Annotated in this window: 43 protein-coding genes and 1 riboswitch (1 of these 44 cut by a window edge); of the genes, 20 read left to right on the top strand and 23 right to left on the bottom strand. The window is 72.2% G+C overall.

Features of this window, described 5'->3' with window-relative positions:
• From OG892_RS27680 to fxsT (OG892_RS27715), 8 genes are all read left to right on the top strand, one after another.
• Positions 1–409, top strand: the final stretch of a protein-coding gene (locus OG892_RS27680) for an FxsB family cyclophane-forming radical SAM/SPASM peptide maturase (RefSeq protein ID WP_073737069.1). It extends 749 nt beyond the left edge of the window; only the last 409 of its 1,158 coding nucleotides appear in the window; its start codon lies beyond the left edge, outside the window; its stop codon occupies positions 407–409.
• The gene (locus tag OG892_RS27685; protein WP_371630557.1) at positions 406–1,797 is read left to right on the top strand and encodes an HEXXH motif-containing putative peptide modification protein; all 1,392 of its coding nucleotides are present in this window, start codon (positions 406–408) and stop codon (positions 1,795–1,797) included. The genes OG892_RS27680 and OG892_RS27685 overlap by 4 nt, the downstream gene beginning before the upstream one ends.
• Before the next feature lie 80 nt (positions 1,798–1,877).
• Positions 1,878–4,871: an FxSxx-COOH system tetratricopeptide repeat protein gene (gene fxsT, locus OG892_RS27690; protein ID WP_371630558.1), complete on the top strand. Its 2,994-nt coding sequence runs from the start codon at positions 1,878–1,880 to the stop codon at positions 4,869–4,871.
• A gap of 83 nt (positions 4,872–4,954) precedes the next feature.
• On the top strand, positions 4,955–5,368 hold the full coding sequence (locus OG892_RS27695; protein WP_328865425.1) for a CU044_2847 family protein: 414 nt from the start codon (positions 4,955–4,957) through the stop codon (positions 5,366–5,368).
• Entirely contained in the window at positions 5,365–6,303 is a 939-nt protein-coding gene (locus OG892_RS27700; RefSeq protein WP_371630559.1) for an AAA family ATPase, read from the top strand. The genes OG892_RS27695 and OG892_RS27700 overlap by 4 nt, the downstream gene beginning before the upstream one ends.
• A 5-nt stretch (positions 6,304–6,308) precedes the next feature.
• Positions 6,309–8,261, top strand: coding sequence for a hypothetical protein (locus OG892_RS27705; protein WP_371630560.1), 1,953 nt, complete (start codon positions 6,309–6,311; stop codon positions 8,259–8,261).
• The gene (locus OG892_RS27710) at positions 8,251–9,552 is read left to right on the top strand and encodes a CHAT domain-containing protein (RefSeq protein WP_371630561.1); all 1,302 of its coding nucleotides are present in this window, start codon (positions 8,251–8,253) and stop codon (positions 9,550–9,552) included. Before OG892_RS27705 ends, OG892_RS27710 begins: the two co-directional genes overlap by 11 nt.
• Complete coding sequence (fxsT, locus tag OG892_RS27715; protein ID WP_371630562.1) at positions 9,542–12,982, top strand: FxSxx-COOH system tetratricopeptide repeat protein; 3,441 nt, start codon at positions 9,542–9,544, stop codon at positions 12,980–12,982. The genes OG892_RS27710 and fxsT (OG892_RS27715) overlap by 11 nt, the downstream gene beginning before the upstream one ends.
• An 82-nt stretch (positions 12,983–13,064) precedes the next feature.
• Here the strand turns inward: fxsT (OG892_RS27715) and OG892_RS27720 are convergent, their stop codons facing one another.
• From OG892_RS27720 to OG892_RS27745, 6 genes are all read right to left on the bottom strand, one after another.
• The gene (locus tag OG892_RS27720) at positions 13,065–16,910 is read right to left on the bottom strand and encodes a multifunctional oxoglutarate decarboxylase/oxoglutarate dehydrogenase thiamine pyrophosphate-binding subunit/dihydrolipoyllysine-residue succinyltransferase subunit (protein ID WP_371630563.1); all 3,846 of its coding nucleotides are present in this window, start codon (positions 16,908–16,910) and stop codon (positions 13,065–13,067) included.
• Between the two features lie 258 nt (positions 16,911–17,168).
• On the bottom strand, positions 17,169–18,245 hold the full coding sequence (locus OG892_RS27725; protein WP_073736948.1) for a HAMP domain-containing sensor histidine kinase: 1,077 nt from the start codon (positions 18,243–18,245) through the stop codon (positions 17,169–17,171).
• Positions 18,242–18,979 carry a response regulator transcription factor gene (locus tag OG892_RS27730; protein WP_014154105.1) on the bottom strand — a complete coding sequence of 246 codons (738 nt, stop codon included), beginning with the start codon at positions 18,977–18,979 and terminating at the stop codon, positions 18,242–18,244. The genes OG892_RS27725 and OG892_RS27730 overlap by 4 nt, the downstream gene beginning before the upstream one ends.
• Positions 18,980–19,214: 235 nt before the next feature.
• Complete coding sequence (locus OG892_RS27735; RefSeq protein ID WP_073736947.1) at positions 19,215–19,907, bottom strand: spermidine synthase; 693 nt, start codon at positions 19,905–19,907, stop codon at positions 19,215–19,217.
• A 175-nt stretch (positions 19,908–20,082) separates the two neighbouring features.
• Complete coding sequence (locus OG892_RS27740; RefSeq protein WP_371630564.1) at positions 20,083–20,901, bottom strand: nucleotidyltransferase; 819 nt, start codon at positions 20,899–20,901, stop codon at positions 20,083–20,085.
• A gap of 49 nt (positions 20,902–20,950) precedes the next feature.
• Complete coding sequence (locus OG892_RS27745) at positions 20,951–21,535, bottom strand: isochorismatase family protein (RefSeq protein ID WP_371630565.1); 585 nt, start codon at positions 21,533–21,535, stop codon at positions 20,951–20,953.
• 197 nt (positions 21,536–21,732) lie between these two features.
• Between OG892_RS27745 and lon the strand changes: the two genes are divergently transcribed.
• The gene (gene lon, locus OG892_RS27750) at positions 21,733–24,159 is read left to right on the top strand and encodes an endopeptidase La (RefSeq protein ID WP_073736944.1); all 2,427 of its coding nucleotides are present in this window, start codon (positions 21,733–21,735) and stop codon (positions 24,157–24,159) included.
• 98 nt (positions 24,160–24,257) lie between these two features.
• Here the strand turns inward: lon and OG892_RS27755 are convergent, their stop codons facing one another.
• Complete coding sequence (locus OG892_RS27755) at positions 24,258–24,938, bottom strand: polysaccharide deacetylase family protein (RefSeq protein WP_073737068.1); 681 nt, start codon at positions 24,936–24,938, stop codon at positions 24,258–24,260.
• A 311-nt stretch (positions 24,939–25,249) separates the two neighbouring features.
• Positions 25,250–26,104 carry a lysozyme gene (locus OG892_RS27760; RefSeq protein WP_371630566.1) on the bottom strand — a complete coding sequence of 285 codons (855 nt, stop codon included), beginning with the start codon at positions 26,102–26,104 and terminating at the stop codon, positions 25,250–25,252.
• A gap of 224 nt (positions 26,105–26,328) precedes the next feature.
• On the opposite strand from OG892_RS27760, the gene OG892_RS27765 reads away from it, so the two are divergent.
• Positions 26,329–26,826, top strand: a complete 498-nt coding sequence (locus tag OG892_RS27765; protein ID WP_371630567.1) for a MarR family winged helix-turn-helix transcriptional regulator — start codon at positions 26,329–26,331, stop codon at positions 26,824–26,826.
• A 37-nt stretch (positions 26,827–26,863) separates the two neighbouring features.
• Here the strand turns inward: OG892_RS27765 and OG892_RS27770 are convergent, their stop codons facing one another.
• The gene (locus OG892_RS27770; protein ID WP_371630568.1) at positions 26,864–27,649 is read right to left on the bottom strand and encodes a protein phosphatase 2C domain-containing protein; all 786 of its coding nucleotides are present in this window, start codon (positions 27,647–27,649) and stop codon (positions 26,864–26,866) included.
• Positions 27,650–28,012: 363 nt separating this feature from the next.
• On the opposite strand from OG892_RS27770, the gene OG892_RS27775 reads away from it, so the two are divergent.
• The 5 genes from OG892_RS27775 to OG892_RS27795 are packed head-to-tail and all read left to right on the top strand — an operon-like array spanning position 28,013 to position 33,840.
• Positions 28,013–31,045 (top strand): nitrate- and nitrite sensing domain-containing protein, encoded by a 3,033-nt coding sequence (locus tag OG892_RS27775; RefSeq protein WP_371630569.1) that lies wholly within the window; start codon positions 28,013–28,015, stop codon positions 31,043–31,045.
• Positions 31,042–31,521 carry a roadblock/LC7 domain-containing protein gene (locus OG892_RS27780; protein ID WP_073736939.1) on the top strand — a complete coding sequence of 160 codons (480 nt, stop codon included), beginning with the start codon at positions 31,042–31,044 and terminating at the stop codon, positions 31,519–31,521. Before OG892_RS27775 ends, OG892_RS27780 begins: the two co-directional genes overlap by 4 nt.
• Complete coding sequence (locus OG892_RS27785; RefSeq protein ID WP_371630570.1) at positions 31,518–31,934, top strand: DUF742 domain-containing protein; 417 nt, start codon at positions 31,518–31,520, stop codon at positions 31,932–31,934. Before OG892_RS27780 ends, OG892_RS27785 begins: the two co-directional genes overlap by 4 nt.
• A complete protein-coding gene (locus OG892_RS27790) occupies positions 31,915–32,574 on the top strand; it encodes an ATP/GTP-binding protein (protein WP_073736937.1) in 660 nt (219 codons plus the stop codon). The genes OG892_RS27785 and OG892_RS27790 overlap by 20 nt, the downstream gene beginning before the upstream one ends.
• A 30-nt stretch (positions 32,575–32,604) precedes the next feature.
• Positions 32,605–33,840: a styrene monooxygenase/indole monooxygenase family protein gene (locus OG892_RS27795; RefSeq protein WP_371630571.1), complete on the top strand. Its 1,236-nt coding sequence runs from the start codon at positions 32,605–32,607 to the stop codon at positions 33,838–33,840.
• Between the two features lie 61 nt (positions 33,841–33,901).
• Here OG892_RS27795 and OG892_RS27800 read toward each other — a convergent pair whose 3' ends face one another.
• The 5 genes from OG892_RS27800 to OG892_RS27820 all read right to left on the bottom strand — a co-directional run bounded on the left by OG892_RS27800 (position 33,902) and on the right by OG892_RS27820 (position 40,127).
• Positions 33,902–35,080, bottom strand: a complete 1,179-nt coding sequence (locus OG892_RS27800; RefSeq protein ID WP_371630572.1) for an NlpC/P60 family protein — start codon at positions 35,078–35,080, stop codon at positions 33,902–33,904.
• 213 nt (positions 35,081–35,293) lie between these two features.
• A complete protein-coding gene (locus tag OG892_RS27805; RefSeq protein ID WP_371630573.1) occupies positions 35,294–38,038 on the bottom strand; it encodes a PQQ-binding-like beta-propeller repeat protein in 2,745 nt (914 codons plus the stop codon).
• 90 nt (positions 38,039–38,128) lie between these two features.
• Positions 38,129–38,395 carry a hypothetical protein gene (locus OG892_RS27810; RefSeq protein WP_073736933.1) on the bottom strand — a complete coding sequence of 89 codons (267 nt, stop codon included), beginning with the start codon at positions 38,393–38,395 and terminating at the stop codon, positions 38,129–38,131.
• Between the two features lie 17 nt (positions 38,396–38,412).
• Entirely contained in the window at positions 38,413–39,165 is a 753-nt protein-coding gene (locus OG892_RS27815; RefSeq protein WP_328695591.1) for a TetR/AcrR family transcriptional regulator, read from the bottom strand.
• Between the two features lie 26 nt (positions 39,166–39,191).
• Complete coding sequence (locus tag OG892_RS27820; RefSeq protein WP_073736931.1) at positions 39,192–40,127, bottom strand: diiron oxygenase; 936 nt, start codon at positions 40,125–40,127, stop codon at positions 39,192–39,194.
• Positions 40,128–40,305: 178 nt separating this feature from the next.
• Between OG892_RS27820 and OG892_RS27825 the strand changes: the two genes are divergently transcribed.
• Positions 40,306–41,427 carry a ferritin-like domain-containing protein gene (locus tag OG892_RS27825; protein ID WP_327339012.1) on the top strand — a complete coding sequence of 374 codons (1,122 nt, stop codon included), beginning with the start codon at positions 40,306–40,308 and terminating at the stop codon, positions 41,425–41,427.
• A 39-nt stretch (positions 41,428–41,466) separates the two neighbouring features.
• Positions 41,467–42,567 (top strand): protein kinase family protein, encoded by a 1,101-nt coding sequence (locus OG892_RS27830; RefSeq protein WP_328865412.1) that lies wholly within the window; start codon positions 41,467–41,469, stop codon positions 42,565–42,567.
• On the opposite strand, the gene OG892_RS27835 is transcribed toward OG892_RS27830, so the two are convergent.
• Positions 42,510–42,908, bottom strand: a complete 399-nt coding sequence (locus OG892_RS27835) for a hypothetical protein (RefSeq protein ID WP_328865411.1) — start codon at positions 42,906–42,908, stop codon at positions 42,510–42,512. The genes OG892_RS27830 and OG892_RS27835 overlap by 58 nt on opposite strands.
• Positions 42,909–43,048: 140 nt before the next feature.
• Between OG892_RS27835 and OG892_RS27840 the strand changes: the two genes are divergently transcribed.
• Positions 43,049–43,948 (top strand): hypothetical protein, encoded by a 900-nt coding sequence (locus tag OG892_RS27840; protein ID WP_328865410.1) that lies wholly within the window; start codon positions 43,049–43,051, stop codon positions 43,946–43,948.
• Positions 43,949–43,977: 29 nt separating this feature from the next.
• Here the strand turns inward: OG892_RS27840 and OG892_RS27845 are convergent, their stop codons facing one another.
• The 7 genes from OG892_RS27845 to ligD all read right to left on the bottom strand — a co-directional run bounded on the left by OG892_RS27845 (position 43,978) and on the right by ligD (position 52,800).
• Positions 43,978–45,435 carry a penicillin-binding protein 2 gene (locus OG892_RS27845; protein ID WP_328865409.1) on the bottom strand — a complete coding sequence of 486 codons (1,458 nt, stop codon included), beginning with the start codon at positions 45,433–45,435 and terminating at the stop codon, positions 43,978–43,980.
• Between the two features lie 34 nt (positions 45,436–45,469).
• Positions 45,470–46,849: an FtsW/RodA/SpoVE family cell cycle protein gene (locus OG892_RS27850; protein WP_327339016.1), complete on the bottom strand. Its 1,380-nt coding sequence runs from the start codon at positions 46,847–46,849 to the stop codon at positions 45,470–45,472.
• 80 nt (positions 46,850–46,929) lie between these two features.
• Positions 46,930–48,234 (bottom strand): ATP-binding protein, encoded by a 1,305-nt coding sequence (locus tag OG892_RS27855; RefSeq protein ID WP_371631702.1) that lies wholly within the window; start codon positions 48,232–48,234, stop codon positions 46,930–46,932.
• A 44-nt stretch (positions 48,235–48,278) separates the two neighbouring features.
• Complete coding sequence (locus OG892_RS27860) at positions 48,279–49,085, bottom strand: hypothetical protein (RefSeq protein WP_073736925.1); 807 nt, start codon at positions 49,083–49,085, stop codon at positions 48,279–48,281.
• 137 nt (positions 49,086–49,222) lie between these two features.
• Positions 49,223–49,564 carry a zinc-ribbon domain-containing protein gene (locus OG892_RS27865; protein WP_328865407.1) on the bottom strand — a complete coding sequence of 114 codons (342 nt, stop codon included), beginning with the start codon at positions 49,562–49,564 and terminating at the stop codon, positions 49,223–49,225.
• Entirely contained in the window at positions 49,561–51,711 is a 2,151-nt protein-coding gene (locus OG892_RS27870) for a PBS lyase (RefSeq protein WP_328865406.1), read from the bottom strand. The genes OG892_RS27865 and OG892_RS27870 overlap by 4 nt, the downstream gene beginning before the upstream one ends.
• 192 nt (positions 51,712–51,903) lie before the next feature.
• A complete protein-coding gene (gene ligD, locus OG892_RS27875; RefSeq protein WP_328865405.1) occupies positions 51,904–52,800 on the bottom strand; it encodes a non-homologous end-joining DNA ligase in 897 nt (298 codons plus the stop codon).
• A 60-nt stretch (positions 52,801–52,860) separates the two neighbouring features.
• Between ligD and OG892_RS27880 the strand changes: the two genes are divergently transcribed.
• A complete protein-coding gene (locus OG892_RS27880; protein WP_371630574.1) occupies positions 52,861–53,895 on the top strand; it encodes a Ku protein in 1,035 nt (344 codons plus the stop codon).
• A 118-nt stretch (positions 53,896–54,013) separates the two neighbouring features.
• On the opposite strand, the gene OG892_RS27885 is transcribed toward OG892_RS27880, so the two are convergent.
• Positions 54,014–55,924, bottom strand: a complete 1,911-nt coding sequence (locus OG892_RS27885; RefSeq protein ID WP_371631703.1) for a protease pro-enzyme activation domain-containing protein — start codon at positions 55,922–55,924, stop codon at positions 54,014–54,016.
• Positions 55,925–56,217: 293 nt separating this feature from the next.
• Positions 56,218–56,340, top strand: a riboswitch (ZMP/ZTP riboswitch).
• A gap of 37 nt (positions 56,341–56,377) precedes the next feature.
• Here OG892_RS27885 and glyA point away from each other — a divergent pair.
• The gene (glyA, locus tag OG892_RS27890; protein WP_328865403.1) at positions 56,378–57,664 is read left to right on the top strand and encodes a serine hydroxymethyltransferase; all 1,287 of its coding nucleotides are present in this window, start codon (positions 56,378–56,380) and stop codon (positions 57,662–57,664) included.
• Positions 57,665–57,671: the final 7 nt, after the last annotated feature.

Raw genomic sequence — 57,671 nt, forward strand, 5'->3', positions numbered from 1 at the left:
CGAGGAGTGCGTCGCGCTGCTCCTCGGCCTGCCCGCCGCCACCGAGTCCCTGGGCCTTGACCCCGTCAACGCGGTCGTGGTCGAGACCGACGGGTCGATCGAACAGGTCGACTCCCTCAAGTCCGCCTACGACACGGCCGCCGCCACCGGCCTCGACGTCTTCCGGCACACCTTCGACGACGCCCTGCGCCACCCCGGCGTCGCCGCCCGCCAGGCAGGAGCCGGTGCGCTCGCCGCCGCCTGCCGGGCCTGCCCGCTGCTGACCGTCTGCGGCGGCGGCCACTACGCACACCGCTACCGCGCAGAGAACGGCTTCATCAACCCGTCCGTCTACTGCGCGGACCTCGAACGGCTGGTCCGCCACGTGGCGGACCGGCTCGCCGACGCAACCGCAGGAGACCCCCCATGAGCCCCGCCATACCCGAGCGCGTACTGCGCGAACTCGGCCGCACCGAGGGCGACACCGACTCCCTCGGCCTGCTCGTCCGCGACCAGGACACCCGCCGCCTCGTCCTCCTGCGGGCCCTGCTCGACGCGGCGGCCGCCGCCCCCACGACCGTGTGCCCGCCCCCTCTGCTCGACCGGCTGCGCGAGGACTGGGCGCTGCTCGAAGCCGCCGAACGCGCCGACCGGGCCGCCGCGCGCACCGTGCTGTTCCACCCCATGACCGGCCCCTGGGCGCAACGGCTCCTGGGCGGCCTCACCGGCACCGCCGCCGCGGGCCCGGAACTCCACACCGACCTGGCCCACCTCGGCGCCCTCGCCGCGGCGGCCGCCGTCCGTGCCGCGCTGCCCTGCACCGCCCGGCTCACCGCCCGCGAAGGACTGCTCTCGCTGCCCACCCTGGGCGCGGTACGGGCGGCCGACGGACCGGTCGAACTCGCCTACACGGAGGGCGAAATGACGATCCGTCCGGGCGGCGCCCCGCCCCTCTCGGTACGGGCCCTGCCGGACGGCACCATGAGCTCGGCCGACCCCCGCTGGCTGCCGGTGCTCACCCTGCCGGCCGTACTGCCGGGCGCCGGCCCCGTACCCCTGGACGACCTCGACCCGTACCGCACCCGGGGCACCGGGCTCGAACGCCACGGTCTCAGCGCCGCCACCCACATCGACGACCACGAACGCAAGGCCTGGACCGAATCCTGGTCCGGGGTCGAGCCACTGCTGCGGGTGGGCGGCGAACACCGGCTCACCGAGGCGGCCGTACTGCTGCGCTGCCTCGTCCCGCTCGGACCGCCGCCCGGCTCCGGGCCGGACGGCCGGGGCGCGGCCCACTGCAGCGGCACCCGGCGCGAGGCGTTCGGCGCCGTCCTCAGCAGCAAGCCCGCGACCCCCGCCTACTTCGCCTCGACCCTCGTGCACGAACTCCAGCACACCAAGCTGGCCGCGCTCGGCGCACTCGTCCGGCTGCACCACGAGGACGCCACCCCACGCCACTTCGCACCGTGGCGCTCCGACCCCAGGCCCTTCGACGGGCTGCTCCAGGGGGCCTACTCGCACCTGGCGCTGGCCGACTACTGGCAGCGGTTCGCGCTCGGCGCCCGGCGCGTCACCCACCGCGATCTGGCCTGGGCGGAACACGCGCGCTGCCGCCAACAGGTCGGCGCCGTACTGCCGGTCCTGGCCGGCTCGGGCGCGCTCACCGCGGAGGGCCGGGTACTCGTCAACGAGATGATCACCGTCTACCACCGTCTGGAGGATTCGCCGCCCCCCACGGGTCACCTGGCTCGCGCGGAGGCCTATGTGAGCACCGCCAAGGTGATATGGCAGCAGAGGAACGCATCACCCGGTAGCTGAGCGGCCAGGTGATTCCGGCCGGAGCGAGAGGCTCCGGTGTATCTTGAAACAGCTCGCAACGAGGTCAGGGAGACTGTTGAATGCCCGGAACGCGTAAGCAAGTTGGAGCAACCGGGGCGCAGACCGTCACCCTCAGTTTCGCCGGTTTCAACCGGGCCTGGGCGGCGTGGATCGCGGACCGGCTGGAGCGGCGTGGGGTGACGGTCGTCCAGCAGCGCTGGGACCCTCCGGTGGAGGTACCGTTGGAGGACGCCCTGCGTGACCTGATGCTCTCCCGCGGCCGGATCCTGGTCCTGCTCAGCGACTGGTACTTCCAGGTCGGGCCCCGCGGCCACGAGGAGTGGAACCGGGCCCTGCGCGAGGTCGTCGCCGCCGACCCGGACCGCTTCGCCGCGGCGTCCGTCACCACCTCGGCGCTGCCCGGCGCCACCTCCGTCTTCGGCGCCGCGGACCTGACGAACGTCGGCGCGGACGAGGCGGAGCGCAGGCTGCTCGTACGGCTGGGACTGCCCACGGACCCGCTGCCCGAGGCCGCGGAGGCGCGGCCGGGCCCGCGCTACCCGGCCGACACCCCCGAGGTGTGGGGCGGGGTGCCGCGCCGCAACACCCGCTTCACCGGCCGCGAGGAACTGCTCAGCAAGGCCTACACCGCACTCCAGGACGCCGGCGCCGGAGCGGGCGTCGTCACGCTGCACGGCATGTCGGGCGTGGGCAAGACACAGCTGGCCGCCGAGTACGTCTACCGGTTCGGCTCCGAGTACGACGTGGTGTGGTGGGTGCCCGCCGACCGGCGCGCCCTCTACCGCCAGAAGCTCGCCGAACTCGCCCCGGAGCTCGGCCTGTCCACCGGTGCCGAGTACGGGGAACGGCTGCGCGCGGTCCGCGACTCGCTGCGCCGCGGCGACCCGCACTCCCACTGGCTGCTGGTCCTGGACGGCGCGGACGAGCCGGAACAGATCTGGGACCTGGTGCCGACCGGCCCCGGCCATGTCCTGATCACCTCCCGCAACCCCGAGTGGGGCGAGCACAACAGCAACCTGGTCGAGGTGCCGGTCTACACCCGCGACGAGTCGGTCGCCTTCATCCTCCGCCGGGCCCCACGCCTCAACCGTCCCGAGGCCGACCAGCTGGCCGAGGCGCTGGAGGACCTCCCGCTGCTGCTCGACCAGACCGCGGGCTGGCTGAACGACTCCGACATGTCGGTCGAGGAGTACATCGAGCTCCTCGGCGGCGGCATCGACCAGGACGTCGTCAAGGTCTCCGCCGACTTCCCGCTGGCCTTCCAGACCGCCTGGTCGATACTGCTGAACAAGCTCCGGGACACCGTCCCCGAGTCCGTCGACCTGCTGCGGCTGTGCAGCTTCTTCGCACCCGGCTCCATTCCGGTAAGGCTGCTGAAGGAAATGCCACCGGGCGAACTGCCCGAGCAGCTCTCCGGCCTGATGAACGACCCGCTGCTGTGGAACAAGGCGATCAGCCAGCTGCGCCAGTACTCCGTGGTCCGCCTGGAGTCGCACGAGTCGGCCATCGACGAGTCGTCCTCCGGCGAGTCCATCTACCTGCACCGCATGGTCCACCAGATCGTCCGCAAGGACATGCCGGAGCGCGACCGCGCGGAATTCATCGACGTGGTCCGCCGCGCCCTCGCCTCCGCCGACCCGGGCCGCCCCTCCGACACCCGGCTGTGGCCCGGATACGCCGAGATCACCCCGCACCTCAAGTGGGCCGACGTGCTGCGCAGCACCGACCCCGCCGTGCACTCCCTGGTGCTCAACTGCCTGCGCTACATGTACCTCTCCGGCGAGTACCGGGCCGGTATCAAGCTGGGCTCCCGCGCCATGCCGGCCTGGAGCGAGCTGCTGGGCGAGGACCACCCCCGCGTCTGGGACCTCAGCTACCACTACGCCAACCTGCTGCGCGCGGTCGGCGACTACGCCGGGACCGAGGCGATCGAGCGGGCCGCCGTCGACCACCTGCGCGCCGAACGCGGCGCCCAGGACCTGGAGCACCTGCGCGCCGCCGGCGGCCTCGCGGCCGACCTGCGCGGCCTCGGCCGGTACGAAGAGGCGCGGGAGATGTCCGGCTGGATCCTGGCCTCGTACCGCGAACTCCTGGGCGACCAGGACGCGCGCACGCTGAGCGCGCAGAACAACCTGGGTACGTCCCTGCGGCTGCTCGGACGGTACGAGGAGGCGCTGGAACTCAACCGGCGCACTATGGAAGCGCGTCGCCAGTTGCTGCGCCCGCGCCACAACTGGACCCTCTACTCCGAGATCAACTACGCCACCGACCTGCGCCTGCTCGGGCGGTACGCGGAGGCGGAGTCGATCCAGAGCCAGAGCGTCCGGGTGCACCGGATCGTCATGGGCCAGGACAACCCGCAGACCCTGACCGCCGAGCACAACCTCGCGCTCTGCCAGTACCGGTCGGGGGAGCGGAGTAAGGCTGCCGTGCTCTTCGCCCGGGTGCTGGAGCGGGGCGAGCGGGTGCTGGGTGAGGACGACCCGCTCACCAGGATGTTCGCGGCCAGCCAGAGCTTCTTCGCCCGGGAGCACGCCGACATCGACCAGGCCCGCGCCATAAGCGAGAAGGTCATGGAGGGGTACGCGGACATGCTGGGCGACCAGCACCCCTACGTGGCGGGCACCCGCGCCAACCACGCCCTGATCCTGCGCAACGTCGGGGAGCGGGACAACGCGTACCACCTCCTGGAGGAGGCCCTCGTCGACATGGGTCGGGCGGTCGGCGAGAACCACCCCTGGACGCTGGGCTGCGCGGTCAACGCCGCGGCCCTGCGCAACCTCGTGGGCGACCCCGAGTCCGCCGCCGCGCTGACGGACTCGGTCATCTCCCGGGCCACCGAGGTCCTCGGCAGGACCCACCCGCTGACCCTCACCGCCCGCATCGCGCACGCCGCCGATCTGCGCGCCCTGCGCGAGCGGCAGCGGGCGGAGAAGGTCGAGGCGGAGGCGCTCGACGATCTGGCGGCCACCCTGGGGGCACAGCACGTCCACACCATCTCGGCGCGCTCCCGCAACCGGCCGTTCTGGGACTTCGAACCCCAGATGATCTGAGTCGCTGCCCGCATTCCGACCCATGGGTGAGGGAGCGTCAGTAACCTTGTAACGCAGGTCGGTTGGTGATCCAGGGGGCGCGTATGGCTGTCGTTGTGGGTTCTGTGGCACCGGGGGAGGACGGTCCGATACCGGTCGTGGTGGACGCCGAGGCGTATCTCACGACCGGGGCGCCCGCCACCGACGTGGACTCCCTGTACGACAGCGAGGAGACCCGGGCCGCGTCCGACGCGGCCCGGCGCGCCCTGGGGGCGGCCGGCGATCTGTACGGGGACGGCCTGGACCTCGCCCGTCGGTGCGCCTCCCAGGCCATGCGCAGACTCGGTGACCTGGGGCAGGGGCTGCGGCCCGACGAGATCGAACTCCAGGTCGGCATCACCTTCGAGGCCGGGATGGCCGCCGTGGTGAAGACCGGTGCGCAGGCGCAGATCCAGCTCACCTTCCGCTGGCAGCCGGGGCGCGAGGACCTGGCCACGGCGACGGTGACGCCTTCATGAGCGAGCCGGACCGCGCGGTCCCGATCCTCCCGTACAGCCGCGTCGTCGGGCAGGACGAGCTGAAGCTCGCGCTGGAGCTGAACTTCGTCGCCCCGGGCATCGGCGGCGTCCTGATCGCGGGACAGCGCGGCACGGCCAAGTCCACCGTCGTACGCGCCTTCGCGCTGATGACCGGCGGCCGGCTGCCCGTCACCCTGCCGATCAACGCGACCGACGACCGGGTGCTCGGCGGCTGGGAGCTGGACGCGCTGATGCGCGGCGAGGCGAGAAGGCAGACCGGACTGCTCGAAGAGGCCCACGTGAAAGGGCTGTTGTACGTCGACGAGGTCAACCTCCTGGACGACCACATCGTCAACATCATCCTGGACGTGGTCTCCACGGGCGTGCTGTCCGTCCAGCGCGAGGGCATCGACACCGAGACCCATGTCTCCTTCGGGCTCGTCGGCACCATGAACCCGGAGGAGGGCAGCCTGCGCGCCCAGTTGCTCGACAGGTTCGGACTGATGGTCACCGCCGCCGGGCTCACCATCGAGCAGCGGCACCGGATGATCACCACCGTGCTCACCTTCGAGGAGGAGCTCGCAGTCGACGGCTCGGCCTGGCTGCGGGCCGCGCACGAGGAGAACGGGCGGCTGCGCGAACGGCTGCTGGCCGCCCGGGAGCGGCTCACCGGGGTCCGGCTGGAGGAGGACATCAGCCGGCTCTGCGCCGAGGCGGCCGCCCGGTCCGGCGCCGTCGGACAGCGCGGTGACCTCCTGGTGGCCAAGGCGGCCCGCGCGCTGGCGGCCATGGAGGACGAGCGGCGGGTGGAGCCCCGGCATGTGCACCGGGTGCTGCCGCTCGCGCTGCGCCACCGCAGGCCCGAGTCCGCCCACGGCGCGGAGTTCGCCTGGGGGCCGGACGAGTACGGCATCCTCGACGATCTGTTCGGCTGAGCCGCGTGTCCGCCCGGCCGCCGCACGCCCAGGAGCCGCAGGAGCGGGACGACGACGCCCACCGGCTGCTGACCGCGCTCGTCTGTTCCGCGCTGGAGCCCGCCCTGACCGGTGTGCTGCTCTTCGACCTGCCGCCCGAGCACGTCCCCGCCGTGGCCGGGGTGTTCGCCGAGGTGCTCGGAGTGGCCGCGGACCGCCCGCCGGGGGCCGTGCCCCGCACCACGCTCGACGCGGCGACCGCCGACGAGGACCTGTGGCTGCGGCCCCTGGTGCGGCGGAGCGCGGGCGGCATCGAATTCACCCTCGGGCCCGGACCGCTGGCCGAGACGGCGGACAGCCCACCGCTCGTCCTCGTGCCCGACCTGGCCCGGCTGAGCGTTCCGGGGATGCGGGCCGCCGTCCAGCTCCTCGGCGCGGACACCGCCACCCTCGAACACTCCGGCATCCGGCGCCGGTGGACGCCCCGCGCCCGGTGGTTGGCGTTCTGCCGGGCCGAGGACGCCGCGCACCTCTCGCCGCACCTCCTGGACCGCTTCCCCGTCCGGCTCGGCGTACCCGGTCTGCCCCCCCTGCCGGGCCACGAGCCGCTCGGCCCGCTCCCCGCCGCCTGGGCCGCCGCGCTGAGCCCGCGCACCCCGCGCCGCCCCACCACGCTCAGCGACGGGTTCGCCGCGTCGGTGCTGGAGCAGCTGGACGACCGGGAGGGCCTCGGCCACCGCAGAGCGCTCGCCCTGGGCCGCATCGCACGCGCCCTGGCCCGGCTGGACGCCGCCGAGGAACGGGAGCGGCCCGAGACCTCCGCCGAGGCCGGTACCCCGGCCCCGGTGATCCCCGACGCCCCCGTCCTCGTCACCCCCGTCCACGTCACCCCCGTACACGTCGGCCGGGCCGCCCGGCTGATCCGGCTGCGGACGGCCCACCGGCCGTCGGCGCCACCGCCCGAGTCCAACCCCGCGCAGGAGCCGCCGCCCACGCCAAGGCCCGGCCCGTACCGGCCGGCTCCGGACCACGGCCCCGGACCCGAACCGCCGCCCGAGACCGGCCCGTTCGTACGGGAGCCGGAGTCCGCCGTCCCGCTCGGCCCGGCACCGGTCCGGAGCGAGGCGCCCGGCCCCTTCTCCCCGTACCCGGAGGACGGCGCGGGGTCGGGACCCGACGGGGCGACGCTGCGGATTCCCGCCCGCCGGACAGCGGGCGCCCGCGCCTCGCGCGGTGCCGTCGTCGGGGTGCGGCGCGCTCGGGACCTGTGGGACCTCGCGCCGGTCCGCACCGCGATGGAGGCCGCGAAGTACCGGGCGATACGCGGCGGCCGGGGCCCGCTCGTGATCGTCCCGCAGGACCTGCGCGGCTATGTCCGGGCGCCGGAGCCCGTCCGGCTGCTCACCCTCGTGCTCGACCACACCTGCCGGGGGGACTGGGACTGGCACCCGGCGCTCGAACCGTTCCTGCGGTGGGCCTACGTCACCCGGGCCGCCGTCCACGTCGTGGAGGTCGGTGCCCGGGGAGCGGCGAACGAGCTGCGGGCCGGTTCGTTCTCCGCCCGGTCCACCAGGGACCCGAGGATCGCCGCCGCACTCGCGCGGCCGGCCGGCCGCGCCACCCCGCTCGCCCACGGCCTCGACCAGGCCGGCAGCGCCCTGCGCCGGGCCTTGCGGCACCATCGCGCCGGACTCGTCGAGGCCGTGCTCGTGGTCGTGACCGACGGCCGGGGCAATGTGCCGCTGGCCGCGGGCCGTACCGGACGCCGGGGGAGCGGACCGGCCGGCCGCACCGGCACCACGGACGCGGTGCGGGCCGCGGAGCGGATCCGGGCCCTCGGCCGCAGCCGGCTGCACAGCGTGGTGATCGACCCCGGGCGGCGGCCGTACACCGCACTGCCCGCCGAACTCGCGGACGCACTCGGCGCCCACGTGATCGCGGCGCGGGCCGACGAGGAGGGGGCCGGCCGTGCGCGATGACCCCCGCAACGTGATCCGGCGTCTCGGCCGGCTGGCCGGACAGGCGCTGCCCGTGCCCCGGGCCGCCGTGCCGGCCGGGGCACGGACCGGCGCACCGCAGGGGCTCGGCGCGGTGGCCGTCGACGCCGGACAGGCACCCGGCACGAGGTACGCCCGGGTCCGGGTGCGGCGCCACCGCTCCTCGCCGGGGCTGCCGGAGGCGTACGGCTTCGAGGCCTGGTGCCACGGTGTCGCGCCGCTTCCGTACACCTCGGGCGACGGCCAGCGGCGCCCGGCCGCCATCAGCCTCGGTAACGCCCGGCCCGGCGGCGAGCCGCCGTCCGAACTGCTCCGCTCCATCCGCCGCTGGTCGCAGAACCAGGGCCCGCTGACCGGCTGGATCAACCGGTGCCGGCAGGTGCACGGCGACAGCCTCCAGCTCGTGGTACTCGACCAGACCGGCTTCGACCTGCCCTGGGAGGCGCTCACCCTGCCCCCGGCGCCAGAGGCGGGGCTGCCCGGCGGGATGCTCGGGACGCTCGTCGACCTGGCGCGCTGGTTCGACGCGGTCCGCGGCGGCGACGACTTCCCGACCGGTGTCGCGGCCCCGGCCGGCGCGGTGCTCGGCTACTTCCACCCGGACATGCGCGCCGACCGGGAGGTCTTCCACGGCTACGAACACCGCCCGCACTCCGGCATCGTGTCCTTCCTGAGAAGCCTGGACGAACACACCGCGGACCCCACCGGCCTGGTCTACATGGGCTGTCACGGAACCTTCGACCAGGAGCTCAGCAAACTCACCCTGGCCGATGTGACCTGGGCGGAGTACCACGACCACGGCATGAGCCTGCTCGGCCGGGACGGTTCACTGGTCTGCCTCAACGCCTGCCACTCCGGCCGCTTCCTGGACCACGACGGGGACGGCAGGCAGTATCTGCGGGGCTTCACGGAGGTCTTCCTCGGCAACGGGGCGGGCGGCTGCATCGTCACCGCGGGGAAGGTCGGTGACGCGGAGGCCCGCGAGCTGATCCGCGGGCTCGTCGAGACGGTGACCGCGGACCCGGCCCGGCCGGTGGCGCGGGCGCTGCGGGCCTTCCGGACCGGAGCGCACGAGAGGTTTCTCGCGGAGGGCGGGGTTCCGTTGATGGTCAGGGACGACGGCACGTTCGACGAGCGGGGACAGCGCAACGCCCTGCGGCTGCTGTACAGCCTGATGTTCCAGTACTACGGGCACCCGCTCAGCACCCTGCACCTCACCGGCCGGTCCCCGGACGGCGGCCCGCGCGGGGGAGGGGCCCGCGGTGAACGGTGACGAGCGGCCGCTGCTGATCGAGCCCGTCGTGGGCTGGCTGAGCGAGGTCGGACCCGGGGTGGTCCAGTGCGTCGGCGTCGACCTGCGCGGCCCGCTGAACGCCCGCGACGAGGAGGACAGCGAGGCGTGGCCGTACGAGGAGGAGGAGCTGGCCTTCAGCGTCTCCCTGGACGGTGCCCCGCACTTCGTCTGCGAGGTGCTCGACGACCCGGGACTCGTACTGCACCGCTTCGGCGGTACGTACGGGCCTGCCAGGTTCCTCGTCACCGCGGGCCCCGCGACCGGGCCCGGCGTACTGCGCCTGACCATCTCCAACCAGTGGGGCGCCCCGGTCCGCAGGGCCGAACTGCCCTGCCGCATCCAGGAGTCCGCAGAACCGGTCGGGACGTGGGCCGGGAAGTACGCGGGGCGGCCGCCGGACTCCGAGGACGTCGACGAGACCGTGGGCGCCGAACCGCCCGAGCGGAACAGCGGACCGGTGACGGCCCGGCGGCCCCGGCCGGACACCTCCGCCCCGGCCCCGGACACCTCCGCCCCGGCCCCGGACACCTCCGCCCCGCCCGCTCCGTCGTCCCCCTCCCCCTCCGGAGCAGACGGCGCCATCACCCTCAGCTACGCCGACTCCGACCGGGCCTGGGCGGCATGGACCGCGGACCGGCTGGAACGCCGCGGGGTGACGGTCCATCGGAAGCGCCGGGACCCCCGGACGGGCGATTCGCCGGCGGACACCCTGCGGGCGCTGGCCCGTACCGGCGGCCGGATCCTGCTCCTGCTCAGCTCCCGCTACGTCCGGCTCGCCGGCCACGGCCGCGAGGAGTGGGACCGGGCCCTGCGCGAGGTCGTCGGCCCGGAACGCGAGCGGTTCGCGGCGATCTGGTTCACCCACACCGCCCCGCTGCGCGGCGCGGTCTCCCTGCTGGACCCGCTGGAGCTGTACGGCGTCGGCGCGGACGACGCCGAGCGCCGGCTGCTCGTACGCCTCGGGCTGCCCACCGGTCCGCTGCCCGAGGACGTCGCCGCCAGGCCCGGCCCCCACCACCCGGCCCACACGCCCGAGGTGTGGGGCGGGGTGCCGCGCCGCAACACCCGCTTCACCGGCCGCGAGGAACTGCTCGCCGGGATCGGCGAGGCCTTCCACTCGGGAGCGCCCGACGGGGCCACCGTCACCCTGTCCGGGATGCCGGGGGTGGGCAAGACGCAGCTGGCCGCCGAATACGTCCACCGGTTCGGCTTCGAGTACGACGTGGTGTGGTGGGTGCCCGCCGACCGGCGCGCCGCGACCCGCCAGAAGCTCGCCGAACTCGCGCCCGAACTGGGCCTGTCCACCGGCCCGGAGTACGGGGAGCGGCTGCGCGCCGTGCACGAGTCGCTGCGGCGCGGCGAACCGCACGAGCGGTGGCTGGTCGTGCTGGACGGGGCCGACGAACCGGACCAGATCCGGGACCTGGTACCGGCCGGCACCGGACACGTACTGATCACCTCCCGCTCCACCGGGGAGGAGGAGGGGCGGCGGGACACACCGGTCGAGGTGCCCGCCTACCGGCGCGAGGAGTCGGTCGACTTCATCCGGCGCCGCGCCCCCCGGCTGACCCGCGCGGAGGCGGACCGGCTGGCCGAGGCGCTGGAGGACCTCCCGCTGCTGCTCGACCAGACCGCCGGCTGGCTCACCGACTCCGGCCTGCCGGTCGAGGAGTACCTCGGACTCCTGGAGCACCCGCGGCGCCACGACGTCGTCAAGGTCTCTGCCGACTACCCGCTCGCCTTCCACACGGGCTGGTCGGTCCAGCTGACGCAGCTCCGCGAGAGCGCCCCGGAATCCTACGAACTGCTGCGACTCTGCGCCTTCTTCGCGCCGGGCTCCATCCCGGTACGGCTGCTGGACGGCGCCGCCCTCCCCGGCCCGCTGGCGGACGACGCCCGGCGTGCGCGCGCGGTGCGTCATCTGGTCGACCGCTCCGCCGTACGCCTGGAGGCCGACCCGGACCCGCTCGCCGCCGTGGACGGCGAGGCGCTCCAGATCCACCGCATGGTCCACCAGTTCGTCCGGGACGGCATCGCCGGGAGCGACCGCCCGGTCTACCGCGAAGCGGCCCGGCGGGCACTCGCCGCCGCCGACCCCGGCGACCCCGCCGACATCCGCCACTGGCCGGCCTACGCCGCGCTCACCCCGCACCTCAAATGGGCCGAGGTCCTGGAGAGCGAGGAACCACCGGTACAGCGGCTGGTCCTCAACTGCCTCCGTTACATGTACCTTTCGGGCGAGTACGGCAGCGGCGTCCGGTTCGCCGCCCCCGCGATGGAGTCCTGGCAGGCGCTGCTCGGCCCGGCCCATCCCCGTATCCGGGACCTGAGCCACCACTACGCCAACCTGCTGCGCGCCCTGGGCGACTACACCCGCAGCGAGGCCGTGGAGCGCACCACCGCCGAGTTCCTGGCGGCCGAGCGCGGTGAACTGGACCCGGACCACCTGCGCGCCGCCGGCGGGCTCGCCGCGGATCTGCGGGGCCTGGGCCGCTACCGGGAGGCGCTGGACCTGTCCCTCTCGATCCGGGACCGCTACCGGCGGCTGCTGGGCGACGACGACCCCCGGACCCTCAACGCGGAGAACAACCTCGCCGTGTCGCTGCGGCTGCTCGGCCGGTACCGACAGGCCCTGGAGGCCGACGAGTTCACCCTGGAGCGGCGGCGTGCCGTGCTGCCGGAGCGGGCGCCCGCCACGCTGTACTCGGAGATCAACCTCGCCATGGACCTGCGGCTGCTCGGCCGGCACCGGGAGGCGGAGACCGCCCTGCGGCAGACGGCCCGACACCATCTGCGCTGGATGGGCGGCAACAATCCGCAGACGCTGCGCGCCCAGTACCACCTGACGCTCTGCCAGTACGCCCTGGAGGGAGCCCGTTCCGCCCTCCCGGCGCTCACCGCCACCAGGGACAGCTCACTGCGGCTGCTGGGCGAGCACGACCCGCTCACCCTCCTGATCACCACGGCGGCGGCCGGCGCGGAACGGGAGGCGGGCGACCCCGGCCGGGCGCTGGAGCTGCACGAACAGGTGGTGGACGGCTACCGGCGGATGCTGGGCGAGCGGCACCCGTACACCGTCGGCACCCAGGGCAACCTGGGCCTGATGCGATGGGCCCTGGGGGACCGGGACCACGGGTACGACGAGATCGAACGTGCCCGCACCCGGATGTCCTGGGCGGTCGGGGAGAGCCACCCGTGGACGATCGGCTGCGCGCTCAACGCGGTGCTCATGCGGGCCCGGACGGGGCGGCCCGGGGCCGCCGTCGAGCTGGGGCGGGCCACCTGCGAGCGCGCCAACGCCGAACTGGGCAGTCGGCACCCGCTGTCCGTGCGCTGCTACGCGGCGATCGCCACCGTACCGGCGGATACCGAACCGGACTTCTGGCTCTTCGAGCCGCTCATCATCTGAACCCGACGGCAGGCGGCAACGGCCGGGGGCCCGGCCCCGCGCGTGATGCGCGGGACCGGGCCCCCGGTTCGTGAGGTGCGGCTCAGGCCTCGAAGACCTCGTCGAGCAGCTGGGTCTGCTCGGCCTGGTGACGCTTGGCCGAGCCGACCGCGGGCGAGGAGCCGCGCGGCCGCGAGATGCGGCGCAGGCGCTCACCGTGCGGGACGTCGGCGCCGACGGCCAGGTCCAGGTGGTCGATCAGGTTCAGCGCGATGAACGGCCACGCGCCCTGGTTGGCCGGCTCCTCCTGCGTCCACAGGTACTTCTCGGCGTTCGGGTACTTGGCGATCTCCGCCTGGAGCTCGGCACCCGGCAGCGGGTACAGGCGCTCCAGTCGGATGATCGCGGTGTCCGTCACGCCACGCTTCTCGCGCTCGGCCTCAAGGTCGTAGTAGACCTTGCCGGCGCAGAAGACGACCTTGCGGACCGCGTTCGGGTCGACCGAATCGTCGCCGATGACCGGACGGAAGCCACCGGTGGTGAACTCCTCCGCCTTCGACGCGGCCGCCTTCAGCCGGAGCATCGACTTCGGGGTGAAGACGATCAGCGGCTTGTGGTGCGGGTTGTGCACCTGCCACCGCAGGAGGTGGAAGTAGTTCGACGGCAGCGTCGGCATGGCGACCGTCATGTTGTCCTGCGCGCACATCTGGAGGAAGCGCTCCGGGCGGGCGGACGAGTGGTCCGGTCCCTGGCCCTCGTAGCCGTGCGGCAGCAGCAGCGTGACGCCGGAGGTCTGGCCCCACTTCTGCTCGGCCGAGGAGATGAACTCGTCGACGACGGTCTGCGCGCCGTTGACGAAGTCACCGAACTGGGCCTCCCAGATGACCAGCGACTCCGGGCGGGCCAGCGAGTAGCCGTACTCGAAGCCCATCGCCGCGTACTCGCTGAGCAGCGAGTCGTAGACGTTGTAACGGGCCTGCTCCTCGGAGAGGTAGAGCAGCGGGGTGTAGTCCTCGCCGGTCTTCTGGTCGACGAGCACCGCGTGCCGCTGGCCGAAGGTGCCGCGGCGGGTGTCCTGGCCGGCGAGCCGGACCGGGGTGCCCTCCATCAGCAGCGAGCCGATGGCGAGCGTCTCGCCCATGCCCCAGTCGATGGTGCCGTTGTCCACGGAGGCGGCACGGCGCTGCATCTGCGGCATCAGGCGCGGGTGGACCGTGATCGAGTCGGGGATGTTGACCTGCGACTCGGCGATCAGCTTCACGACCTCCGAGGACACCGCGGTGGTCACAGCCACCGGGAACTCGGCCTGGACGTCCGGGACATGCGGCTGGGACGGCGCCGAGGTGGCCTCGCGGACCTCCGCGAAGACCTTCTCCAGCTGGCCCTGGAAGTCCTGGAGCGCCTGCTCGGCCTCCTCCAGCGTGATGTCGCCGCGACCGATGAGGGACTCGGTGTACAGCTTGCGCACCGAGCGCTTCTTGTCGATCAGGGTGTACATCTGCGGGTTGGTGAACTCCGGGTTGTCGCCCTCGTTGTGACCGCGGCGGCGGTAGCAGATGAGGTCGATGACGACGTCCTTGTTGAACGTCTGCCGGTACTCGAAGGCGAGCCGCGCGACGCGGACCACGGCCTCCGGGTCGTCGCCGTTGACGTGGATGATCGGCGCCTCGATCATGCGCGCGACGTCCGTCGCGTACATCGAGGAGCGCGAGGCCTCCGGGGCGGCGGTGAAGCCGACCTGGTTGTTGATCACCACGTGCACGGTGCCGCCGGTGCGGTAGCCGCGCAGCTGCGACATGTTGAGCGTCTCGGCGACGACGCCCTGGCCCGCGAAGGCCGCGTCGCCGTGGAGCGCGACGGGCAGGACCGTGAAGTCCGTGCCCGCCTTGTTGATGATGTCCTGCTTGGCGCGGGCGATGCCCTCCAGGACCGGGTCGACCGCCTCCAGGTGCGAGGGGTTGGCGGCCAGCGAGACCTTGATCTGCTCGCCGTCCAGACCGGTGAAGGTGCCCTCGGCGCCCAGGTGGTACTTGACGTCACCGGAGCCGTGCATCGACCGGGGGTCGAGGTTGCCCTCGAACTCGCGGAAGATCTGCGCGTACGACTTGCCGACGATGTTCGCCAGGACGTTCAGCCGGCCGCGGTGGGCCATGCCGATGACGACCTCGTCCAGGCGCGCCTCCGCGGCGGAGTCGATGACCGCGTCGAGCAGCGGGATGACGGACTCGCCGCCCTCCAGCGAGAACCGCTTCTGGCCGACGTACTTGGTCTGCAGGAACGTCTCGAACGCCTCCGCGGCGTTGAGCCGGCGCAGGATCCGCAGCTGCTCCTCGCGCTCCGGCGCGGGGCGCGGACGCTCCACCCGGTCCTGGAGCCACTTGCGCTCCTTCGGGTCCTGGATGTGCATGAACTCGATGCCGGTGGTGCGGCAGTACGACTCACGCAGCACACCGAGGATGTCGCGGAGCTTCATCAGGGTCTGCCCGGCGAAGCCGCCGACGGCGAAGTCCCGCTCCAGGTCCCACAGGGTGAGGCCGTGCTCGGTGATGTCCAGGTCGGGGTGCTTGCGCTGGCGGTACTCCAGCGGGTCGGTGTCGGCCATGACGTGGCCGCGGACCCGGTAGGAGTGGATCAGCTCGAAGACCCGTGCGGCCTTGGTGACGTCGTCGTCGTGCGAGGCGTCGATGTCCTTGAGCCAGCGGACCGGCTCGTAGGGGATGCGCAGCGCCTTGAAGATCTCGTCGTAGAAGTCGTTCTCGCCGAGCAGCAGCTGGGAGAGGATCCGCAGGAACTCGCCGGAGGCGGCACCCTGGATGACCCGGTGGTCGTACGTCGAGGTCAGGGTCATGACCTTCGAGATGCCCAGCTTGTTCAGGGTGTCCTGCGAGGTGCCCTGGAACTCCGCCGGGTAGTCCATCGCGCCGACGCCCATGATGAGGCCCTGTCCGGGCATCAGGCGGGGCACCGAGTGGACGGTGCCGATGCCGCCGGGGTTGGTCAGCGAGGCGGTGACGCCGGTGAAGTCGTCCATGCCGAGCTTGCCGTTGCGGGCCCGGCGGACGATGTCCTCGTAGGCCTGCCAGAACTCGAAGAAGTTGAGCGTCTCGGCCTTCTTGATGGCCGCGACGACCAGCTGGCGGTCGCCGTTCGGCTTCACCAGGTCGATGGCCAGGCCGAGGTTGACGTGCTCCGGCTTGACCAGGGTCGGCTTGCCGTCCTTCACCGCGAAGGAGTGGTTCATCGCCGGCATGGCCTTGAGGGCCTGCACCATCGCGTACCCGATGAGGTGCGTGAAGGAGATCTTCCCGCCCCGGGCGCGCTTGAGGTGGTTGTTGATGACGATGCGGTTGTCGAAGAGCAGCTTCACCGGGACGGCGCGGACGGACGTGGCCGTCGGCAGCTCCAGCGAGGCGTTCATGTTCTTCGCGACAGCGGCCGAGGGGCCGCGCAGCGTCACGTACTCCGGCCCGGCAGGGGCCTCGGTGGCCGGTTCCGCGGCGGCCTTGGCGGCCGGAGCCGGGGCGGCCTTCGCGGGAGCCGGTGCCGGAGCCGCCTTCGCCGGAGCGGCCGGAGCCGCTGGGGCGGGTGCGGGTGCGGGCGCCGGGGCAGCGGGTGCGGCCGGGGCCGGAGCCTGGGCCGCGGGCTGCGCGGGCGCCGCAGGGGCGGTGTGGTTGGTGGCGGTCGGCGCGGTCACGGCCGGAGCCGTGGGCACCGCAGCCCCCGCGGCTGCGGCGCCGGGAACGGGCTTGTCCGCCGTGCCGGACGTACCCGGCTTGTAGTCGGCGAAGAAGTCCCACCAGGCGCGATCGACCGAATTGGGATCCTGGAGGTACTGCTGGTAGATCTCGTCGACGAGCCACTCATTGGGGCCGAAAGCAGCAGCCGGGTTCGAACCCGGGCTGGCTTGGTCGGTCGAGATGCTCGAGTTACTGGGGGACTGAGACGACACGGCGGCAACCGCCCTCTTCCGCTTCACAAAGGTGGTGGACAGCGGAAATCAAGGCTACGCCTCCCGGACCGTTCCATGCGGACCGGGCCGGTCTTCGTCGTGCAAGTCACATCGAAAGTCGGGTTTCGGCGCAGGAAATGGCGGGAAACAAGCCTGGTTCCGCATTGCTCCGGGTACGCGAGACCGCAGTTACGGCCCCTTGGACCGTACCCCTTGAACAGAACACGCAGAACGTGCCCTTCCGCTTCGAACCCTATGTCAACCTCGCGGTTGATGGATCCCCGGAAGGGTGACGCGGATGCGGCATCCGCGAGCTGATTCGGCCACACCGATCCGTCCGCCGTGCAGATCCACCGCCCAGCGGGCGATCGCCAGGCCGAGCCCGGTGCCGCCGTCGCTGCCCGGACCGTGCGGGGACGTCACGTCGCCCCGGTTGAAACGCTCGAAGACCCGGTGCCGCTCGGACTCCGGGATGCCGGGGCCCTCGTCCAGGACCTCCAGATGCAGTGACTCGGGCTGACCGCCGCGCCGGGCGCGCACCGTCACCCGGCCGTGCGGCGGGCTGTGCTTCACCGCGTTGTCGATCAGGTTCGCCACCACCTGGTGCAGCCGCTCCGCGTCCGCGTGCGCGGTCAGCTCGGGCGGCGACACGTCCAGATGGAGATGGACGTCCTTACGGGTGGAGTTCCCGGAGCCGGAGGACAGCCGGCGGTGGCCGGTGGCCAGGTTCGCCTCCTTCAGCACCCCCGACAGATACGGCCACACCTCGAAACGGCGGGCCTTCAGCGTGACGACGCCGTTGTCCAGCCGGGACAGGTCCAGCAGCGTCTCCACCAGCCTGCCGAGCCGCTCGGTCTGCTTGAGGGCGGTGCGCATGGTCTCCGGATCGGGCGAGGACACCCCGTCCACGACGTTCTCCAGCACGGCTCTCAGCGCCGCGATGGGGGTGCGCAGCTCGTGTGAGACATTCGCCACCAGCTCCTTGCGGTGCCGGTCCACGGCCGCCAGATCGTCCGCCATCAGGTTGATCGTCTGGGCCAGATCGCCCAGCTCGTCACGCCGGTCGGCGCCGCTCACCCGTCTGGTGTAGTCGCCGTGCGAGATCGACCGGGCCACGGCCCGCATCTCGTCCAGCGGCGCGGTCAGCCCGTGCGCCACGAACTGGGTGATCAGCAGGGTCGCGATGACCGAGAACACCGTGATGAACCGCAGCTCGGTACGGGTGCGCAGGGCGACCATCAGCAGCCCGGTCGTGATGAAGACCGAGACCACGACGAGAGTGCCCAGCTTGGCCTTGATCGAGAACGGCCGCAGCCCCGGTCCGGGCACGGTCATGGCGCGGGGGTCTCCAGGGCGTAGCCGACACCGTGCACGGTACGGATGCGCTCCGCGCCGATCTTCCGGCGCAGCGCCTTGATGTGGCTGTCGACGGTCCTGGTGCCGGAGGCGTCCGCCCAGTCCCAGACCTCGGCCAGCAGCTGCTCCCGGGACAGCACCGCGCGCGGCGTGTTGGCCAGGCAGACCAGCAGGTCGAACTCGGTCGGCGTCAGATGGACGTCGTCCGCCCGCACCCGCACCCGGCGCTGCGCGTGGTCGATCTCCAGCTCACCGAGGCGCAGTATGCCGCTGCGCGGCGTCACAGCGGCCAGCGCGGCCCGCTCGACGCGGCGCAGCAGGACGTGCACCCGGGCCGCCAGCTCACGCATGGAGAACGGCTTGGTCATGTAGTCGTCGGCGCCGACCCCGAGCCCGACGAGCATGTCGGTCTCGTCGTCCCTGGCGGTCAGCATCAGCACCGGCACCGGGCGCTGGGCCTGCACCCGGCGGCAGACCTCCAGCCCGTCGAAACCGGGCAGCATGATGTCGAGCACCATCAGATCCGGCTGCCAGGCCTCGGCCGCGTCCACGGCCGCGGGGCCGTCGAGCGCGGTCTGCACCAGGAAGCCCTCGGCCCGCAGCCGGGCGGAAATGGCATCGACGATCGTCGCGTCGTCCTCGACCACCAGAACCCGGCGCTGCGCGCCAGGGGTGGCCGCGACACCGTTGTGGGTGGTGTGTGTCTGTTCCATCGCCCCGCCCCTGCCCGTTCTCGCGGGGGTCATTCCCCCGGACGCACGGTTATCGCTTGTGAATTTCGCGGGAGATCCCGTTATCGGTCAGCAGCGTAAAGGCAGCGGACGGTTCCCGGCTACGCAGGGTGCAAGGGTGCGGGGGCGCGCCACCCGCGCGAAGGAGGCGGAGTGTCGCTCTTGTGACGCTTGGCCCCCGGGCGTCCCGGGGGCCCGGATACCCGGCGGGGGAATCTCAGTCGGCGCGAATTGCGAGATGGACCACGTCGGGCACACCTCGGGCAACGCCCACCTCTTCGGTCCGAACCCCATGGAATCCGGCATCGCGCAGGGCTTCCTCGAACTCCGCGGACGGCTGCGCCGACCACACCGCGAGCACTCCGCCGGGCGTGAGGCACCGGAGGCAGTCGGCCAGACCGGCGGGGGAGTAGAGGTTTCCGTTGTCCTCCGTGACCGTCCAGTCCGGCCCGTTGTCGATGTCCAGACACAGCGCGTCGTAACGTTCCGTAGTGGTACGGAGATGGGTGACGAGATCCGCCGTCAGGATCGCGGCCCGCGGATCGGCCAGCGCCTCTCCCGAGATCCCGGCCAGCGGCCCGCCCAGATGCCAGTCCACGATGGCCTGTTCCCGCTCCACCACCGCGATCCGCCCCCAGCGCGGCTCCGCGGCGGCCCGCGCGAGCGAGAACCCGACGCCGAGGCCGCCGATGAGCACGGCCGGGGCCGGCCGGTCCGCGGGCAGCGCGGCCAGGGCGGCGTCGATCAGCAGCCGCTCGGAGCGCCCGTCCGAGGTGTCCATCAGGAAGCACCCGTTGGCGATGATCTCGAAGTCGTCGCCCCGCCTGCGCAGGACGACCTCCCCGTACGGTCCCTCGCGGCGGTCGAGGGTGACGGGGGCGAGGGCGTCGGGGCCGTAGGTGTGGTGCATGGCGCGGGTCTCCGGTGGCTCGGTCGGCGGGTGCGGGCACCGCCGTTCGGTGTCGGGCCCATCCTGGCCCGCGCGGCGGTGCCGGGGCCAGCGGGTTGCCCGAGGCGCGGTGTCCGGGCGGGTGGGGTGCCCGAGCGGGCAGGGGCCGGTACGGTCCGGTCGCCGCCCGGCCGGTTCAGGGGCGCGGTGCCTTCTCGCCGTGCGCCGCGATGTGTTCGGCCGCCAGCCACGGGGCGAGGTCGTCGACGAGCATCGACAGGACGGCCGGGTCGGCGGTGGGGGCGTGGCCCGTGCGGGCGGCCAGCCGTATCTGTTCGGCCCGCTCGGGCAGGTGCGGGTAGTAGCGGGCGAAGAGTTCGGCGCACTCGGTCAGGTCACTGGTCCAGCCGCCCCACCTGGGCATCACCAGCGTGAAGCCGGTCCGCACGATCCGGCGGGCGACGCGGCGGCTCATGGCGCGGCGTTCGGAGTCCGTCGCGGACCCGGCCGCCCGCTCGTGCCAGCGCGGCAGCAGCAGGCACAGGTCGCCGTTGGTCTCCCGGGCGAGCAGCGAGGACGGGCGGTAGCGCGGCAGCCGCCCGGCGAGGTCGTCGCCGAGCAGCGGGGTGCACAGGCAGGCGATGAAGAAGCCCGCGTCATGGCGTTCGAGGTCGCTGAGCACGGTGTCCCTGCCGGACAGCAGGATGCCGACGCCGTCGATCTCCTCGAACGACGCGTCGAGTCCGGCCTCGACGGCGTCGGCGTCGGCGCGGTCCGCCTCGGTGGGTTCGGCGCGCAGGACCAGTTGCAGATCCAGGTCGGAGACGCCGGGAACGGCCGTGCCGCGCGGAATGCTGCCGTAGATGTAGGCACTGTCCAGCCGGTCGGGGCCGAAGACCTCGGAGATCCGGGAACGGGCAGCCGCCACGACCGGCGCGAACCGCTCCGGCACCCGGCTCAGCGAGCCCTCGCGGGCGATGGTGCCGTCCGGTTCCAGCCCTCTGTCTTCGTTCATAGAGGCACTCTGCCCTGTCGCCGATCCCACGCCGAACGCTTTTCGCGGCTCAGTGCGGAGGGGACGGCGGGGCGGCGAACGTCACGTCCGCGGCCGGCACGGTGACCTCGGCGTCGCCGCTGATCGCCCACGCCGCGACCCGGGACACCACGGCGGCCGGGACGGCGGCGCTGATGCCGGGGGCGGCCGGGATGTCCTGCGTCGCGTGGGCGTCGTACGGCAGGACGACCCGGTGGCCGAGGGCCAGGGCGGTACGGGCGGTGGCCTGGACGCACATCTCCGACATCACCCCGCACACCGCGAGCGACCGGGCCCCGGCACCGCTCAGCAGCTCTCCCAGCCGGGTGCCCGCGAAGCCGTCGTCCCTGGTCTTGCGGATCACCACCTCCCCGGGACCGGCCTCGACGGGCAGGTGGAGCGCCCAGCCCGGGGTGTGCGGCTCGTCGCCGGAGCCGGGCGCGCCGTCGTTCTGGAGGTGCACGACCAGCGCGCCGCCGCGCCGGGCCCGGTCGATCAGGTCCGCCACCCGCTCCAGGAGTCCGGCCGCGCCGGGCACCGCCCGTTCGCCCGTCACCCCCGCCTTCTGGACGTCCACGACCAGCAGGGCCTGCGCGGGGCGCGCGAAATCGTTCATGGCGTCATCCTGTCCGGCGCGGCCCACGCCTTCCACGGGATTACGCGGGATTTCGCGGGCCCTTCTCCGTGTTGCACGAGGGGCACACGGAGGCGGTCGTCCTGCTGATCGCTCACAGCGAACACATCCCCGGGAACATTGAGCGGCTCAGGAGCATTGAGTCTGCATAGCTCAACTTGACTGCCGAAGGGGAGATCATGGCTACTGAGTCCAATGCGGTCACACCGCTCACCCTGCCTGTGCTGCCGCTCGACGACGAGGTCGTGCTGCCCGGAATGGTGGTGCCTCTGGACCTGTCCGACACCGACGTACGCGCCGCTGTGGAGTCCGCCCAGGCCGTCGACCGCGAGGGCGGCGGCAAGCCCGAGGTGCTGCTCGTCCCGCGCATCGACGGCACCTACACCGGCATCGGTGTCATCGGCACCGTCGAACAGGTCGGACGGCTCTCCGACGGAGACCTCGGCGCGCTCATCAGGGGCCGCGGCCGGGTACGGATCGGCGCCGGTACCGGCGGACCGGGTTCCGCGCTCTGGGTGGAGGGCACTCGGGTCGACGCGTCGGCCCCGGACCCCCTTCCCGGCGCCGTCGCCGAGCTGGCCAAGGAGTACAAGGCGCTCGCCACCAGCTGGCTGAAGCAGCGCGGCGCCTGGCAGGTCGTGGACCGGGTCCAGCAGATCGAGGACATCTCCACCCTCGCCGACAACTCCGGATACTCCCCCTTCCTCACCACCGCCCAGAAGGTGCGGCTGCTGGAGACCGCGGACCCGGTCGCCAGGCTGAAGCTCGCCATCCAGTGGCTCGGTGAACACCTCGCGGAGCAGGACGTCGCGGAGTCCATCGCCAAGGACGTCCAGGAGGGCGTCGACAAGCAGCAGCGCGAGTTCCTGCTGCGGCGCCAGCTCGACGCCGTCCGCAAGGAGCTCTCCGAACTCAACGGCGACTCCGGATCCGGCGACGAGTCCGACGACTACCGGGCCCGCGTCGAGGCCGCAGACCTTCCCGGGCACGTCCGCGAGGCCGCGCTCAAGGAGGTCGACAAGCTGGAACGCTCCTCCGACCAGAGCCCCGAGGGCTCCTGGATCAGGACCTGGCTCGACACCGTCCTCGAACTGCCGTGGAACGAGCGGACCGAGGACGCCTACGACATCAAGGGCGCCCAGGAGATCCTGGACGCCGAGCACGCGGGCCTCCAGGACGTGAAGGAGCGCATCACCGAGTACCTCGCGGTGCGCAAGCGGCGCGCGGACCGCGGTCTCGGCGTCGTCGGCGGGCGGCGTGGGGGTGCGGTGCTGGCCCTGGTCGGACCTCCCGGAGTCGGAAAGACCTCGCTGGGTGAATCCGTCGCGCACGCCATGGGCCGCGAGTTCGTCCGCGTCGCGCTCGGCGGCGTCCGGGACGAGGCCGAGATCCGCGGCCACCGGCGCACCTACGTCGGCGCGCTCCCCGGCCGTATCGTCCGCGCCATCAAGGAGGCCGGTTCGATGAACCCGGTCGTCCTGCTCGACGAGATCGACAAGGTCGGCTCCGACTACCGGGGCGACCCGGCCGCAGCCCTCCTCGAAGTGCTCGACCCGGCCCAGAACCACACCTTCCGCGACCACTACCTGGAGGTCGAACTCGACCTCAGCGACGTCGTCTTCCTGGCCACCGCCAACGTCCTGGAAGCGATCCCGGAAGCCCTGCTCGACCGGATGGAGCTGGTCAGGCTCGACGGCTACACAGAGGACGAGAAGGTCGTCATCGCCCGCGACCACCTGCTCCCGCGCCAGCTGGAGCGGGCCGGCCTGGAGCCGGACGAGGTCACCCTCGACGAGTCCGCCCTGCGCAAGCTGGCCGGCGAGTACACCCGCGAGGCCGGCGTCCGGAACCTGGAGCGCTCCGTGGCCCGGCTGCTGCGCAAGGTCGCGGCCCAGCACGAGCTGGGCGACCGGGAGCTGCCGTTCACGGTGACCGATGAGCACCTGCGCGGCCTCATCGGCCGGCCGCACCACGTCCCCGAGTCCGCCCAGGACCCGGCCGAGCGCCGCACCGCGGTGCCGGGCGTGGCCACCGGGCTCGCGGTGACCGGCGCCGGCGGTGACGTCCTCTTCGTCGAGGCCTCGCTCGCCGACCCGGAGACCGGTGCGTCCGGACTGACCCTCACCGGCCAGCTCGGTGACGTCATGAAGGAGTCCGCGCAGATCGCGCTGAGCTTCCTGCGCTCGCACGGGGCGGAGCTGGAGCTGCCGGTCGCGGACCTCAAGGACCGGGGCGTGCACATCCACTTCCCGGCGGGCGCGGTCCCCAAGGACGGCCCGAGCGCGGGCATCACCCTGACGACCGCGCTGGCCTCGCTGCTCTCCGGACGCCTCGTCCGCACCGATGTGGCGATGACCGGTGAGGTGTCGCTGACCGGACGGGTGCTGCCGATCGGCGGTCTGAAGCAGAAGCTGCTCGCCGCCCACCGCGCAGGCATCACCACCGTGGTGATCCCGCAGCGCAACGAGGCCGACCTGGACGACGTCCCCGCCGAGGTGCTGGACACCCTGGAGGTCCATCCCGTCACCGACGTCCGCCAGGTCCTGGAGATCGCCCTCGCCCCGGCCTCGGCCCTGGCGGAGCGGAGGATTCCGGCCGCGGCGTAGGTGCCATGTCGTGACGGGCGTGGCAGCACGTACCCGGCCGGTACGGACGGCCCGTCGCCCCCTCGTGGGGAGGCGGGCCGTTTCGCGTACGCGAGGTCCTACGGGCGGTAGATCGTGCCCGGGACCGGCTCGGCGGGCGCCATCAGCTGGGGGACCGTCACGAAGGTGTAGCCCTGCTTCTTCAGCGCGTGGATGATGCCCGGCACCGCGGGAACCGAGCCCTTGTAGATGTCGTGCAGCAGGATGATGCCGTCCTTGCTCGCCTGGTCGAGTATCCGCTTCTTGATCAGCGCGGAGTCGGTCGTCGAGTAGTCCTTGGCGGTGGCGCTCCACAGGATCTGGGAGAGCCCCAGGTCCTTGCTTATGTTGGAGACGGTGTCGTCGGTGCGGCCCTGCGGCGGGCGCATCAGCCTCGGCTTCTTGCCGGTGATCGCCGCTATCGCGTTCTGGGTCTTCTCCAGCTCGGCGCGTATCTGGGCGGGCTTCTTGTCCGTCAGGATCTCGTGCGACCAGGTGTGGTTGGCCACCTCGTGCCCCTCGGCCTGGATCCGGCGGACCGTGTCGGGGTGCTTCTTCACATGGTTCTTGCCCAGCAGGAAGAAGGTCGCGTGGACCTTCTCCTTCTTGAGGATGTCCAGCAGGTGGGGGGTGTCCTCGGCCGGGCCCGCGTCGAACGTCAGGGCTATGCACTTGGCCTTGCGGCAGTCCACCGGGCCGAAAGAGCCCTTGGAGTCCGAGGCGGCGTCGGCGCGTGCGGATCCGGGGGCGGTGGTCTCCATCGAGCAGCCGCTGAGCGTGAGGGTGAGGGCCGTCACAAGGGTGACGGCCAACCCCGTACCGATCGACTTCGTCCTACTGCGCAAGGCGGGTCACTCCTTCTTGGCTGAATGTCCTGGCTGAATGGCGCACTCGGCGTGCGCCCGGAGGGACTATACACACCGCGTATACATGCCATGTATAGCGGGGTGCTCGCCTTCGCCTGAGGCTGAATGCCTGGTCAGGAGCGTGGAACGGGAAGAACCCGGCGACGGGGTGCGTCACCGGGTTCTTCTGCGGGGAGGGTGCGCCGGGCGGCTGCCGGCGGGGTGGCTCAGCCGTTGGCCAGTGCCTGTACGCGGTCGAGGGCGCCGTTGAAGTGGCTGTGGTCGCCCACGGTGGGGCCGGTCGAGGTGTACTGCCACATCGTGTAGAAGCCCCAGCCGGCCGGGAGTGCGCCGACCGTGGTGTTGTAGCGGGCCACCCAGAGCGGGTTGGTGGTGCCGAAGCCGGCGTTGTTGCCCGTGCAGGTCTGCCACCAGCTCGTCGCGGTGTAGATGACCGCGTCGCGTCCGGTGCGCGCCTTGTAGGTGTTCACGAAGTCGCGGATCCAGGAGACCATCGCGGCCGGGGTCTTGCCGTAGCACTGGTCGCCGTACGGATTCCACTCGATGTCGAGTGCGCCCGGCAGTGTCCTGCCGTCCTTGGACCAGCCGCCGCCGTGGTCGACGAAGTGGTTGGCCTGGACGGCACCGCTCGTGGTGTCCGGGGTGGCGAAGTGGTACGAGCCGCGGATCATCCCCACGTTGTACGAACCGTTGTACTGCTGGGTGAAGTCCTCGTTCGTGTAGTACGTGCCCTCGGTCGCCTTCACGTACGCCCACTTGACGCCGCTGCTCCAGAGGGCGGCCCAGTTCACGGCGTTCTGGTGGCCGCTGACGTCCACGCCCTCCGTCTGCACGGCACGGGTGTCGGCCGGCAGTCCGCCCCGGCCGTCGTGGGCGACGACGCCCATGCCCATGGTGGCCGAGCCCCGGGCGGGCTTCGTGGGGTCCCCGGTGGCCGGGTTGCCCGCGGCGCCCGCGGCGCCGGGCAGGGTGATGAGGAGGGAGAGTGCTGCGAGCAGAGTTCCCGCGGCCGCGATGCGTGAGCGGCGGGCGGTCTTCGAGCCGGATCTGTGCACGGGCATTGCGTGCCTCCGAGGCCTCAGTGGGGGGATCTGCTGACTCGGGGACCGGCGGGCGCACCCCCGAAGGCACGTCATGGTGTGAACATGCCATACATGACGCTACGCACGTAGACCCGCGTCGCGGAAGAGGGCCAGGGCGGTGCCGTTGGTCTACTCCTGCGAAATACTGGCGGAGCTGCGGCGATGACCAGCGGTGAAAGAAACTTTCAGCGGCAGGAAAGCTCATGAGGGGTGTTGACGTGCACGGGAGCGAAAGAGGGAGTGAACCCGGCGCAGCCGGGGCTAGTGGTGTGGACCACGAATTCCTTGCCCTGGAGCTGGAATTGGCGGTGTTCCTGCGCCGTGCGCGGGCGAATTCCGGCGAGATGGCGCGGGAGGTGCACCCGGAGCTGGAGGCCGCCGCCTACGGGCTCTTCGTGCGCCTGGAGTCGGCGGGCCGGCAGCGGGCCACGGATCTCGCCTCGTACTTCGGGGTCGGGAAGGCCACCATGAGCCGTCAACTGCGCGCCCTCGAAGGTCTCGGACTGGTGGCGCGCGAGCCCGATCCGGCCGACGGGCGGGCCTTCCTCGTCCGCCTCACCGACGAGGGCCTCGAACGCTTCCGGCACGTCCGTGACGCCCGCCGGGACCGCTACGTGAGCAAGCTCGCGGACTGGGACCGGGCCGAGGTCGCGGAACTGGCCCGGTTGCTGCACCACTTGAACGCCCGCGCGGAGGACTGACCGGGACGGTTGCCGGGGCGCGTCGCCGCGCACCGGCTCACAGCTCCGTGTAGAGCGCCGTCGCGTCGTCGTGGGTCTTGGCGCGCCGCAGCCGGATACGGTCCGTGTCCGCGTCCTCCAGGGCCCGGACCCGGTCGATCAGCCCCTGGGGCCCCTCCTTGCGCAGCACCCCGAGGCAGTCCGTCCAGTCGCCCTCGCCGAACATCTCCGTCCAGCGGCTCGCGCCGTCCGTCATCGCGGCCAGGGCCCGCACCTCGGCGCGGGGCGTACGCCCCGTCACCGCGCGCTGCGCCACGGCCGGATCGGCGGCGGCGGTGAAGAAGCCGCCCTCCTTGTTCCGGGCCCGCGCGTCGGTGATCGCCTCCGAGGCGAGCGAGGTGGCCGGCAGCCGGTCGAGCCGGTCGTCCAGCAGGGCGCGCACGGTTCCGTCGGGCGATTCGAGGAGCAGCACGGAATCGGACAGGACCAGGTGTTCGATGGCCGTCTCGTCCCAACGCACCATGACGACGGTTGCCTGCGGTGTGCGCACGTGAGAAAGGTCACACAGGGAACGGTGCGCGTCCGCGGTGCGCCGGATGGACGCGGCCAGGATCTCCCGCAGGGTCAGATCTCGCCGCGAACCCGACAGTTCGACCAGTGCGCCGCCCAGCCGTGCGGTGAACCACGGGACCGAGTGCACACAACCGTCGTCCCCCTGCGGCGGGGTGACCCCGTCGAGCAGCACCAGCCCCCCGCCCTGGCCGGAAGCGGGGAGGACGGTGGCGGCCCAGTCCTCGTTCGAGCGCCCGGGAATGCCGGCGGTGGTGGCGAGCTCCATACGCATACGGTCAGTCTGCACGACGCCTTCACGAGGCGTGCACGGAGCCGGGCCGGCTCGTACCAGCAGGTCAGGCGGGCGGCTGGAGCGGAGGTAATCACTCCGCCAGGTGTGCGGGCGGGCATCCTGCCAAAGCCCGCCCGGAAGTTCCAGCCGGACGGCCAGGTGTACCCACGGGGCCCCGTGGGGAGAGTTGTTCGTCAACTCTTGAGTGTTGTTCACTCGTTCGAGTGGCGGAGCGGTTGATGCGCGCCCCCCTCTCAAAAGCACTGGAATGGTCAGAAGCCGTACCAGGAGGCGGGGCGCTCGTTCAAGTGGCCGTGCGTCACCTCTGCTTCAAGGGCGGACGAGTCAAGATTGCGAGCACCGGTGCAGAAGAAGCGGCCTCGGAGCAAGGGCAGCAAGAACAGCGGTTCCGAGGTGGCGTCTTCGGCGCCGGCCGAAGGCGGGCGCACCGTGCGCGTACGCAGTCGGCTGGTCGCGGGAGTCGCGGTCGTCGGGATCACCGTCATAGCCGCGGGGGCTCCGGCCGCCCTCAGCGCCTCCTCAGAGCTGAACGACTCGCAGCGGTTGGTCACCCTCGCCGAGCTGAACCAGCAGGCCATCGCGCTGGCGCACTCCCTCGCGGACGAGCGCGACGAGGTCACCGCGTACATCGCCGCCGGCCGGGAGGGAAAGCCCGGTCAGGGCGGCGCCACCGGGAGCCGGAGCGCCCGCGTCGACCAGCAGGTCGACGAGATCCGCGACGCGGCCCCCGAAGTCCTGCGCCGCGACCTCTCCACCATCCCCTCGCTGCGCCGCGACGCCGTCAGCGGCAAGGGTTCGGCGCTGGAGGCCCACCAGTCGTACTCCGAGGTCATCGCCAAGCTCCACGGCCTCGCGGACGAGCTCGCGGAGAAGACCCCGCCGCGCGCCGCCGGAGCGGGCCGCGCCCCGCTCGCCCTCGGCCAGGCCACCGAGCACGCCTCGGCCACCCGCGGGCTGCTGCTCGCCGCGCTCGCCGTCCCCCGCAAGGAGCCGGTGACACAGACCGACCCCTTCACCGGGCTGCCCGTCCAGACCCAGGACGAGGGCGCCACCAAGGACGACCGCACCCGGGACGAGCTGAGCGCCGCCGCCCAGCAGGCCCGGGTCGGCGAGCTGTCCTCGCTCGCCGACTTCGACCAGGCGGCCGGCGCCACCGCCCGCGACAAGCTCGCGTCCACCGTCACCGGCCCCGAGGTCAACAACGCGGAGAAGTACCTCGCGGAGCTCACCGACCGCCCCGAGCTCTCCGACGCCGACCAGAAGGTCAGCAGCAAGAAGACCGGAGCGGCGCTCTCCGCCCGGATCGACCGGATGCGCAGCGTCGAGTCCGCGCTCGGCACCGCCCAGGTGCAGCGGCTGGAGCAGCTGCGCGACGACGACGTCACCGCGCTCGAACTGCGGATCGCGCTGCTCGGCGGCTGCTTCCTGATCGCCGTCGGCGTCTCCACCGCCGTGGCCCGCACCCTCACCCAGCCGCTCGCCGTGCTGCGGATCGGTGCCGCCCGCCTCGCGACGGAACCCGACACCGCGGAACCGGTCCGCTACACCGGCCGCAACGACGAGTTCGCCCAGGTCGTCCGGTCCATCAACGCCCTGCACGGCAGGCTGCACGGACTGCTCCACGACTTCAACGGGCGGTTCGGGAAGCTGGAGAGCGAACGCGCCGAGCTGATCGCGGGCCGCGAGGCGCTCACCATCCAGCGCGCCGAACTCCAGGTCCACACGGCCGACCTGACCGCCCAGCTGGAGAAGCTGAAGAACACCGTCCACCACACCTTCGTCAACCTCTCGCTGCGCAACCTCGGCCTCGTCGAGCGCCAGCTCGGGGTCGTCGAGTCGATGGAGGAGCGCGAGCAGGACCCGGACCGGCTCGCCACCCTCTTCAAGCTCGACCACATGGCCACGGTCATGCGCCGCCACAGCGAGAACATGCTGGTCCTCGCGGGCGCCGAGCACGGACACGCCCACCCGGGCCCGATTCCGCTGGTCGACGTGGCGCGCGCGGCGGTCAGCGAGATCGAGCGGTACGAGCGGGTCACCATCCAGTCCCTGCCGCCGCACGCCCAGATCGCCGGATTCGCCGCCGACGACCTCAGCCACCTGGTCGCGGAACTCCTGGAGAACGCCACCTCCTTCTCGCCGCCCGACTCCAAGGTCCAGCTCTCCGGCTGGCTGCTGGAGACCGGCGAGGTCATGCTCTCCGTGCAGGACGAGGGCATCGGCATGTCGTCCGTACGGATGGGCGAGCTCAACACCCGGCTGGCCGACCCGTCGCTCTTCGAGGCGGGCGAACAGAACGCGGACGGCGCCGGTCTCGGCCTCCAGGTGACCTCGCTGCTGGCCGCGCGCCACGCCGTGCGGGTCCAGCTGCGCGAGCAGAAGGGCAACGGGGTGACGGCGGTCGTCGTCCTGCCCACCGCCCTGCTGCCGAAGGCACCGCCCGCCGCCACCCCGCCGCCGGTCACCGCGCCCGGCGACGCACCGACGCTGAACCTGCCGGGCTCGGTGGCGGAGGCCAACTCCAACGCACTGCCGAGCCGCACACCGGCACTCTCGGCCGACCCGCTGATCGCGGCGGCCGAACAGACGATCGCCGAGTCCGAGGCCGGAACCCAGCCGCAGCCCGAGGCCGGAACCCAGCCGCAGCCCGAGGCCGCACCGGCACCCCAGCCCGAACCCGAGTCCGCACCGGCAACAGAGCCCACGTCCGCAACAGAGCCCGCGTCCGCACCGGAATCCGCGCCCGAGCCGCCCTCGGCGCGTCCGGAGAGCGACTCCGAGACCACGATGCAGGTCCGGCTTCCCCGGGTGCCCGAGTTCGACGACGTACCCGAGTTCACCCACGCGCCCGCCTTCGGCGAAGGACCCGAGCCCACGCTCGCGTCCGGCCCCTACGCCATCGGCCCCGACACCCACGAGCGCGCCGCCGACGAGGGCCCGCAGCCGGAGCCCGGCCCGGCGCCCACCCCGGCGCCTGCCCCGGCCCCGCCCGCCCCGGCCCCCGCGCCCGTCGCCGCCCCGGCGGCCGACACCGTGCCCGGTCCGCGCCACCCGGAGCCCGACCGCGCCGCGGCCCGGGTCACGGAGAAGGGGCTGCCCAAGCGCACCCCCAAGGTCGTCGCGCCGGCCGCCGCCCCCGCCGCGGACCGCACGGGCAGCGTGGACAAGGACGCCCTGCGCCGCCGGCTGGGCGGCTTCCACCAGGGCGCGAAGGACGGCCGCAGGGACGTCGAGGCGGAGATCGCCGAGTCCACCACGCCGGGGACGGCCGTTCCGGCCGCGCGCACCGCACGTACAGGCCAAACTGAGGCGGCCGACCGTACCGACGGTCGAACCGACGAGACGGGGGACACAGTCGAGGAGGCACGCAGTTGACTGCGCCCAGCACATTCGGCCTGAGTACCGAGGCCCGGAACCTTCAGTGGTTGCTGAGCAATCTGGTGGAGGAGGTGCCAGGGGTCCACTCGGTCACCGTCGTCTCGTCGGACGGCCTGATGCTGCTCTCCTCCGACCCCGGCCACCAGGCCGCCCGGATCACAGGCAAGCAGGACGGCCCCCGGGGCTCCAGCGCCGACCTGGCGACCATCGTCTCCGGGATCGGCAGCCTCACCGTCGGCGCCGCGAAGCTGATGGAGGGCGGCGGTGTCAAGCAGACGATGGTCGCCATGGAGGAGGGCAGCGTCTTCGTCATGTCGATCAGCGACGGCTCGCTGCTCGGCGTGCACGCCACCCCCGACTGCGACATGAGCGTCATCGCCTACCACATGGCGCTCTTCGTCGGCCGAGCCGGCCACGTACTCACCCCCGAACTCCGCAGTGAGCTGCGCAAATCGATGGAGAGCGCCCAGTGACCCCCGCCGCCGCCGAACCCGCCCGCAGGCTCCCCGTCCGGGGGGCGGACAAACGCCCCGCCCGGGTCCGCCCGTACTCGCTCACCGGCGGCCGCACCCGGTTCGGCCACGTCCTGCTCGTCGAGACGTTCGTGGCCGCGCTCGAAGCCCCGCACGAGCGGCGTGAACTGACGAACGGCAACCTTGCCTCGCGCGTCATGCCGGAGCTCCAGGCCATCGTCGAGCTCTGCCGCCGGATGCGTACCGTCGCGGAGATCTCCGCACTGCTGAAGATGCCGCTCGGCGTGGTCCGGGTACTGCTCAGCGACTTGGCCGACCAGGGAAAGATCCGCGTGTACGGGACCGGGCACGGCACCGGCCAGCCCGACCGCGCACTGCTCGAAAGGGTGCTCAATGGACTCCGTCGTCTCTGACGTCTCCGAGTCGCAGCTGTTCGCCCCGCGTCAGCCGGGGCCCGGGGACCAGGCGGAAGAAGGCCTGCAGGACTGGCAGCTGGACCACACCAGGGCCCCGGTCGCCACGAAGATAGTGGTCGCGGGCGGCTTCGGCGTCGGCAAGACCACCTTCGTGGGCGCGGTCTCCGAGATCACCCCGCTGAAGACCGAAGCGATGATGACCCAGGCCAGCGAGGAGACCGACGACCTCAGCGCCACGCCCGACAAGGTCACCACGACCGTCGCCATGGACTTCGGCCGCCTCACGCTCGGCGACGACCTCGTGCTGTACGTCTTCGGCACCCCGGGCCAGCAGCGCTTCTGGTTCATGTGGGACGACCTGGTGCGCGGCTCGATCGGCGCGATCGTGATGGCCGACACCCGACGGCTGGCCGACTGCTTCCCGGCCCTCGACTACTTCGAGAGCTGCGGACTGCCGTACATCGTGGCCGTCAACCACTTCGAGGGCACGCCCGGGTTCGACTCCGAGGACGTCAGGGAGGCCCTGACCGTACCCCCGCACGTACCTGTTGTGATCATGGACGCGCGTAACAGGATCAACGTCGTCGAGGCTCTGCTGGCCCTGGTGGGCCACGCCCTCGAGGTATCCCCGGAATAGCTCGCACGTCACACACAACGGAGAACCGCGATGCGGAAGATACTCATAGTCGGAGCCGGTCAGTCCGGGCTCCAGCTCGCCCTGGGACTGCAGTCCAGAGGGTACGAAGTCACCCTCATGTCCAACCGCACCGCCGACGAGATCCGTTCGGGGCGGGTCATGTCGACGCAGTGCATGTTCCACACCGCGCTCCAGCACGAGCGGGACTACCAGCTCAACTTCTGGGAGTCCCAGGCCCCGCGCATCGAGGGCCTCGGCGTCTCGGTGACCGCACCCGACTCCTCGCGCGCCGTCGACTGGGTCGGCAAGCTGGACGGCTTCGCGCAGTCCGTGGACCAGCGCGTGAAGATGGCCGGCTGGATGGACACCTTCGCCCAGCGCGGTGGACAGCTCGTCATCCACGGCGCTGCCGTCTCGGACCTGGACTACTTCTCCCGCACCTACGACCTGGTGATGGTCTCCGCGGGCAAGGGCGAGCTGGTCTCCATGTTCGGCCGGGACGCGTCCCGCTCCCCGTTCGACGCCCCGCAGCGCGCCCTCGCCGTCGCGTACGTCCACGGCATGGGTCCGCGCCCGGAGCACCCCGAGTTCGACGCGGTGCGGTGCAACCTGGTCCCGGGCGTGGGCGAGCTGTTCGTGATGCCGACGCTGACCACGTCCGGCCGGGCCGACATCCTGTTCTGGGAGGGCGTGCCGGGCGGTCCGCTCGACGTCTTCCAGGGCATCAAGGACCCCTCGGAGCACCTGGCCATGACGCTGGAGCTGATGGAGCGGTTCGTCCCGTGGGAGTACGCCCGCGCCACGAAGGTCGAACTGACCGACGCCAACGGCACCCTCGCCGGCCGCTACGCCCCCACCGTCCGCAAGCCGATCGGCCGGCTGCCCGGCGGCGGTCTGGTGCTCGGCGTAGCGGACGTGGTCGTCGCCAACGACCCGATCACCGGCCAGGGTTCCAACTCGGCGTCCAAGTGCGCGAACGCCTACCTGGACTCGATCATCGAGCACGGCGACGGCGAGTTCGACGCGGCGTGGATGCAGTCCACGTTCGACCGCTACTGGGACACCGCCCAGCACGCCGTGAGGTGGACGAACGCGATGCTCGGCGTGCCGCCGGAGCACGTGCTGAACCTGATCGGCGCCGCCGGCCAGCTCCAGCCGGTCGCGGACCGCTTCGCCAACGGATTCAACGACCCGGCGGACTTCGACAACTTCTTCTTCGAGCCGGAGAAGACGAACGCGTACCTCGCCTCGGTGTCCGGGGCCTGAGTGCTCTCCACCCGCTGAACGGACCTGCCCGCCCCGGCCGGTCCGTTCAGCGGGTGCGCTGTCATCCGGTGGGCGCGGTGGAGACGCTGTAGCCCTCGTCCGAGCCACCGGAGGCCCCTCCGGGGAGCTCCGGAGCCTTGTACGTACGCAGCGGGGTGCTCTCCGGGTCCGGCCTGACCGCGCCCAGCAGCGGGTTCGAGGCCAGTGGTGAGACCTTCACCAGGGAGCCCGGGCGGGGTGCCTGCACCACCAGCCCGTTGCCGATGTACAGCGCCACGTGCGTGGCCTTCGGGAAGTAGACCACCAGGTCACCCGGGCGCAGCGCGCTCACCGGCACCTTGCGGAGCTGCCGCCACTGCTCCTGCGACGTACGCGGAATGGTGCGTCCGGCGTCCGCCCAGGCCTGCGAGGTGAGCCCGGAGCAGTCGAAGGACGAGGGGCCCTCCGCGCCCCACACGTACGGCTTGCCGATCTGCCGGACCGCGTACCGGACCGCCTCGCCGCCCTCCTCCGACGGCGGCCGGGTCGAGGACAGGGCGCCCGAGGTGACCAGTGCGTTCTGGGCCTCTGCCGTGCCCTTCTGTTCGAGGCCGGACACCTCGGCGAGCTGGTCCGCGGAGAGCGTGGCGAGCTTCGCCTCGACCTCCTTCAGACGTTTCTGCACGGCGTCGCGGTCCTTCTTCTGCCGTGCGGCCAGCACCTGCTGCCGGTCGAGCACCTTGCGGGATTCCTTGGCCAGTTCGTCGGCGTGCTTCTCGGCACCGGTGAGCCGTTTCACGGCCGCCACCCGGCCTGCGGCCAGCCGCTGGATGACCTGGCCCTGGTCCAGGGCCTGCGCGGGGTCGCGGGACAGCAGCAGTCGCAGATACGAGGAGAAGTCGGACCGGCCCTGGTACTGCTCGCGGGCGAGGCGTCCGGCGGCGTCGCGGCCGCGCGACAGCGAGAGCCGGGCGGTGACGAGGGCGGCGTCCAGCTTCTTCGCCTCGGCCGTCCGCTTCTTCAGCTCGGCCGCCGTCCCGTTGTAGGTCTCGGTGGCCTCCTCGGCCTGCTGGTACAGCTTCTGCAGCTCCACCAGCAGCGCGGCGGCGCCGGTGGCGGGATCCGCCGCTTCCGGGGCGGCCTCGCCCACGGGAGAGGGGGACGGGGAGGGGGAGGGTGCGGCCACGGCGGCGGCCGGTGACGTCACGACGACGGCTGCGAGCGCCGCCGTGCAGACGGAGCGCAAGACACTGCCCGGCACGACATCACCTCCGGTAGCGGGGCGAATCGTCGGACTACCCCATAAGTGAGCGCAATGCCTCTATACGCTCACCTGCCGTCAGGTGATTCAAGAACCGAGGTGCGTGGCGGCGGCCGGATCCCCCGGAAGGCGGCGGTTCCACGCCGCCCTCCGGACCGGCGGCCGACCGGCCGGTCAGTTCGACTGATCAGTCCGGCGGGTCAGTTCGACCGGTCAGTCGATCGGGAACGCGTAGACCATCCGGCCGCGCCGGACGACGGCGCTCTTCCCGAAGGGCAGTACCTGGTACGTGGTGGTGACCGTGGCGCCCTTCGGGTCCTGTTCCCCGATGTCCTGGAACTTCCACAGCCGCCGTCCGTCGGCCGCCGCGAACGCGGTGACCTGGCCGGAGCTCGCCGCGAGCAGGGTCTTGCCGGTGCCGCTGACGCTGATCACGGGAGTCACGTCGGTGCGCGGCCCCTCCGTCGACCGCTGCCAGCGTGACCGCCCGGTCTCCCGGTCGACCGCCCCCACCTCCTGGTTGCTGTTGGTGGTGTGCAGCAGCGCGCCGGCCTCGACCGAGTTCCCGAAGTGGGAGCCGTGGGTGCCGTTGAGCGTCCACTTCGGCTTTCCGTCGGGCGTCCCGAAGGCCCGGAGGTCGTCACCGACGGCCGCGTACAGCAGGCCGTCCGCATCGCCCACGGCAGCGCCGCCGGGTGTGACGGTGCCGAACGCCTCGGTCCACTTCGCCTTCCCGGTCTTCCGGTCGAAGCTGCGGAACCTGCCCTTGCCCTTGGCCGCCTTCACGTCCGCCGCGGTGAGCGACTGCTGGCTCTGCCGTACGACGATGTCGTCCGGCCGCACCGCGATCAGCCGGTACTCCGGCGCCTCCGGGCCCCGGCCGGTGGGTACGGGCGTCCGCCACAGCTCCTTGCGCTGCTCGATGTCGTACCCGAACAGGTACGACTTGACGAGCACCTTGTCCTTCCCGCGCTTCTTGCCCTTCTTCGGCTTGGGGGCCTTCACGGTGGACTTGGTGGAGCCGGTGAACCAGACGGTCGAACCGGACGCGCCGACGAGCTCGGGCACCACCAGGTGCGGAGCGCCGTCGAACCCGTCGGCGTACGTCAGCCGGTGGGCGACCTTGCCGTCCTTCGCCGACAGCCACAGGAACTCGTCAGGAGCGGCGACGAAGCACAGCTCCTTGCCCGCGGGCAGGGCCGCCTGTCCCTTGGCGGCGTCCGCGTTCTGCCAGACCCGGCGGCCGGTGCGCAGGTCGATGGCGGTGGCGTGGGCCGCGTCGGTGAGCACCAGCAGCCGGTCGTTCCAGAGCGCGGCGGTGCGCGGGGCCGGTTCGGACTCCGGGTGCGCGTGGACCCAGCGCGGCTGCGGAGGCAGTCCGGCGACGGCGGCCCTGCTGGTGCTCGGGGCGGGCTTTGCGTCGTCCGTGGGCTCGTCGTCGTCGCCGGAACCGAACGCGAACACCGCGCCACCGCCGACCAGGAGCCCGGCGACCCCGGCCGCGGCCCCGATCAGCAGGCTCCGGCGTCCGGCGGAGAGGCGCTCGGGAGCGGCCCGGAGAGGGAAGGGGGTGGGAAGCGGAGCAGGGCCCTGGGCAGCCGGGTGAGGCACCGGGAGGGCCGCGTGGGGGAAGGGCGCCGCGGGGGCGTTGTAGGGCAGCGGCTGAGGAGCCTGGGGGGACTGAGGAGCCTGGGGGGACTGAGGGGGCTGATGCGCCTGACCGGCCGGCGGTCCGGCGGGGCCGGGCAGCTCACGGTTGAGTGAGAGCTGCGTCGTCGCCAGGTCGGACCGGGGTGCACGGGGGTCGATGATCCCGAACTGGGCGGTACGGGTGTCCCGGCCGGTCGCGGGTTCCCCGGAGCCGTCCCCGGCGGGGAGCGCGAGGGGCACGGCGTCCTGCACGTCAGGGACTTCGGGGGCGTCGGGCACGTCCGGGTCCGCCGGGGTGCCCGCCGCGTCCGCCGCAGCGACCGCGTCCGCCGCGTCTGTCGCATCCGTCGCGTCCGTCGCATCCGTGGCGGGCACGGCGTCCTCGATGACGGGCGGCGCGGTCTCCAGCGCCTGGGCGCGCACGCCCTGTTCCGCCACCGCCGCCGACAGCGGAGCCGGCAGCCAGTCGCCGCCCTTCGCGAGCCCTGCCGCGCCCTCCAGGGCCAGTTCCGCGGCCACCGCGCCGGCCGTCGGCCGGTCGTCCGGGTCCTTCGCCAGGCAGCGGCCGACCAGATCGCGCAACGCGTCCGGCACGGAGGCCAGTTCCGGGTCGGTGTGGGCGATCCGCTCGGCCGCCTCCGTCGCGGGGCCGTCCGCCAGCGGGGTGCTGCCGGTCGCCGCGTACGCGAGCAGCAGGCCCAGCACGAAGAGGTCGGAGGCCGGACCGGCCTCCTCACCCTCGATCTGCTCCGGGGTCAGATAGCCGAGCCGGACGGAGAGCTGCCCGCCCGGCCGCGCCTCCGCGTCGGCCGCCGCGCCCAGCGGGCCGAAGGCGGTGAGCCGTGGCCCGTCCCCGGCCAGCAGCACCGTCCTGGGTGCGAGCCCCTGCAGTACGGCTCCGGTGGCGTGCACCCGGGAGAGGGTCTCCGCGATGCCCGCGCCCAGTATCCGCACGGCCCGTTCGGGGAGCGGCCCGGCGGTCTCGATCGCCTCGGCCAGGGTCAGCGCCGGCACGTACTCCGCGGCCGTCCACAGCGGCCCGTCGTCCTCCGCCCCGTCCCTGCCGGTGTCCAGTTGCGCCGCCACCCAGCCACCGGCCAGCCGGTCCGCGGTCCGGGCCTCCGCCTCGAAGTGCCGCCGGAAGCCGGGCAGCGCGGCCAGCTCGGGCCGCGCCGCCGTGATCACGGCGAGGTCCTGCGGGGTCGCGCCGCGCGCGAGGTAGTGCACCGCCGCGGCCGTCTCACGCAGCCGCACCAGCGCCGTGTACGGGCCGAAGCGACGTGGATCGTCCTGACGCAGCGCCTCCATGGCGCACCCCCTATGTGACCGTCCTCGGACCTGACCGTCGATCTTAGACCGACCGGGGCACAAGGCCGGGACCGCTCCACCCCGCCGACGTCATCCCGGCTTCGACCAGGGCCACTTGGGGCTGTGGCGCTCGCGGCCGCCCGGGGCGTACTCGTACACCCAGCCGCGCTGGATGCCCAGCCGCTTGGAGTACCCGGCCGGGACCCGCCGGTACGCGTGCACGGTGGCGGGCCCGCCGTCGGCGTCCGGGACCGGGACCTCGTACCACTTGGGCGGGTGGCCGGTCGCGCCGAGGAGTACGGGCAGGGCCCGCCCGTCCAGCGGGCCGCCGGTGAAGGGGACGTTCTCGCTTCTCACCCGCCCAGTCTGACCGATCAGTCCGGGGGCAGCAGATGCGCCGCCGCACCGACCACCGGGATCAGCCGCTCCGCCAGCCGGCCGGCCGGACCCGCCGCGGTCTCCAGGGGCAGCAGCTCGGCGACGGCGGTGGCGGTGGCCGGGTCCGTGGCCGCGGTGACCGCGAGGAGTCCGATGAACTGGTCGACGAGCCAGTCGCGCAGCTCGGACGCGGCCGGCTGCTTCCCCTCGTCCAGCCAGATCAGCGAGGCCGCCTCGACGGCCGCTATCCAGGTGCGCACCATCATCCGCAGCCGGGGCCCGGGATCGCTGCCCGCGCCCCGGCCCAGGTGCAGCAGTATCTGGTCGGCCGCCGCCCGCCGCACCTCGTCGACGATCGTGCTCGTACGGGACGTCTCGGCGACACTGCCGCCGCGCAGCAGCGCGCTGAACCCGGCGTCGTGCTGGTCGACGAAGGCGAGATAGCGGTCCAGCACCCGCGTCACCCGCTCCGTGGGCGGGCCCACGGCCGGTTCCGCGAAGCACAGGATCAGTTCCTCGGAGGCGGACCTGAGGGCCGCCTCGTACAACTGCTGGCGCCCGCCGGGGAAGTAGCGGTAGACCAGCGGCCGGGAGACTCCGGCCACCGTGGCGACCTCGTCGAGCGAGACCTCGTCGGGGGCCCGGTGCGCGAAGAGGGTGAGTGCCGCACCGAGGAGCTGGGTGCGCCGCTCCTCGACGCTGAGCCTTCGGTACGCGCGCTGCGGGGGCGCGGCTGCGGCAGGGGTCATACCCGCAAGCGTAATCGCCACCGCCGTCAGGCGAGCAGGCCCGAGTTCTTCCACAGTCTGCGGCCCACCCCGTTGAGTACTCCGATGTCGTCGAAGAAGTCGGTGAGCCGCTTGGCGCCCGACTGCATGACCTCCGCCCGGTGTCCGCTCTCCCGCACCTGGGCCACGGCCTCCTGGCGGTCCAGGCCCACGTGTCCGTACACCTGCGGGTTGACGAAGCAGACGGAGAAGACGCGGGCCGCCTCGCCGCAGCTGACCCGGGTCAGCTCGCGCTCCCAGCGCGGTGCGGTCACCATCTGGCGGCGCAGCTCCTCGCGGGCGTACCGGACGTGCCTGGCCTCCTCGATCACATGGATGCGGGTCACACCGCGCACCAGGCTCTGGACGCGCTCGTCGGGGAAGGTCAGCCGCTGCATCCAGTCGAGGATCTCCTCACCGAGCAGGGTGGCCGCGAATGAACCGGGCGTGGTGGAGATGGTCTTCAGCACCCGCGCGAGGTTGTGGTAGCGGCGGGGGACCGGGTAGCAGGGCGCCCCGCCCCAGGTGATCATCCGGCCGAACATCATCGAGTGCCGGCACTCGTCGGCTATCTCGGTGAGGGCGTAGCGGACGTGGTTGCTGACCACCGGCTTGTCGTAGATGTGCCGGACCAGCAGCTGCATCAGGATGATCTCGAACCAGATGCCGAGCGAGGCCAGCGAGGCCGACTCGTGCCGGGCCAGCTCCTGCTGCTGCTCCAGCGACATCTTCCGCCACATCGGGGTGTCGTAGAGGGAGACCAGCTCGGGCGGCCAGAACCACTTGCCGTCCTCGGCCACCGAGTCCCAGTCGAGCTCCTTGTCGGGGTCGAAGGAGTGCTTGGCCGAAGCCTCCAGCAGCCGTTCCGCGATCTGTTCGCGGTCCCGGAGCGGGCCGAGTGCGTCACGGAGCAGCCGCACGTCGTCTTCGGTCACTGTCGTCATGGCTGGATCCACCTCACACCTGGGTTACCGGCGGTCACCTCTTATAAGACCTTCTGTCAGCAAGCTCGTCAATCCCTTGCGCACGACTTGTTGACCCGGCGTCTACCAACGTGTGAACCTGCCAACTGAGCCAGTCGGCATGTGAATTGCCGAAGCATGCGAGGCGAAGGAGCCGTCCATGTCGACCCACGACCTCTACACCACCGCCCCCGACCAGCCGCTGTGGACCGTACCCGCCTCCGGAGCCGCCCGCTTCAGCTGGGACTACGACGACGGCCGCGAACGCCTCCTCGCCCTCTACCAGAAGGGCAAGGACAAGCAGTGGGACGGCAACAAGCGCATCGACTGGAGCCTGGAGGTCGATCCCACCGACCCGCTCGGCACCCCTGACGAGGCCCTCACCCTGTACGGCACCCCGCACTGGGCGAAGATGACCGAGAAGGACCGGGGCGAGCTGCGCCAGCACTACACCTCCTGGCAGTTCAGCCAGTTCCTCCACGGCGAGCAGGGCGCGATGGTCTGCGCGGCCCGGATCGTGGAGTCGGTCCCCGACCTGGACGCCAAGTTCTACTCCGCGACCCAGACCATGGACGAGGCCCGGCACGCGGAGATCTACGGCCGGTTCCTGCACGAGAAGATCGGGATGCTGTACCCGGTCAACGACAACCTCCAGGGCCTCCTCGGGGACACCCTGCGCGACTCCCGCTGGGACATGCCCTACCTGGGCATGCAGGTCCTCATCGAGGGCCTCGCGCTGGCCGCGTTCGGCATGATCCGCGATACGACGACCAAGCCGCTGCCCAAGCAGATCCTCGCCTACGTCATGCAGGACGAGGCCCGCCACGTGGCCTTCGGCCGGATGGCGCTGCGCGACTACTACAAGCAGCTGAGCGACGCGGAACTGCGCGAGCGCGAGGAGTTCGTCATCGAGGGCTGCTACCTGATGCGCGACCGGCTCAGCGGCGTGGAGGTGCTGGAGAACTTCGGCATCGGCAAGCAGGAGGCCAAGGAGCTCTCCGAGCACTCCGAGTTCCTCCAGCTGTTCCGCAAGCTGCTGTTCAGCCGGATCGTCCCGTGCGTCAAGGACATCGGCCTGTGGGGTGAGCGGCTCCAGAAGGCCTACGTCGACATGGGCGTCCTCGAACTGGGCGACTCCAGCCTGGACCTGCTGATGGCGCAGGACGAGGAGATCGCCGAACAACTGGACCGGGACCGCTTCGCGGTGGAGGAGGAGGCACGGGTGGCGGAGGTCGCGGAGGCGATAGCGGACGGCGGCGACGCGGCACCGTCGGCCACCTGAACCGGGGCGGCGCGGGGCGCGTTGAGTAAGGTCGGCCGTATGCCTCGGAGCGATGACAGCGCCGGTTCGGCCGGTCCCGCCCCGGGCCGGGACCATCACGCACGCCTCGCCGCCCACGGGTCGGTCTCCACCCACCTGTCGCTGCTGAGCGACCACCGGCTCCGCGAGGTGGTCCGCGCGGCCACGCCGGCCGGGGCCGGCATCGGCGGCAGGTCTGCGGAGCTGGACGTGTGCGGGAGACGGGTCTTCGTCAAACGGGTGCCTCTGACAGACCTCGAACTGCGGCCGGAGAACGTGCGGTCGACCGCCAACCTCTTCGGGCTGCCGGTGTTCTACCAGTACGGGATCGGCTCGGCCGGATTCGGCGCCTGGCGGGAACTGGCCGCACACATCGTCACCACCAACTGGGTTCTCGCCGACGCCTGTCCGGACTTTCCGCTGATGTACCACTGGCGCGTCCTGCCGGACTCGGCCCCGCAGGACTTCATGGACGAGTTCGGGGGCATCGACGGGGCGGTCGCCCACTGGGAGGGCTCCTCGGCCGTACGCGACCGGCTGGAGGCCATTGCCGGCTCCTCGGCCAGTCTGGTGCTCTTCCTGGAGCACGTGCCGCAGACCCTCGGGGCCTGGCTGGGCGAGCGCCGCGCGGCGGCCCGGGAGGGCGGGGAGAGCCCGCCGTTCGAGTGGCTGGACGAGACCCTGGCCCGAGGGGCGGACTTCATGAGTTCCCACGGGTTCGTGCACTTCGACGCCCACTTCGGCAACATCCTGACCGACGGCCATTCGATCCGCTTCGCGGACTTCGGCCTCGCTCTCAGCACCGGGTTCGAACTCTCGCCGGACGAGTCCGCGTTCCTGGCCGGGCACCTCGCCTACGACCGCCACTACGTCGCCGGGCACCTGATCCGCCACCATCTGTTTGACGAGGTGTGCGACGCCGGTTTCCTGCGTCGCTGGATCGCGGGCGACCGTCCCGAGGGCGTACCGCCCGGGGCCGCCGCGGTCCTCGACCGGCACGCGGCGGCCGCCGTGGTCCTGGACGGCTTCCACCGCCGCCTGCTCGGAGAGAGCAGGCGGACGCCCTACCCGGCGGCCGGGATCGAGCGGGCGGAGGCGGGCCGCCCGAGCGTCCGCGCGTAGGCGATGCGGGTGAGCCGGCCGAGGCCGGCGGTGAAGAGCGGTGGCCATACGACCGGCCCGACGGAGTAGCCGGCCAGCACGACGAGCGGTATCCACCAGCTGTTCACGATGCGGTGGGCCAGGCCGGGCGGGCGGATGCCGACGAGTCGCGCCAGGTCGGGCAGCACGAAGGAGACCAGCGCCGCGACCGTGGTGGGCACGCCGTACTTCTGACTCTCGAAGACGGCGAACGCGGCCAGCAGCGACGTGAGAACGCCCCATGCGGCTCGCACGATCCAACTGCCTCTGTCCGCATCGGAGTTGCCCAAGGGTGCGGTGGCGTCCGGGGGTTCGGTGGTCACGCGTGGAGCGTACCGACGGCAACGCGTCGGCACGCGCCTTTTCCGGGCGCGCCAACAGGCCCGCACCGGGGGCCGGGACGCGCCGGACGTCCCCGGAGGGTTCGAAATCGTGTTCGCCCGCATGACGTAACTTGGGCGCCATGACCACGCCGCCGCCGCAGCCGCCGCAGGGTCCGTACGGAGCACCGCAGGGCCCGTACGGACCGCCGCCGCAGCCCCCGCAGAGCAACCCGTACGGCCCGCAGGCCCCGTACGCCCCGCAGACTCCGTACGCCCCGTACGGGCAGCAGGCCCCGTACGGCCCGCAGTCCGCCCCGGGCCCGCAGCCCTTCGGGTATCCGCAGGGGCCGCCGCAGCCGTTCGGCTTCCCGCAGGGGCCGCCGCCTCGGAAGAACCGGACCGGGCTGATCGTGGGGATAACCGTCGGCGCGCTGGTGGTGGCCGGGGGCATCGTGTTCGGGGTCGCCACGCTGGCCGACGTCGGGGAGTCCGTGGCCGGGCGGGGGTTCCCGGCGGCCGAGTACGAACTGACCGCGCCCAAGAAGCTGCTGGACGGCGAGTACACCCTGCTCAAGGACTCCTCCTCGACCGACGGCCGGGAGATCGAGGAGGCCGACGATCCGAGCATCCGCGACGCCAAGGCCGTCGTCACGCAGTACACCTCGTCCGCCGGCGGCACCCTGGTCGTCTCCGGACTGTGGGGACGGATCAAGGGACCGGAGTTCACCCGGGACAAGATCCTGGAGGGGGCCACCCAGACCGACGGCATGACCATCGCCGTCCCCGCCAGGGAGTTCACCCCCGAGGGCTACGGCATCACCGTGTCCTGCCAGGTCGTGCGGTCGGAGCAGGGCGGGATCACCAGCACCCTCCCCATGTGCGCCTGGGGCGACGGGAACACGGCGGCCTTCGTCGCCGTCGTCACGCCCGAATCCGCGAGCCAGGCCCCCGAGAAGGCCGACCTCGAAAAGGCCGCGCTGGACACCGCCAAGGTCAGGGCCGAGTCGCGCAAACCGATCGGCGCCGCACAGGCCGGCTGACCGGCTCACCGCGCCACGTGTGCAGTCCGTCAGTCCGCCAGCGCCGCCTCCATGACGGAACGGGCGATCGGCGCGGCGCTGCCGCCGCCGCTGATGTCGGCCCGGTCGGCGGCGGCGTCCTCGACGACCACGGCGACCGCGACGGCGGGCCGGGCGGAGTCCTCCGCCTGTGCCCAGGAGATGAACCAGGCGTACGGGGTGCCCGTGTTGTCGACGCCGTGCTGGGCCGTTCCGGTCTTGCCGCCGACGGTCGCCCCGTTGATGGCCGCGTTGCCCCCGGTGCCGTCCCGCACCACGTCGATCATCATCCGCCGGAGCTCCGAAGCCGTCTGCGGATTCATCGCCCGGTGGTAGGTGCGCGATCCCGTGGTGCGGACGGTGGAGCCGCTGTGCGTGGTCGTACGGTCCACCAGGTGCGGGTACATGAGCTCGCCGCCGTTCGCCACGGCCGAGGCCACCATCGCCATCTGGAGCGGGGTCGCCGTCGTGTCGAACTGGCCGATCGAGGACAGGGCCAGCTGGTCGTCGCTCATGTCGGTGTCGAAGTTGCTCTTCGCCACCCCGGACGGGATCTGCAGCCCGGTGTCGTTGAAGCCGAACTTCCCGGCCGCCTCCACCATGCCGTCCAGCCCGACCCGCACCCCGAGCCGGGCCATCACGGTGTTGCAGGAGACCCGGATCGCCTCGGCCAGGGACGCGTCCTCGCAGCCGCTCGCCTCGTCGGGCAGCGGCGTCGAGGTGTTCGGCAGGACGTAGGGGGAGGGGGTGTCGGTGGCGGCGTCCGGGTCTGTGACGACCTCGGCGTCCAGCGCCGCCGCCGCCGTCACGATCTTGAAGGTGGAGCCGGGCGGATAGGTCTGCCGGATGGCCCGGTTGAGCATCGGCTGACTGGTGTCCGCGTTGAGCTCCCGCCAGGCGTCGGTGACGGACGAACCGGTGCCGGAGAGCCGCCCGGGGTCGTACGAGGGCGTCGAGACCAGGGCCAGGATCTTGCCGGTCGTCGGCTCGACGGCCGCGACGGCGCCCCGCCGGCCGCCGAGCCCCTCGTAGGCGGCGCGCTGCATGGAGTCCTTGACCGTGGTGGCGACGTCACCACCGGGCTGCCGGCTGCGGGTTACCTCGTTCCAGAAGGGGAGCGGGGCGAGCATCGGATCGGCGCCGGACAGGATGTCGTCCTCGGCGTTCTCGATCAGGGTGGTGCCGTACGTCTGCGAGGCGTATCCGGTCACCGGGGCGTACAGCGGGCCGCGGCGGTAGGTGCGCTCGTACGCGAGCTGCTCGCCGGTGTCCTTCGAGCCGGTGACGGGCTTGCCGTCGGCCAGGATGTTGCCGCGCGGCTGGTCGTAACGGTCGATCGTGTTGCGGCGGTTGGCCGCGTTGTCGTCGAGGGAGGGGGCCTCGAAGACCTGGACGCGGGCGGCGTTCAGCAGCAACGCCACGAGCAGCAGCAGACAGAAGGCGGCGGCGCGCCGGATGTAGCGGATCACGGCCGGGCCTCCCGGGCGGTCGGCGCGTACGGGATCACAGCTCGTCCTCCAGGATGGGTGCGATGACTCCGGTCTCCACCTGGTCCGGGTGGGGTCTGCGGGCCTGGTCGCTGACCCGGATCAGCAGGGCCACGATGATCCAGTTGGTGACCACGGACGAACCGCCCTGGGCGAGGAACGGCATCGCCATACCGGTCAGCGGGATCAGCCCCATCACGCCGCCCGCGATCACGAACACCTGGAGCGCCAGGATCGAGGCGAGACCGATCGAGAGCAGCCGCCCGAACGAGTCGCGCAGGGCGAGGCCGGCCCGGTAGCCGCGCGCCACCAGCAGCGCGTACAGCATGAAGATCGCCGTCAGCCCGGTCAGCCCCAGCTCCTCGCCCGCCGTCGCCAGGATGAAGTCGGACTTGGCGGCGAACCCGATGAGGATGGAGTGCCCGAGCCCGAGCCCGGTGCCGAGCATCCCGCCGGCCGCGAAGGCGAACAGCGACTGGGCGAGCTGGCTCGGCCCCCGGCCCGCGTCGATGGAGGCGAACGGGTCGATCCAGTCCTGCACCCGGCTGTGCACATGTGGTTCGAAGGAGCCGACGACGAACGCGCCGACGGCGGCGAGCAGCAGCCCGACGGCGATCCAGCCGGTCCGGCCGGTCGCCACGTACAGCATGATCACGAACAGGCCGAAGAAGAGGAGCGAGGTGCCCAGGTCGCGCTCCAGGACCAGCACCCCGACGCTGAACAGCCAGATCGCCACGATCGGGCCGAGCACCCGGCCGGTGGGGAGCTGCAGCTTCCAGATCCTGCGTCCGGTGTACGCGAGGGCGTTGCGGTTCGCCGCGAGGTAGGCGGCGAAGAACACGGCGAGCAGGATCTTGGCGAACTCGCCCGGCTGGAAGGAGAATCCGCCGACCCTGATCCAGATCTTCGCGCCGTTCACGGCGGGGAAGAAGATCGGCACGATCATCAGGACGAGCGCGGCGGCGACCGAGAGGTACGCGTACCGCTGGAGCACCCGGTGGTCGCGCAGGAACACCACCACCGCGATGAAGAACGCGACGCCGAGCGTGGACCAGACGAGCTGGGTGGTCGCCGCCTGGTCCTTCGGGGTCTCCAGGTCGAGCCGGTAGATCAGCACCAGCCCGAGCCCGTTGAGCAGGACGGCGATGGGCAGCAGCAGCGGATCCGCGTACGGGGCGCGGAAGCGGACGGCGAGATGGGCCAGCAGGGCGAGCAGCCCGAGGCCGCCGCCGTACCCGGCGACATCGGGCGGGACCGCGTCGTTCCTGGCCAGACCGACGGCGGCGTAGCCGTAGACGGAGATGAGGACGGCCCCGACGAGGAGCGAGAGTTCCACGCCGCGCCGCTTGGGCAGGCGCAGCTCGGGCGGGGGTGCGTCCGCTGTCGTTGCGGTCATGCCACGCAACGTAGCAAGAGGTCGGGATTATTTCGCTTATGTCATAGTACGGAGGTTCGTGAGGCTCCTGTGTCGGACCGTCAGGACCGCGGTCCGGGCGGCTCCTTCCCGCCCCCCTTCCCGTCCTCCTCGTCCTCGTCCCCATCCTCGCGGTGTACGTACTCCGGCAGCGTCAGCCGCGCGACCGCCCCGCCGTCCGGCGCGTTCTCGAAGACCAGCTGAGCCCCCATCACCCGGGCCTGCCCGGCGGCGATGGTCAGTCCGAGGCCGTGCCCCTTGCTGCCGCCCTCGGTACGGAAGCGCTGCGGGCCGCCCTCCGTCAGATAGTCCGGGAAGCCCCCGCCGTGATCGCGTACCGTCACCACCGGCCCGTCGACCGTCAGCACGACCGGCGGGCGGCCGTGCCGGTGCGCGTTGCTGATCAGATTGCCGAGCACCCGCTCCAGCCGCCGCCGGTCCGTCTCGACGCGCACCGGCGGCCCGTCCTCGACGACCCCGACCTCGGTGCCGGAAGCGGACACCACCCGCCGGGCGAGCGGCGCCAGTTCGTACACATCCAGGTCGACGTGCTCGGTACGGGTGTCGAGCCGGGAGATCTCCAGCAGGTCCTCGGTGAGGGCGCGCATCGTCCGGACCCGGTCCTGGACCAGCTCGGAGGGGCGGCCGGGCGGCAGGAGTTCGGCGGCGGCCGACAGACCGGTCAGCGGGGTGCGCAGCTCGTGCGCGACATCGGCGGTGAAGCGCTGCTCGGCCAGCAGCTTGCGCTGGAGCGCGGAGGCCATCGTGTCCAGCGCTCCGGCGACGATCGCCACCTCGTCCTGGCGCCGGGTGGGATCGGCCGTACGGGGGTCGTTGACGCGGGCGTCGAGGTCGCCGGCCCCGATCCGGCGAGCCACCCGCGCGGTCTGGTGCAGCCGCCGGGTCACCCGGGTGACGGCGAACCCGCCGGCCAGCAGTGTCGCGCCGATCGCCAGCAGGGAGGAGCCGATGATCGCCCCGTCCAGGCCGTTGATCGTGCGGGCGCTCTGGCTGTAGTCGATCCGGGTCGCCAGCGCGTGGCCGTCGGCCGGTGCGGCGGCCCACATCGTCGGGCGGCCCAGACTCTCCGCGACCATGGTGCCGCGCTCCCCGGCCACCGCCAGCTCGCGCAGCGACGCGGGCAGCCCTGGCGGATCGATGCCGGAACGCGGCGGGAGCGCCTCGCCCGCCTCGTACGCGGCGGTCACGTCCGCCAGCCGGGCCAGCGCCTTCTCGCGGGCGTGGCCCACCGTCTGGCGGGTGACCGCGGTGTGCACCAGCACGCCCAGCAGGGCCGCGAGCACGCAGCACATCACGGTGATGAAGACCGCGGACTTCCAGGTCAGCGTCGCGGTCCAGGCGGGCATCCGCAGCCCGCGCCGCCCGGCTGCGGCGCGCCGCCACCGCCGGCTCACCGGCGCTCCGCGGACACGGCGGCCGAGGGCGCCGCGGTGGGCGCGGCGCTCTGCCGTGCGGTGGGAGGCGCCGCCGTCGGCGCGGCGGAGGGCAGCTCGCCGGGACGTTCGGTGGGGCGGAGGGGCTGCGGGTGGCGCCGGCCGGGCTCCGGCTGCGGGGACATGCGCAGGATCCCGTCCTGGGTGGGCAGCATGGCGCGCTGCCTGCTGTCCCAGGACCAGGCCGTGCGGTACTCGTACCCGGTGATGGCCGAGGGCGCCCGCATGATCAGGTCCCGGCCCGCCAGCTCCACGCTGATCACGGCGTCGGAGGTGGACATGATCCGGGTCAGCCCGCTGGGCTCCGGCATGTAGACCCGTACGGACAACTGGCGGTCCGCCAGCTTGACGGCGAGGACCAGCTCGTCCCTGCCGTCACCCGTCAGATCGCGGTAGTACGGCGCGAGCACCGGGCAGTCGTCCGGCGCGGTCCGGCAGGCCTTGATCCGGCGGACCGCCGCGGCCGGGAGCTCGTCCGTACCGCTGGCCCGGTCGGGGCGCGCCTCCAGGCCCGCCTGCACCACCGCCACCGGGTCCAGCCGGTGCACGTCGCCGCCCGGGACGGTGATGCCGGGGATGTGCGCGGTCTCGCCCTCGCCGTAGTCGTACGGAGCGGCGGAGGCGGGCGGCAGCTCCGGCCAGAGGCGGGCCGGGCCGATGGCGGCCGGGACCGTTCCGGTGCTCTTCAGGCCGCCGCCGGTGCCGCACCCGGCCAGCAGGGCGGCGCCGGCCAGCAGCGCCGCCGCCCGGTGCTGCGCACGCATGGCTTTCTCCGTTCCCGAGGTCCGTCGAGCCGGTGGGCGCGCGCTCGCGCACGGCCCCGGCTCCACAGACCTTATTCGGGAGGAAGTCTCTTATGCGTATTTAGTGCTGATACGTCAGTGCTGATACTTCAGTCACCTCAGTGCTGATACGGGTTCTGACCCTGTCCCTGGCCCTGGCCCGGCGCTCCCGGCGCGAAGCCCGGCTGCCCCTGCCCCTGCCCGAACGGGTTGCCGTCCTGCGACGCCACGTGCTGGGCCATCAGCTGCTCGGCCTGCTCCTTGGGTATCCGCTGCTCACCGCCGCAGAACGTGCACTGCGTGGCGAACTTCGTCGAGAAGGGGAACAGCGGCACGAAGAACAGCGTGAACTTCGTGACCCGCTTGCGCAGGGTGTGCGCGGACGGATTCCCGCACCAGCCGCAGACCATCGTCATCACGGCCAGTTGGTAGAGATAGCCTCGCGTACCGAAAATGATCATGTCGTGGGTCCCTTCCCCGTATTACCCATGAGCGCCCGGCGGCAGAGCGCCAGCAGCTTCTCGTCCTCGTATGTGTCATGGCTGCCGTAGCCGCCGTCCATCGCGTTGTGACGGCGTACGGAGGCGAGCTCGGCGCGCAGCACGTGTGCCGCGTCAGAGCCTGCACCAGCGGCCCCCATCCGCGCCAGGCATTCGGCCACCCGAACCCTGACATGGCGGTTCTGTTCCCAGGCCGCCAGGAGTACCGGAACGGACTCCCGGGCCCGCCCGGAAACTTCCCACAGAGCGATCGCCGCGTCCACCCGCAGCCACAGCTCCTCGTGCCCGAGCAGCGCCCGCAGCCGGGGCGCCGTCACCTCGGCGAGCGCGCCGAGCCGGCCCAGCGCGCTCGCCGCCGCCCGCCGCTCGTGCGCGTGGTCCGCCTGGAGCCCCTCGATCAGGACCGGCAGCACGGCCGAGGCGTCCCCGTCGACCGCCCAGAGCGCCTCCGCGGCCTCCGTCGCCGCAGAGGTGCCGGGCCGCCGGATCAACGCCCGCAGCTCCGGCACCGCACAGGCCGCCGCGGGCCCGAACGAGCCGAGCGCCCGCAGCGCCGCCGTACGCAGCCACTCGCCCCGGTACTCCGGAGCCCCGCGCAGCACCCGCAGCACCTCCGGCGCCGCCTCGCCCGCCCGCAGCGCGGTCAGCCCGGCCAGCAGCGGGCTCGCCCGGTCGTACGCCCCCTCGTCGAGGCCCACCTCACCGAGCCTGCGCCGCAGCGCACCGGCCAGCGGACGGGCCGCCGGGCCCAGATAGCAGATGGCGAACCCCACGTCGTGCGGCACCTCGGGCCGCTCCAGCGCGGCGGCCAGCGCGGGCACGGCGCGGGCATCGCCCAGCCGGGACAGCGCCTTCACCGGGCTGCCCAGACCCGGCGGCCCGCTCGCCCACTCCTTCACCCACGCGCCCGGATCCGCCGCGACCCGGGCCGCCAGCGCGTCGGCGGCCGGTGCGGCCAGGCCGAACAGCTCCTCCAGCACGTGCGAGGCGGCCTCGGCCAGCCGCGGTTCGGCCGCACAGAGCTGCTCGCCGACCAGCCGCACCAGCTCCGCGTAGGAGCCGCGCCAGGCCCGGATCAGCCCGCTGCTCATCCGGACCGCGTCGATGCGCTGCCGGCGGTCGGGGCTGCACAGCTGATCGGTCAGCAGCGCCGTCCGCTCCGCGACCCGGTCGTCGAGACCGACGTGCAGGGTCCGCAGCAGATCGGCGGTCCAGGGCGCGGTGCGCCCGGCGCTCTCCTCGGCGGGCGTAGCGCGCAACTGCCCCACCAGCGTCACCGGAGCGCCCCGCTCCTCCGCCCGCTCTTCCATCCCGGCCGGCTCCGGCTCGCTGTGCGCCTCGGCGGACCGGCACCCCCGCTCCGCGTCCCCGGCCGCGGAGGAGGACCGCAGCTGCCGCAGCAGGCCCGCCACCACCCGCACCACATCGCCCGGCAGCGCCTGCGGTGCGCAGCGCGCCAGCTGGGCCAGGGCCGCCAGCCGCAGCCCCGGCGGATACGCCTCTGCGGCCAGCCGGCTCAGCCAGTCCGCGATCTGGTCGGTCAGCGGGCGGTGACGCAGCGCGACCCGCCCGGCCGCCTCGACCAGCGCGAGCCGCACCTCCTCGTCCGGCTCCACCGCGAGACGCTCCCGCAGCAGCGGCAGGACCAGCGCGGGGTTCCCGTGCAGGGTGGCCAGGGCCAGCGGGGCGGAGACCCGCACCCCCGGGTCGTCGTCGGCCATCAGCGCGAAGAACACCCCGGCCCCGGCGGTGACGGCCGCCGCCGCCATCGCGTAGTTCGCCGCGCCCTCGATCTCGTCCTCGTCGATCTCGTCCTCGTCGTCCTCGTCGAGGTCGATGCCGCCGATGCTGGTGAGCAGCTCGACGATGCCCCCGCGGTCCGGGACCGCCGGGTCCACGACCAGCTCGAAGAGGAAGGGGATACAGGCCAGGGTGCACGCGTACACGTCACCCTGGTGGTGCACGGCCCCGTACATGCCGTCCAGCGCTCTCTCGCGCTCCGCCGGGTCGGCGGACGCGAGGCCCTGGAGCAGGCCGGGCACATCATCGGCAGGCCCGTAGGCATGCTCCATCGAGGCCCAGTCGACCTCGTCGATCCCGGCGAACACGCCATCGCCTCCCCACGCCTTACGGCCTCACCCACGATTGCCGGCGGCGTCGCGGGTGAGGTCGTCTCCACGAAGCAGTGTCTGCGCAGAGTGTGCACCACCGCTCGGACAATCCACCCGCCACATGCGGCCTTTTACCTTTGGACATGACAACAACGGCAGTGGTGCGGTATGCCCGGTCCCGGACACGCCCTACGCGGTGTCCGGAACCGGACGCCCCCGGCCCGGTTCGTTGAGCGGACCGAGCAGATCCCCGTGCCGGGCCAGCCGTTCCGCCATGTCACCGGCCAGGAAGACCAGCTCGCCGGGGCTGCGGCACGCCTCGATCTCCGCCCAGGTGACCGGCGCGGAGACGGTGGGCTCTGCCCTCGCGCGCAGGGTGTACGGGGTCGCGGTCGTCTTCGCCGCGGCGTTCTGGCTGAAATCGACGAACACCTTCCCCGGCCGCAGCGCCCGCTTCATCCGGTGCACGACCAGATCGGGAAGCTCCAGCTCCGCCCGGACGGCCAGTCCCTTCGCGTACGCCGACACCTGCCACGACGCCGTGGGCTCCAGCGGTACGAGCAGATGCAGCCCCTTGGAGCCCGAGGTCTTCCCGTACGCCTCCAGACCGTCCTCGGCCAGCCGCTCCCGCAGCCACAGGGCGACCTCGCAGCACTCCACGACGCTCGCGGGCGACCCGGGATCCAGGTCGAACACCAGCCGGTCGGCCACGCCCGGCGTACCGGCCCGCCACTGCGGGGTGTGGAACTCCACCACCAGGTTGGCCGCCCACATCAGCGAGGCCAGATCCGCCACCACGATCTGCCTGGCCCCTTCGTTGTCGTGGTGCGGCACCGGCGCGGTGCGTACCCAGGACGGCGTACCGGGGGGCGGGTTCTTGGTGAAGAACCGCTGCCCGTCCGGCCCGTCCGGATAGCGCAGGAAGGACACGGGCCGCTCCCGCAGATGCGCCAGCAGCGCCTCGGCGACGGTGGCCGCGTAGTAGTGCAGCACCTCGCCCTTGGTGGTGCCGGTGGCCGGATACAGCACCTTGTCCAGATTGCTGAGCGTCAGGCGCCGCCCCTCCACCTCTGTGATTGGCGACATAAGATAAGGATCACACGTAAAACGTATCTATAGACGTATACGGGTTCTAAGGGGTGACCGGTGAGGTCCATATGGAACGGCGCCATCTCCTTCGGGCTGGTCAGCATCCCGGTCAAGCTGATCAACGCCACCGAGAACCACTCGGTCTCCTTCCGCCAGATCCACCTCACCGACGGCGGCCGGGTCCGCTACCGCAAGGTGTGCGAGCTGGACGGGGAAGAGGTGACCTCCGCCGAGATCGGCAAGGGCTACGAGGACGCCGACGGCTCGGTGATCCCGATCACCGACGAGGACCTCGGTTCGCTGCCGCTGCCGACGGCCAAGACGATCGAGATCGTCGCCTTCGTGCCCGCCGGTGCGATCGACCCGCTCCAGATGGACGCGGCCTACTACCTCTCCGCCAACGGGGTCCCGGCCGCAAAGCCGTACACCCTGCTGCGTGAGGCGCTGAAGCGGAGCCGGAAGGTCGCGGTCGCCAAGTACGCGCTGCGCGGGCGCGAGCGCCTCGGGATGCTGCGGGTCGTCGACGACGTGATCGCGATGCACGGCCTGCTCTGGCCGGACGAGATCCGGACTGCGGAGGACGTCGCGCCGGAGGCCGGTGTGAAGGTGCGCGACGCCGAACTCGACCTGGCCGACGCCCTGATGGCCACGCTCGGCGAGGTCGACATGGACTCGCTGCACGACGACTACCGGGAGGCGGTCGAGGAGCTCGTCGCGGCCAAGGCCGCCGGCGAGCTGCCGCAGCGGGCGGAGCCCGAGGACACCGGCGGCAAGGTCATCGACCTGGTCGCGGCCCTGGAGAGCAGCGTCAAGGCGGCGAAGGAGGCCCGCGCGGGCGGCGAGGACGCGCCGGTCGCGAAGGTCACCTCGATGGCCGACCACAAGGGCGGCAAACGGACGGCGGCGAAGAAGACCACGGCGAGCAAGACAGCAGAGAAGAAGCCCGCAGCGAAGAAGACGGCCGCGAGCAGGACGGCAGCGAAGAAAACCACGGCAAAGAAGAGCACGGCAAAGAAGAGCACCGCAACGAAGAGCACGGCGAAGAAGCGGAGCAGTACGAAGAGCACCCCGCGCAAACGCACCTCGGCCTGACCGGCACCTCTGTCCGCCCGGGGGCCACCACCCCTTGGAACGGCCGAACGGCCGGACGGCCGCCACGGGGCTCATGCCCCGGGACGGCCGTCCGGTCCCGCGTCAGGGGATTCCGGGCTCAGTGCCTGCGGTAGGAGCTCACGTATCCGGGGGCGGGAGTGCCGACACCCGTCACGTCGTCGTAGCCGCGCACCGCCGACAGCGAGGCGTCCTTGCCGAGGCTCCGCACCGAGGTCAGCAGGCCGTCGGCCGCGTCGTACCCGTTGGCGAAGTCCACCCGGGCGACGGCCAGGCCGTGGCCCTTGCCCAGCGGGTGGTCCGTCACGTCGTGGTACGCCTTCGAGCCGTAACGGCCGTAGATCGCCGGGTTGGCGAAGCCGAGGGGCAGGCCGTGCTGTGCCTGCTGCGCGAGGGCCTGGACACCGGCGATGACCGGTGCCGCCAGCGACGTTCCGCCGATGCGGTACTCGTCGTAGCCCAGCGATCCGTCGGGCATCGTCTGGGTCTGGCCGACCAGGAAGCCGGTGTTCGGGTCGGCCACGGCCGCGACGTCCGGGGCGGTCCGCATCCGGGTCTTGCCGTTGGCCTTCGCCAGCGAGTCCGGCACGATGCCGCGCTGGTAGAACGGCTGCTTCACGGTCGAGCTGGTGCCGCCGCCCGCGCCCGAGGTGTAGGCGCCGGGGAATCCGGTCCAGCTCTTGCCGTCGGCCGCCAGGGGAGCGTTGGTGGTTCCCCAGCCGGTCTCCCACTTGTACGTGTCGTGCTTGCCGACGGCCAGCGACGTACCGCCGACCGAGGTCACCCAGGCGGAGTTCGAGGGGACGTCGATCTGCTTCGTGCCGGTGGAGGCGACGTTGTCGCCGTTGTCGCCGGAGGAGAAGTAGAAGCCGATGCCCTCGATCGCGCCCATCTGGAACACCTGGTCGTACGCGAGCGCCAGGTCGGGGGTCTGGTTGGCCTCGACGTCGCCCCACGAGTTGGAGACGATGTCCGCGAGCCGGTGGTCGACGACCTTGGTGAGCGAGTCCAGCAGATCGTCGTCGTAGCAGGACGCGCCGCCCACGTACACGATGTTCGCGGCGGGTGCGACGGCGTGCACGGCCTCGACGTCGAGGGTCTCCTCGCCGTACCAGCCGGAGGCCCCGCACTCCTCGGTCTTCGTGTAGTCGTCCGGCAGCACCTGGCTGAACTGCCCGTGCTTGTACCGTGCGTCGCCGTTGCGCTTGGCGTACTCGGCGGCGTCCTTCGCGATGGTGGGGGAGGCGTACGCGTCGGTGATGGCGACGGTCACGCCCTTGCCGGTGTAGCTCCCGGCCCCGTACGCGGCGCGCAGCTGCTTGCCGGTGTACCCCTTGACCGCGTACGGCACCTTGGACCCGTAGGCGCTCGGCAGGCTGGAGGCGGTCTTGGACCCGTAGTACGAGGACGCCGGGCCGGAGTTGCGGAACACCGCGTCCGGCGGCGGGAGCACCTCGTCGTGGCTGGACTTGCGCGGCGCGTTGTCCAGGCCCGATACGGCGAGCACGTCATCGCTCAGCGCGGCCGGCACCGAGGCGGTGGAGGCCGGGGCACGGTAGGTGTGGGCACCCTTGCGGTAGTCGCGCAGCTGGGTGCTGAACGCCTTCTCGGTCCGGGCCACTTCACCGGCGGCGGAGACGTAGTGCTGGTTGGCGCCGGTGACGGTCAGCCCGCTCGACTTCAGCCACTGGCTGACCCGGTCGATCTGGCCCTGGGTCGCCCCGAACCGTGCCTGCGCCTGCGCGGCGCTCAGGTACTTCCCGTACGACGGCGACTGCGGGTCGGAGACGGCGGCCGCGTAGGCGGCCAGCCCCTTCGCGTCCCGCCCGGCGAGGTGGACCCGGACGGCGACCTTCCCGCTGTCGGCCGTGGCGCCCCGGTCGGCCGTGGCGGTGGCCCAGGCCGGCTTGGTGCCCTGGAGCGCATCCCGGCCGCTCGGCGCGGAGTCCGCGGCTGCGTTGGGTATCCCGAGGGCGAGCGCACCGGCGAGCAGTGGCAGTGTCGCCGCCATGCTCAGCCCGGCGCGTCGTCCGGCGCGGCTGATTCTCAAAGTAACCCCCTGCGATGTGGGTCTCGCGTGCGGAGCATGTGCCGAATGATGTGCACATGTAATGCGCCACTCTGGCGAGGAACGCTTCATGTACGGGGCATGTAATGACCAAGAATCGGCCAAGGGCCTTTCCGGCGGGGGTGGTTCGCACCGAAACGCCGGAGATCAACGGATCCCGCCCGGTGTCGCCGGATGCCTCCGGGGCACGTGAGCTCAGCCTGATCCGGACGAAAGGCGTCGGCGCCCAGTAAGGTACGAGACGCCGCGACTGGCGCGTGCCCCTGCCGGGGTGCTCAGTGGAATCGACCACAGGGGAGCGGCACCCCCGGGCCCGCCCGGGTGTCATCGCCGGAGAGCCGTCCGCCTGGGCATCCGGGTCCACGCCGCAGCACGCGGCCGACCCGGGAGGATCCCGTGACCGCACCATCCGTACCCGCAGACCTCCGCCACCCCGCCCTCGCGGCAGCCGATCCGGAACTCGCCGCACTGGTCGCCGCCGAGGAACGGCTCCAGGCCGACACCCTCCGGCTGATCCCCAGTGAGAACTACGTATCAGCGGCCGTGCTCGAAGCATCCGGCACCGTGCTCCAGAACAAGTACTCGGAGGGATACCCCGGCAAGCGGTACTACGAGGGCCAGCAGATCATCGACCAGGTCGAGACGCTCACCGCCGAACGGGCCAGGGCGCTCTTCGGCATGGACCACGCCAACGTCCAGCCCTACTCGGGCTCCCCGGCCAACCTCGCCGTCTACCTGGCCTTCCTCAAGCCCGGCGACACCGTGCTCGGCATGTCGCTCCCCATGGGCGGCCACCTCACCCACGGCTGGGGCGTCTCCGCCACCGGCACCTGGTTCAACGGTGTCCAGTACGGGGTGCGGCGCGACACAGGCCGGGTCGACCTGGACGAGGTCCGTGACCTGGCCCTCGCGGAGCGCCCCAAGCTGATCTTCTGCGGCGGCACGGCGGTGCCCCGCGAGATCGACTTCGCCGGCTTCGCCTCCATCGCCCGGGAGGTGGGCGCGGTCCTGGTGGCGGACATCGCCCACATCGCGGGCCTGATCGCGGGTGGCGCCCACCCCTCGCCCGCCCCGCACGTGGACGTCGTCTCCACCACCACCCACAAGACCCTGCGCGGCCCGCGCGGCGCGATGCTGCTGAGCCGGGCCGAACACGCCCGCGCCATCGACCGCGCCGTCTTCCCGGGCCTCCAGGGCGGCCCGCACAACCAGACCACAGCGGCGATCGGCGTGGCCCTCCGCGAAGCCGCCACGCCCGACTTCCGCAGCTACGCCCGCGACGTGGTGACCAACGCCCGCACCCTCGGCGAGGAACTGGCGGCCCGAGGTTTCGACCTCGTCTCCGGCGGCACGGACAACCACCTGCTGCTGATCGACCTCACGGCGAAGGACGTCCCCGGCAAGGTGGCGGCCAAGGCCCTGGACCGCGCGGGCATCGTCGTCAACCACAACAGCGTCCCCTACGACACCCGCAAGCCCTTCGACCCCTCGGGCATCCGCATCGGCACCCCGGCCCTGACGTCCCGGGGCATCCCCGCCTCGGAGATGGCCACGGTCGCGGAGTGGATCACCCGCGTGGTGCAGGCCGCCCGCACGGGCGACGAGTCCACGGTGTCGGAGGTCCGCTCCGAGGTGAAGGCGCTGATGGACGGCTATCCGGCGCCGGGGCTGCCGGTGTCCTGAGTCGGCG

Source organism: Streptomyces sp. NBC_00341 (assembly GCF_041435055.1).
Classification (GTDB): domain Bacteria; phylum Actinomycetota; class Actinomycetes; order Streptomycetales; family Streptomycetaceae; genus Streptomyces.

Bases quoted from the DNA above. Each gene is read 5' to 3' on its own strand.
- OG892_RS27745 (WP_371630565.1), bottom strand. From the start codon at position 21,535: ATGAACGATTTCGCGCGCCCCGCGCAGGCCCTGCTGGTCGTGGACGTC.
- OG892_RS27820 (WP_073736931.1), bottom strand. From the start codon at position 40,127: ATGACGACAGTGACCGAAGACGACGTGCGGCTGCTCCGTGACGCACTC.
- OG892_RS27860 (WP_073736925.1), bottom strand. From the start codon at position 49,085: ATGCGTGCGCAGCACCGGGCGGCGGCGCTGCTGGCCGGCGCCGCCCTG.
- OG892_RS27825 (WP_327339012.1), top strand. From the start codon at position 40,306: ATGTCGACCCACGACCTCTACACCACCGCCCCCGACCAGCCGCTGTGG.
- OG892_RS27735 (WP_073736947.1), bottom strand. From the start codon at position 19,907: ATGCACCACACCTACGGCCCCGACGCCCTCGCCCCCGTCACCCTCGAC.
- lon (WP_073736944.1), top strand. From the start codon at position 21,733: ATGGCTACTGAGTCCAATGCGGTCACACCGCTCACCCTGCCTGTGCTG.
- OG892_RS27730 (WP_014154105.1), bottom strand. From the start codon at position 18,979: ATGGAACAGACACACACCACCCACAACGGTGTCGCGGCCACCCCTGGC.
- OG892_RS27885 (WP_371631703.1), bottom strand. From the start codon at position 55,924: ATGGCGGCGACACTGCCACTGCTCGCCGGTGCGCTCGCCCTCGGGATA.
- ligD (WP_328865405.1), bottom strand. From the start codon at position 52,800: ATGTCGCCAATCACAGAGGTGGAGGGGCGGCGCCTGACGCTCAGCAAT.
- OG892_RS27805 (WP_371630573.1), bottom strand. From the start codon at position 38,038: ATGGAGGCGCTGCGTCAGGACGATCCACGTCGCTTCGGCCCGTACACG.
- OG892_RS27815 (WP_328695591.1), bottom strand. From the start codon at position 39,165: ATGACCCCTGCCGCAGCCGCGCCCCCGCAGCGCGCGTACCGAAGGCTC.
- OG892_RS27865 (WP_328865407.1), bottom strand. From the start codon at position 49,564: ATGATCATTTTCGGTACGCGAGGCTATCTCTACCAACTGGCCGTGATG.
- OG892_RS27695 (WP_328865425.1), top strand. From the start codon at position 4,955: ATGGCTGTCGTTGTGGGTTCTGTGGCACCGGGGGAGGACGGTCCGATA.
- fxsT (WP_371630558.1), top strand. From the start codon at position 1,878: ATGCCCGGAACGCGTAAGCAAGTTGGAGCAACCGGGGCGCAGACCGTC.
- OG892_RS27685 (WP_371630557.1), top strand. From the start codon at position 406: ATGAGCCCCGCCATACCCGAGCGCGTACTGCGCGAACTCGGCCGCACC.
- OG892_RS27700 (WP_371630559.1), top strand. From the start codon at position 5,365: ATGAGCGAGCCGGACCGCGCGGTCCCGATCCTCCCGTACAGCCGCGTC.
- OG892_RS27770 (WP_371630568.1), bottom strand. From the start codon at position 27,649: ATGCGTATGGAGCTCGCCACCACCGCCGGCATTCCCGGGCGCTCGAAC.
- OG892_RS27830 (WP_328865412.1), top strand. From the start codon at position 41,467: ATGCCTCGGAGCGATGACAGCGCCGGTTCGGCCGGTCCCGCCCCGGGC.
- OG892_RS27855 (WP_371631702.1), bottom strand. From the start codon at position 48,234: ATGCCCGCCTGGACCGCGACGCTGACCTGGAAGTCCGCGGTCTTCATC.
- OG892_RS27765 (WP_371630567.1), top strand. From the start codon at position 26,329: ATGAGGGGTGTTGACGTGCACGGGAGCGAAAGAGGGAGTGAACCCGGC.
- OG892_RS27790 (WP_073736937.1), top strand. From the start codon at position 31,915: ATGGACTCCGTCGTCTCTGACGTCTCCGAGTCGCAGCTGTTCGCCCCG.
- OG892_RS27795 (WP_371630571.1), top strand. From the start codon at position 32,605: ATGCGGAAGATACTCATAGTCGGAGCCGGTCAGTCCGGGCTCCAGCTC.
- OG892_RS27840 (WP_328865410.1), top strand. From the start codon at position 43,049: ATGACCACGCCGCCGCCGCAGCCGCCGCAGGGTCCGTACGGAGCACCG.
- OG892_RS27740 (WP_371630564.1), bottom strand. From the start codon at position 20,901: ATGAACGAAGACAGAGGGCTGGAACCGGACGGCACCATCGCCCGCGAG.
- OG892_RS27725 (WP_073736948.1), bottom strand. From the start codon at position 18,245: ATGACCGTGCCCGGACCGGGGCTGCGGCCGTTCTCGATCAAGGCCAAG.
- OG892_RS27850 (WP_327339016.1), bottom strand. From the start codon at position 46,849: ATGACCGCAACGACAGCGGACGCACCCCCGCCCGAGCTGCGCCTGCCC.
- OG892_RS27760 (WP_371630566.1), bottom strand. From the start codon at position 26,104: ATGCCCGTGCACAGATCCGGCTCGAAGACCGCCCGCCGCTCACGCATC.
- OG892_RS27755 (WP_073737068.1), bottom strand. From the start codon at position 24,938: ATGGAGACCACCGCCCCCGGATCCGCACGCGCCGACGCCGCCTCGGAC.